Genomic DNA, 57671 nt, shown 5'->3' on the forward strand with positions numbered 1-57671 from the left:
TCACCACCGCTCTAACCATCATAAAGGATCAGATCGCAAGACTCGAAAAAGGTTCAACTGATTTAGGCAACAACGCCACGTTCAACTAAACACAAATAGCACCTCTTGTTCGCACGGTTACTTCATTGACAAATCGAGCGCGGGATATGAATCAACATTGAGCATGCTTTTAGCAGCGTATCAGGCAAACACACCTGTCACACTTTACGCCAACCCAGAGAAGAAGTGGAATGGCTCAGGCAGTTCAGTATGCGAGCTGTATAGCGTCGTTTACTCACGGTAAACCATTCAAAAACTCGTGAATCAATCAATTACGGAAGGATCTATGTTTAAAAAGGCTTTATGTATTTCCACAATACTGTTTTTTGGAAGTGCGAACGCAACACCTTATTCCCAAGACACCAACACAGTGGGAAAGATCTTCGCTAACCCCAATGGTGCTATTGCGCTGCAACTAAATGGAGGGTTTCCCAACGCAATTCGCTCCAATCAATGCCCTGGAAACAATGGATGGGCAGGTGTCGCTAAGTCTGACGATGTCATTAAATCTATGATCCTTACTGCAAAAGCATCTGGGCATAAGCTGACAGTAACAATACAAGGCTGTGAGGGTGGCTGGTTCAAAATAAAGGATTTGTATCTAAACTAGTTCGCTCTCTCCACTATCAGCGTATGGTCCTCGTTTAAAGGACAATACCATTGCTGAAGAAGTGGCTGATTGAATATCAAAATAATGAACAAAGCCCCAAAAACATGTTTGGGGCTTAAGTGTCTTAATATTGCCACGATTCGTTTAAATTAAAACTACTTCGCACCTGCAATTACACTGCGTTCGCGGGATTCAGAACGATGTAAGTAGGTGACTTTAACGCTGGCTTTCTCTACCAAATCGGAAGCCGACTTGGCACTGTCTGCATCGAATGTAACGGTAGCTTTGTACGTCTTAGTCGAATCCTGAATCGCTCTTACCTGTTCTTCAAGCTTAATCACCGAATCGATATAGTTTTGGATAAGGATACCGACCATATCGCGGCTAATACCTTCTTTCACCACCATACGCATAACAGCAATTTGCGGTGTTTCTACTATTTGCTCTTGCGTTGGTGGGCGCTTTTCAAGAGGCATTGAAAATGCAGGTACCACCCAGCCAAACTGTTTCAGCTTGTCTGAAACATCATGGACGGAGTAAATATAGTTTTTGGTATCGTCATTCGTTAACGGCTGATCATCATAAGTTAGATTCAATCTAACAGCTGATGCTGGGAAATATTCTGCGTGATTAACCACTTCAAATATCGGTTTGTTTTCGAATATTGTCGTCATTGGTGCGTCGTCACCGGCTTCTTTATCTTGCTCTGTAACCGTTAACCTCAAAGATCCTAACCCTGCTGATAGATCCTGAGCAAGAGACATTAAGTTTTGAACCACGGCGCTGTAACCATGCTTACCTAAACGTAAGAAGTTATAGTATTGAGCCAGCACCATCGAACTGCCACGGGAGAAGTTTAAGCTGTAGGTGGATTCATCAAATCCAAGCACATTCGTTGTAACGAACAGTTTTTCTGGGATCTCGTGGAAGTCTTTCCAAAGCGCCCACCCTACCCCTGGATAAACTAAACCAAACTTATGCCCAGAAACATTCATGGTTTTTACCTGCTCTAGTTTGAAGTCCCATTTTAATTCGGGTGTTTCGCTGTGATCACGGAAAGGTTCGATAAAACCGCCACTGGCTCCGTCAACGTGTAAAGGAACATCCAAACGACAATCTGGATCAGGGTGATTTTTAAGTTCGACCAACACGTTATTGATGGCTTCAACCGGATCGTTTTGCCCTGTGTAGGAAGTGCCCATCACCGCAACAACGCAAGTGGTGTTTTCATCCACTGCTTTTCTGACTTCTTCTGCGGTAATAACGTAGTTGGTTTCTTCCGTGATCGGAATCCACTTGATGTCCACATCAAAGTATTGTGCGTATTTTACCCACGTAATATGTACATCCGAGCCTATTACAATGTTGGGTCTATCGTAGGAAAGCCCCTTCGCTTTGCGGTTCTTTTTCCATTGTTCTTTATGGGAAAGGGCGCACAGCATTAGTGCTTCTGAAGAACCAATAGCCACCGTTCCCCACCCACTTGGAATGTCTTTGTTATGTGCCAGTTCTTCCGCTGTTTTCATGTCGTTGGGTGCGTTAAACAAATCAAGCAACATTCGCACACAACGCTGTTCAATTTCCAACGTTCGGTTGTACACCTCACCATCAATATAGTTCTTACCCAAGTTGTCTTTAATGAGTTGGTTGGCTTCTTCATCCATCACTGTTGTCACGAAAGAAGCCATGTTCAATGTTGGGTTTCCATCCAATTGAAGTTCATCTCGGATAAAGCGATACACCACTTGTGGATCATGCTCCATTTCAGGCATTTTGTTATTGGGTGTCTCTTCACGGAAAAGGCTGCGACCATACGTTGGAGTATTCGCAGTTTGGAATTTTATGTCTTTTTGATTTCCCATCACTAGCTCTCTGATTGCGTTGTTTACATTGGATTTCAACTGAGCGTAGGAAAGGAACGTTATGAACTCAAGCTCATAGCTGTGTATTTATTCAAGTCATAGAAGTGATCTCAAAACAAGAGTGTAGGGTGTTCCCCCTCAGTGAGATACTAATTTTGCTGGGCCTGGGATTTCAATGAAAAAAGTCGTCCCTTGCCCTTTTTCACTCTCACACCTTATCGAGCCGTTTATCCTTGCCAACACATTGAACACAATGGAAAGCCCTAGGCCCGTCCCACCGTTGTTTTTGGCGGTACTGAAAAATGGGTCGAAAATCTTAGGCAACGTCTCTTCATCTATACCGTTCCCATTGTCTTGAACCATGATGGTCACTTTATCTTCTTGATAATCGCCCATGCGTATCACAACTTTTGGGCTTTCAATGTTTTCAAAAGCATGGTTTTTAGCGTTAAGCACTAAGTTCGAAATTGTGTGATATATCGCGCCAGAATCTGTTTCCACTTCAATATTTTGAATATTTTCCAAATTAACATCCACGCCCTTCATATTAGGGCTAATTGCCAAAATGGTATCTTTGGTTTTGTCTCCGATATTCAAGCTCTCTATCAATGGTTGTATATTGTCGGATGAAAGTCGTTTAAAGCGTTGAATAATTTCGGCGGCGCGATGGAGGTTTTTGATAAGAACTTGTGTTGTTTCAATTGAAGAGGAGACAAAATCAGTCAGATGATTTTTGGTCAGTTGACCACTTTCAACACGCTCTCCTAGCTTACTTGTACTATTTTCTATGAGCGTAGATGACGTAATACCTATTCCAATAGGCGTGTTAATTTCATGCGCTACACCGGCCACTAGCTTACTCAATGAGGCCTGCTTCTCTGCTTCAATCAGCTTCCCTTGCACCGTTTTTAACTTGGAAATGTTGTCTTCCAACTCACTGTTTTTCTCTGTGACCTCTTGAATGTGTGCTTTCCGTTCATCAAGCCTTTTCTTCACTAAATTCAATACATAGAACAGGATAACTTTTAGAATGACGGCCTCGGTGACCGTGGTGAGAATCACCGCCCAAAATGCCCATTTCGAATCTTCACCCGCTTTATCGTATATCACCTCACTGATATCCACGAGGTGGTTATTGTAGGCGGCTACGTCCGCTATTAATTTGTCGTAAGCGTTTTTTGCATCCGTCGTAATATGCATAAATTCCGCAATACGAATGTTGTCGTCGGAATAGTTGATAGTCAGTAACACCGCTTCTTTGTACTCCGCCCAAGATGAACGTATTTCTTCAGTGACAGCCAGTAACTCTTGATGTGAATTTTGTTCCGCTCGATAGTTTTCTATCGTCACGTTTATCGCTTTTGTCTCTACTTTAATTTTCTCAATGATCTCTGATTTCGCATTACGATTGGGGGCCATTACAAGGTTCATGGTTAGCTGCCTAAGCTCGGCTAAAGGCTGCGTCAATTCCGCGTTGTTTCGGCTCACCTGAGCAACAGAATCATGAACTTGTTTGATGGAGTTATTCACGCCATTCATACTGTAGACGTTATATATCCCTTGCAAAATCAAGACACTGGTTGTTGCCAGAAACAACACTAGAATTTTCTTTGATAAGCTGTCTCCCGCAAACGCGCCCATATTACTTGCCCTCTGTCGCCGTAATCTCTATCGGGGTTTTGAGTTCTTCCGGATACGGGGTGTCGCCTCGAACCGACCAATGAAAATCGCTCACCTGTATTTCCCACAACGGGAAAATAGCGGAGGTTCTTGGTTTAAATACCACTTCCTTGTTGATAGCAATGGTGTTGTATGGACTCGGCAAACTGAGTTGATAGTTCATATGCCTTATGTATTGCAGAAGATTGGATAAAACCGTCGTGTACTCTGTTGAGCTATAAGGCGTAGAAATAAACTTAGAGACATGCGCTTCCAACTCTTCCTCGGGCGGGGTAGTGGACCAACTTGAAGCCGTATCAAAAATAAAGAATGAGACCCAAGGACTTCTGAACCAATCAAAATTGGGCCACAAGACAATGTCGAATTGAATGGAATTGGTATTGTTATGCGCACCGATGGCATTGCCGAACATTTCCGATTCAGATTTGGCGATGATGAACGTCACTTCAAAGTCATACTTTTCAATAAAGAATTTTATATCCTTCAAGATGTATTGCATGCTTCGCTGAGCTAAGAAGCGAATTGGGATCTTTTGATCTTCTTTAAACCCATGTTTCTTTTTGTATTGGCTGATGATGTTCTGCAGATCTGTTTTACTTCTCATCGGGCGGTTTCCATCTTCTATTTTATCGAGCGCCTCTTCCATTCCAAAGAGTTGTTCTGCAACAGATACGTAAGTGCTCACTCCCTCACCGTTCATAGAGAGAGAAACCAGCGACTCTTGATCAATAATTTCATTGATCACTTCGCGAATTTCTCTTTCGCGGAATATAGGGTGCCCGTTGAAGAGGTTAAATCTCGAAATATAGGTATTGGTAGATTGGAGACGGCTCAGCTTAGAATATGGAGCGAAAATGGTTTCTACTTCATCAGAAAACAAGACGGGAGTTATGTCGATTTCACCTTCAGATTGCAGTGTTTTTTGTTTCGCTTCTTCTTGCGACATGCTCATAAAGAGTGTGATTTTTTCGACTTTAGGTGAGTTTTCATCCCAGTAATGTGGATTAGCGACTAGTGTTGCGGTATCGGTTCTTCGATCCCCTTCTATATACCCTTCCTTCAAAATATACGGGCCTAAACCATAAGGTCCGGCTTCCGCCAAGTTGGGACAAAAAGGCTTACCGTTCCAACCAAATTTCTTAAGATATGGCTCGGTATAAAAATGAAGCCATATGGCGTCGTACATTAGCAGACCGTAGTCCTCGCTTAGATGGAAACGAATCTTATGCTGCGAAACCTTTTCAACTTTTTCTAATATTTTATGGAGCTTGGTAAACGTATACGGCTTCTTCATAAAATAGTCGATGTTCATCAGAACCGAATCAGCATCAAAAGGCGTTCCATCCTGAAACTTAACCCCTTTTCTTAGTTCGAACTCATAAAGACGTGGCGACAAAATGTTATGGCTTACGGCCATGTCATATTCCCAGCCTTGCTGGTTATTGGCAGGTCTTACCAAACCGGCGTTAATCGAGTGAGAGCTGGCAATATAAGGAAGGTTGGGTAAATAAACTTTGGCGTGCGAGCCCGCTCGGAAACTGTTTGTAATAGAGTCTACACTGGTGTCTTTTCTAAACTGCTGTTTTGCCTCGCTTGTGGGCGAGGTAATGGAAATCACAACACATAATGTAACGGTCGATAACTTGGTTAAGCATCTAATAAAATTCATATAACAGCCTTTCAACTTGGATATTTGTTCATTAGCGAAACGCATTCATCATAAATTCCAATAAAAACGTCACATAACGTTGGATCGAAGTGCTTAGATTTTTCTTGATGAAAATAGTGGGTAATGTCGTCTTTCGATTTAGGGTCGGGGCTAGACCTTTCCATCATCATGGATTCGAAAGCAGCGGCGATGGCAATGATTCTTCCCTCAATTGGGATATCGCTCCCTTTCAATCCGGAGGGGTAACCTGAACCGTCCCATTTTTCGTGGTGCGTTGAAGCAATAACAGAAGCAGTTTGCAGCACTTCAAGAGGAGAGCCCGACAATATTTCCCCACCTATAGAAGTATGAGATTTCATGACTTCCCATTCTTCATTCGTCAACGTATCGGATTTAAAGAGAACCTCATCAGGGATGGCAATAGTACCTGCATGGTACAGCGGTATAGCTGATTTGATTCTGTGGGCATGTTCTTCTGTTAAGCCGGAGTGAAGTGCCAGAATGTAAGACACCAAAGAAAGCCGTTGTATATGGTTTTTGGGTTCTTTGCAGCGTTCAGTAATCACTTCACCAAACCGATAAGCAGCCTCTCTTTGTGTCGCTATCATTTCCTCTAATAAAAAGAACTTATCGTATGCAATAGACGCACTTCTAATTAGTATTTCTATTAGCTTTCTATGGCTTTCAATATTATGCCGCGGCAAGTTGATTGAAATAATGCCTAACGAATTTCGAACACCCAACGGTATGACAAACTGAGAAGGTGAAACCTCTACTATTTGACCGTTGAATTGGAAACTGTCCACATCCCGGTTATCCAAATAGCGAGTAAGTGGATCGCCAATTTCAGCACTCTTTTTATCCGTAGATGAAACTACAGTCCAATCTCCATCAACAGGAGAGGCACAAAATCCAAAACCGTTGGCGCTTTCTAACCTAAGGACAGAAACCAGCTGTGCAAGTATGCCTTCCAACCATGTTTCAGCAGTATTTTCTTCAAAAACATTTGATGTTAAATTTGATATGACTTTTAACGCTTTCTCTGAATGTTCAGTCGTCAGAATATCGTTGTAGGAGCGTACAGCAGAAAAAACCGTTGTCGTTAGGCGAGTCGAACTCAGCTCCGTCTTATTTTTATAATCGTTAATATCGTAGTTATGGATTACTGACTCTTCCGGCGCATCGCCTGGTTGCCCTGTTCTTAGAATAATACGGCTATGCCTATTCCCAAGATCCTCACGCACCCATTTAGCAAGATCCAACCCTGCTTGCCGCGTTTCCATGACAACATCAAGCAGCAGCACAGCAAAGTTCTCATTATCCAGTAATTGCTCTTTCGCTTCCTTGGCGGAGTAGGCGTGAGAAAACCTGAACTTATGATCTAAGAACTCACTGTCGTTAAAAACCATTTTAGTCACATCATGGATATCCTGTTCATCATCAACAACAAGGATATCCCAGTAGTCTGCATTACTAGGTTTCTCAACTTCTTCGGGCTGGGCAAAACAAAAATTATCATCACTCATAACAGTCACAAGGTTGAATTTTGTAAGGAAAGCCAATTTAATTTAATGTTAAATATGTTGTTCTTATTATTTATTAACTTATTATCTAGGTTTAGAATAAGACCGACCAAAGTTCAACACAGAGACCTGTATTAGAGATAATTAATTGAGCCTTTCAGACTAATGTGATGAGCTTAATCGAGTAGGAATTTCTCGAAAGATTTGTTCTTACAGGCATTGCTAGGGTCTGTTGACCTTTCGAGCTGATTTTTGCAGCAATTTGTGGGTTATTTATACGGGGCAGCGCTTATTCGGTGTCGTCGCTCTACATCGACATCGACATCGCCCTTTTCGTAGCGAACCCTTTTCATTTGCCACAAACAAAAAAGCCAGCCTTTAAAACAAAGACTGACTTTTTATCATTCCGAAGCTTTTAGAGGTTAGTTGCTGTCTGAAACCATCATAATCGCGTAGTTTGCACCAGCTTTATTGGGTTCTTGAGAGTATATTTCGCCATGTACAGTATTCAAAACAAGTACTGCGTCACCCGAACCAACAGGTGTTGAACTCCAAATCGTTCTTGTTGTGACAACATCTTTATCAATGAAATTAGGAAATGCCTTAGAATTTAACATTGGTGTATGGCAACCTTTTTCAATCAGTGATTGTAGCTCTTTGATATTAGGTAAACCCCAGTTTGTCACACCCGCAAATTGATAGAGTGAATCTAAAGGCGAATTAGCGATGTCATTAGCTCTTTGAAGTGCTGGTTGCCATAAGAACTCTGCTGACTTTCCGCTACAAGAAGATTGCGAAGCATCCCATGTTTTGCCTACAGGACACCTCATCCAAGTTAGACCTGTCTTCAAATCCTTTACAATGCCGGAATCCTGAACAACAAACCTGGAATTCGGAGCTGAACGACTGATGTTTGGGCTACAAATTTGAGCGAACGCACTTACGGAAGTCAGTAATAAAACTGATAAAATCAACCACTTTTTCATTATTTAGTCTCCTTATTCGCAACCAAACGAGTTGGGAAAATCCAAGATTCGGATGTGTCATCTGAATAAGAACCTGTAAAAATCCCATATTCATCGAATGCTATTGTGCCCAAGCTCCAAGCAAGTTTTCTTATTTTTCCAGTGTAAGAAGCCGCATGTGTTGGGCTCACTAGGTGAACATAGCTAAAGTAAACCACCCCATCTTCCTCCTCACGGTAACTGTTTGCGTAGAAGCTGTCAGACCAAACAATGCCGTGTTTTAGGTAAGGTGCCTCATCTTCTGAGCCAATAGTTTGGTTAGGGAAGTACTTCATATTCAGACCCGCAATCACCTCACCTGGATCACTCGGCGCTTTATTCGGAAGAGGGCTAGTACTGCTAAAATCTATGATTCCATACAGCTCATCTCCCGTAGGCAAACGCCAAGTAGATAAACCGCAGATATTTCGTTTACTTAACTCATCAGCGTACTGCTGAGTCGTACAAATTCCGTCGCCAGTAGTCTGACAAGTAGCCGTCAAAACGTCGCCTTTATTAGAAGAAATACGATCTTTGATTTCCAAAGCAAACAGGCGATCTAAATGCTGGATAGAGGAGGTATCATTAGATTTCACTTCCCAAATCAATCCGGTGCGTTCATCGGATACGCAAGACCATTCAGTGGCGTCATCCGCCAGCTCGTTACCCTGAGCATCCAATTTTGTGAATTTAAAACCGTTACCAGTGTTAGCCTGCTTATCGGTGACATCAAGACCATACATAGCATCCTGACCTGGGTAATCCGACGGGTTTTCGGTCTGGTTTTCAGTGTTTGAAGCGTCCGAGAAAAACTTAGTCAGACCCGTATCATTCAATGGCTGCAAAGTGAATTTGGCTTTTGACAGTTCAGTTACTGCTTTAGCTAGCTCTTCAGCCGATGCGTTAGCTTCCGTCAACGCTTTATGGTCTGCTAGCGAAAGTCCAGCGGATGCCAGAACGCTGGAACGGTTCTCATCACCTGCTGCTTGAGACAGTTTTACTACATTCGCTTCAAGTACGCTTAGATCGTTGGCGTTTAGGTTATCCAGCAAAGAACCTGAAAGAGTGATGTTTGCACGCTTAATTTCGGTTTCTACCTGAGAAACTGCCTGAGTCAGTGTTAAACCATTATCCATTGCACCCGAGATCAGCGTCGTGATGCCATTGATAACGTTGTCGCTTTTCAATCGACGATTCGGTGCAGCCAAAACAGTCTGGCTTCCCGCTGAGGCAGGGCTAACAATGCTTAATGCAGAAGCTTGCGCCACACCTGTGTCCATCACCGCCAAAATGGGAAAATCATAAATACTCAGGCTGGTACTGGTGATGGTAAAAGCGCCATTACTTGCAGTTGTGCTCGCCTCGGACGCATCACAACGGTAGTTTTGGTTTGCATCCACACATACTTTTGCGCTGGCAGGGACATTGGCTGTCGTAATGTTGCCAGACAAATTATAAGTCGGAAGGCTGGTTGAGCTGGCAGAATCGCCGCCCGAACCACCACAACCGGCGAGCAGGAGAGCTGCCGAAAGCAGGGTCAGTTTTGTTTTCATAATGAACTCTTAGTAGTACTTGCGGTTCCGAAGCCAGGCTCCGGTAAATAGAATGAGCAAACTTAGCCAGGCAATGGACGCCCCGCTTGAAGAATGCGTCGTCGACGGCTTTTTATTGTTGTCTGTCGCCTTGTTCTCACATTGATACCCACTCAGTTCGCTGACACCCCATTTTAATAAGGTGCCTGTGTCCTGGTGTGCAAAGTCGGTGATCTCCAGTCGCCAGATGCCATACATACTGGTTCCTTTCAGGGCATCTAACTCTTTAGAGTTGCCCGCAGCAAAGTAGCGTTTGAACGTGTTACCGCTGCTGTATTCATGCGGCTTAATTCGGATAACAACGTTATCTGGGCTGGTCAGCTTGAGTTCGATATCGGTAAGCTTTGCGTGCTCCAATTCGAAATAAATCCCAAGGTTGTCTGAAATGTTTTTTTGAGCGTATACGTCATAGCTGAACGACTTAACGCCTAAATTATTGTTCTGGTCCGCATCAGGAATAGAAGCGTTGACGGAAGTGACTGGTGTGACAAAGTTCGGCTGTCCGTAAACAAGCTGCTCTGTATGCTGCCAGCGACGAACCGATTGGTTACTCGTTACCAAATATTGAACGTCTAAAGCCAATTCAAAAGGCTTCGCACAAACACCATCCGACAGACCGGAAACATGAATCGTTTGTATGGCTGAACTGGCATCAGAAAAACTGACCTCTTTCGCCAAATCGGTACGGGCTACACCGTCGACACGGCTTAGTGATAAGTTACGCAGAATCTGCAGGTCAATACCATGCTCTGGATCGATAAATTTAGGTGTATTGACTACGCGAAACGGTTCTTTAATCAGCCCGTGAATATCGAAATTCGCTTTTAGGATCTGAGCGTATTCCTTACCCGAATACAGTTTGTTGGCAACAAAAATCATGCTTTCTGCCAGATCGTGCATTTTCATACCGCGACCTAAGCCATACATGGATTGCAGCACAATGGTGTCAAACTCCGAGAAAGCGACCTGTCCGTATTTGGCGACCGATTGTTTCAGCGACTGGAACAAAGGGGTTGACCAAAGCTCGTCACCCAGTTCTCCGCCCACATATTCGTGTGGTCGGTATTCACTTCTTTCAAAGTAGCGAGCACGCTGATTCCACAAGCTTCGAGTATTTTTCTTGAAACCAAACACCCCATCCCAGTTAGCGAAGGTATCCAATTCAAAAGATTCGCCCTGAACATACTGAATACGGTAGCTGTATGATCCTGCCCAGTAGTCGCCAAAACCTTCTCCGATAGCTCCGGTATGACCATAGCCCCAGTCCGGTACAATCTGATAGTGGATCCCGTGCCCCAGCTCATGGATAACCACATCGGCATCTAGTGCATCTGGCGAGCCTGCAATACCAAACATGGTCGCTTTAGGACCGAGATAATACGCAGAGTTATCCTGCGACAGCCCCCTTCCATCAAAGCGAACAGGTTCAGAAAACAAGTCAGAACCCAGTGAAGACAAGTATTGCAGCGAATGATCAAGATGATAAAACGCCATAACCTGCGCAAATTCCGGCATGTTATAGGTGACTGAACTCAGTGCGGCTTCAGAAGCAAATTCAACAATACCTTCCTGAGCCAGAAACGAGCTGGTGGGGCTGGTTTCCCAAACTCCAGTGTCCGCGTTTTTCTGTTGCAGCTCCTTCGCATCCACCTGACGCACACGCTCATTAGCCAGATACAACTTGCCACCAGATTCAAGAACAGATACGGGCTTACTCACATACCGAATCGAGTGAGGGTAATCTTCTAGGTTTTTCCACAAAGTATCGGGCTCCGGAACCTTATCCATGGTACGAAGATCTGGGTTGAACACATTGACGTTCACCGACTTGATAGAACCGGTTGCCAGCTGTGGCGGCTCCAGTGCTTCAAGACGCCTCGGATTTTCCAGTTCAACCGCCGTGGTGACTAACCCGTTTCGAATCACAGTATCTTCTAAGCTTTTGAAAATACGGGCAACGCGTTGATCGTTGTCCGTATTCAGAACGACCGTTCTCTGATGTTTGTATTCACCATCCACCAGCACATCAAAGTTATAGTGCTTGCCAAGCTTACTTTCGGTAACGTAACGCAACCGGAATGAACCAACATCAGCATAGCGCTGGCTCACGTAGTTCAGTGCTTCGCCATCACTGGTCACTGTGGCTGCATCGCTCGGGTAGTCCCACTCCCCTGCCATAGCAGATGAGATGCTGGCGCAAAGTAGGGTCGGCAATAGGTACTTTTTCATCATGCCTCCCTAGAACTCGTATTTCGCGTTAAGTGTGAAATACCGTCCTGGCTCGGTTGAGAAAGAGGTCTGATGCTTACCCAATCCGGCGATGTCCTGATAACGTGTAAACTGATTGTCCAGTAGGTTGATCACGTTAGCACTCAACGTCAGGTCGTCCCAAAGCACGACGCTTGCCCCTGCATCCAGTGAATGCCAAGCCTGAGTCTGGTCACACGGCACTTCCACTTGCAGTTGATTGTTGCAAACAGGTGTTCTGGTCATTTCTGCAGCCCAGTTCATTCGAAGGTAACCGCTCAATGTATTTTGTTCGTAGTCGAGCTGAACATTGCCTTCCCATGGAGTCAGAGTACGGATGTAATTGCCATCGCCATCTTTTCCATCGACGACGCCTGCTTTGGTCGACACTGCCCATTGTTCGTCAATCTGATATGCCACAGAGAATTCCATCCCCTGCGTAAACACATTTTTCTTGTTTACATACTGGTACAGCGAATTGCCGTTTGGATCCCGACCTATTCGCTTAACATTGATGAAGTTTTTGTATTGGGTGTGGAAAACCGCCGTCGACCAAGACCATTGACCGTCCTGATATTTAGCACCCAGTTCGTAGGAATCGCTGGTCTCTTTTTCCAACTCTAAATTCGGAATAATGTAAAACGGGTCGAATAGGTTAAACAGGTGAGGTACAAAGCCGTAGACCTTGTCGTAGCTTGGAGCACGATAGCCATGGTTGTAGCTGATATAACCATTCAGAGAAGGCGTGAACTTGTGGGTAACAGACAAACTTGGTGACCATTCTGAGCTGTGGGCATTGCTGATTTCGTAGCCACCAATCTCACTTTTTGTTTCCGGTTCCAGATGGTGAAAATCAAAACGCGCACCAAGATCGAATATCCAGTTGCCGTGAGTTGCTCTGTCTTTTATGTACGAACTGAATCTGTGAGTAACCACTCCGGCAAACGGCGACTTATCTTGCTCGTCCAAACCATTCGTGTCGAATGTCTTTCGGCTAACTGGGCGGTTGTACGAACGACGGTCCACCTCTACACCGTAAACGATCTGATGCTGCATATCGGCGAAGTCAGTTAGTTTATTGGCGTCCAGATTGATGCCCATCGCACTGTCGTTAAACTCACGATGATCATCTTCGTTGCGGTACTCAGTGATGCCTCTGTTGTCACGGTATATTGAGTAATTGCGATCACGCTGGGAGGTGGAATCACGTAGATAGCCCTTGGTATTCAGCTCATCGTAAAATGCATTTGAGACGGTATGCTGTGTCCCAAGTTCAAAACCGATCGTCTGAGTAAAGACTTTGTCGTTGTAGTGACTAACGTCCCATTTTCCATCCGGCTGAACAATATGCGTGCCTTCATCGCGATTAACACGGTTAAGGTAGTAATTTGCTTTGGCTTTAATAATAAAATCGTCGTGCAGATAATGGTCAACCACCGCATCCAGATTGTAGCCGTCGATATCACGATTATAGAGATCCTGCTTGTAGTTTCGGGTCTCCTCGCCCAACCAGTAGCTGGCGCGAATTAAGGCTTCAGTATCTTGAAAACGAAATGCGGAAAGAGCATAGCTTTTGGTTTTGTTACTGATCTGGGTGTAGGTCGTGCCTACCTCGGAATGGAAATCTTTCCCCTGCAAATAGTCCTCTGGCTTCTTGGAAACCAGTACCACAACACCGCCAATAGCACCGGAGCCGTGAATGTTGGAGCTCGCCCCTTTCACCACTTCGATTTGCTTGAGGCTGTTGATATCAAAAGTGTCACGACCCGCGCCATCATTGAGATCCAGAGCACCGTAGCCGTCCGACATTTTTACACCATCTTTCACAATGGCGATTCGGTTTCCTGTCATCCCTCGGATTACGATGTTCTGAGGTCGGCCCGCTCCGCCAGTAACAGAAACGCCCGGTTCGGTGTCTAGCGCATCATAGAGTTCTGTTGCCCCTTCCTTTTCCGCCTTGTCCAGATCAACCACAGAGATGGATCCCGGTACTTCAAACAGAGGAGTGTCGATTTTGTTTGCCGTAACAACGACGGTTTCGACAAACTCCTGTTCATTTTGAGTAGAAACTGTGCCGCTTTCAGCGAAGCAGATATGAGAAAACAACGCAGCCGATACTGCGACAGATAAAGGAGAAAGTTTCATCAATTACTCCGCTGATGAGTGTTGAACAAGTGAAAGGAGAAAGGCGTACTCTTCCGCCTGAAAATTCAGAGCGTGTCGGCGGTCTGGTCGGTGACCAGATACGAAATCGGTGCGCAACATGTAAGGGTGGTCTGCGGTACTCAGCATATTTAGGCGAGCGACATACTTAGCACCTTCCCAAAAAGGTACTCGACGATCCTGATAACCCACGCGCACTAGCACAGGCGGGTAATTTTGTTTTTTAAGGTTTTGATACGGGTCGAAGTTCTGCATCACTTCACGCTGTTTGGCGTCACTTGGGTTCCCCCATTCCAAATGCTGTTGATCGCTCAATGGGATAGAGCTGTCGGACATGCTGTTTACAACATCCAAAAATGGCACTTGTAATACCGCGCCCTGATACAGTTCTGGCTTTTGATTGATCGCCGCTGCGACTAACGTACCGCCAGCACTGCCTCCTATTGCGAGAATAGGGCGGTCACCGTCCTCATAGTTTTTTAGATACTGAGATGCCGTATGAAAGTCATTGATACCGTTTTGCTTGTTGATGCCACGACCTGATACATGCCAGTCATTTCCAAGGAAACCACCACCGCGAACGTGCGCGATAGCGTAAATTGCGCCTTGATTTAACAAGCTAACTATTTGAGGCATAAAGTAAGGGCGCATGGCGACACCATAGGCACCGTAACCATACAAAATGACCGGTGAATCCTTGGTTAGCTTGTCCTTGCGATAAGCCAAGGTGATAGGAACACGCACTCCACCTTGCTTAACCCAGACCTGTTTTGAGGCATAATTTTTGGTATCGTGGCTTGGATAGACATCTTGAGAAAGAGCAGAAACCTGTCCAGTATTCACATCCAATTCCGACCATTTAGGCGGTTGAATCAATGACATGCTGCGCAAACGAATTCGATTACTGCCATAGTCGCCGTTTCTTTTCACCCAAGTGACAGCACCATTCTCGCTCAATGACTTCTGCCACGCGGTTTTTCCGTCTTTTACAGCCGTTAGCTTGCGGTTTTGATGAGCCACCGTCGAAACCACTAACGCAGATTCGAAAAGATAAAAATTATCGATGGATTCATTTTCAGTAGGTTGGAACGCAAGGCTAAGCTCAGAAATGTCGGCTTTAAGGGGCTTTTGCCAAATAGCAAATTCGCCTTGATGGTTGGAATTCACAAACAACTGCTCGTTGGCGATGTCTGCAAAATACTCCAACCCATCCTTTCTAGGGAAAATGGTTTTCGACAATGCCCCAGTGTTTAGATTAAGAAGAAGTTGTTCTACGCTGGATTCATTATTAGATTGAACAATCGCCCAATTGTCATCGCTAGCCGGATAGACAGACACCAGCCACGCTGGATCGGCTTCACTAAATACGGTTATCTTACTTTTTGAATTGAGGTCAAATCGAACCAATTGGTAGGGGCGCTGAGTCGTGCTTTCTTGACCGACTGCATACAGAGAACGATCGTCTCTCGACCACAGCACTGTGGATTCAGAACCACTGGTAACCCATGTTTCTGAACCGGTTTCAAGTTCAATCACCGAAATCTGATGCTGCCCAGTCCCAGTAACATCTTCCGCCAAAGCTATCGCGCTTAAATCGTGGCTTAGCGTCCAATTAGCAAGGCGGTAATAAGCGTGCTTCTCTTGCCGAGTACTGATATCCAATACAACTTCAGCCATCGCATTTAAGCGATTTTTTCGCAGCAAAACTTGTCGACCATCTTGAACGCTAAGTTTGTACTGCTCCCCTTTTATCACCAACCAAGGTTGAGGGGCTTTTTCGACATCATCACGTTGCCATTTATCGAGTAGCGAGTCCTTAAGCGGCTTTATGTCTGATAAGGTTTTGTCGGTTTTGGTATTTTGATCAACTAAAAACTGCTTAACGCTCGCGTCGCTTCGGCTGTCATCTCTGAGCCATTGAAACTCGTCTTGAGCCAGAACATGAAAGCATGTGAGACCAGTGAATAAAATCAGTGAAGAACGCCAAAGCATGAGCAACCTTAGAAATATAGAGAGAACTTATAAAAGGTCGCGCATGGTGCACCCAAACAATAATGATATCAATTATCATTTACATTGATATCTGACTTAAATCACATATTGAGCACCCAAACGCTCACAAAACAACCCAAGGTAAACAATCTCCACAAGAGCAAGCTCAACCAATCACTAGGAATGAATTCGAATAATAATTCACAAAATAAATAAAAATCGATGAAAAACCCTGTTATGAACCCATACTTCAACTAAAACCCTGCCATTTAACAATTTGAAATGTATTTTCATGATTTCAAATTGCAGATAACCATTGTGACAAGCATCACAATAAAAACACATAACGTTCCATTCATGATTTATTGCTTTTTTTGATGCCATGAAACAGTTTCATGGCATGTATTGAATTTGCCCAGCCTTTCAATTTTCCTGAAATTCCTATTTCTCCCCTCTCGCCTGATGAGACGAAGTTCACACTATATCGACCAGAGTTTATTGATACTGCCCACGCACTCTGTTGCCTGCATCCAATAAAACCCATAAGGATATGATATGAAAGTGTTTCAAATTGCCGCATGTTGCGCGCTTGCATTAGGCGTCGCTTCCACCGTTCATGCCGAAGAAAACAAAATCCGATTTGATGGTTTCCCCGATTTTGACAGCAGTTTAAAGGTCATATTGCCGGAGTTTACGAAAGAGTCTGGAATCAACGTTGATTACCTGATGAACAATCACGGTGACCACCACACCAAGCTCACGACTAACCTGGCGACCGGATCTGGCGCTGGTGACGTGATCGTTGTCGATGTTGAAAAAATTGGTCCCTTTGTCGCATCAGGTGGCTTAGTTAACCTTTCAAAACAATACGGTGCGGATAAGTTTCAAGCGCAATTTGCGCCTTATGCATGGGCGCAAGGCAAAGGAGGCGATGGAAGCATGTACGGCATGCCCGTCGATTTGGGACCTGGCGTAATGTATTACCGAACCGACATCTTTGAAAAAGCGGGTATTGATGTAAAAGAAGCCATTAAAGATTGGGATGCTTACATCGCTGCTGGGGTCAAATTAAAGCAACAGAATGTCCAGCTTATTGCCTCAGCTGCAGATGTCGCGCAAGCCATTATTTTCACGACAGTCCCAGAAGGTGAAGGCCTGTATTTTGATAAACAGGGTAATTCCGTTGTCACTTCGCGACGCTTTGTTCACGCGTTTGAAGTAGCGAAAAAGATCCGAGACAACGGATTAGACGCTCGAATCTTAGCTTGGTCGAATGAATGGTATGAAGGTTTTCGCAAAGGCACATTTGCAACCCAACTTTCTGGTGCTTGGCTTTTGGGTCACCTAAACAATTGGATTGCCCCAGATACCAAGGGGAAATGGGCCGTTTCTCACTTACCTGATGGTATTTACGGCAGCTGGGGTGGGTCTTTTCTCTCTATTCCAAAACAATCAGATCATCCAGATGAAGCGTGGAAGCTGATTGAATACATGACAACAAACCGTGCAGTTCAACTTAAGCACTTTGAAACTATCGCGGCGTTCCCAGCTAACACGACGACCTACAACGATCCTTTGTTCGAACAAGAAGTTGAATTCTTAGGCGGGCAGAAAGCGCGATTACTGTTTGCAGATGTGGCGAAAAATATAAAACCCGTACAGCCGAGTAAAGGCGATCACGTTGCCCGAGCCATCATTCTAGAAAATGCATTAATGGAAGTGCTCGATGAAGGTAAAGACATCGAAACTGCGCTCAAAGAAGCAGAGCGTCTAATAAAACGCAGAACACGTAACCTGTAATAAAAGTTACTGGAATTGAGAACGTAACTTGAATTTAAGACATAGCTTGGATTTAAGGCGTCACTCAGATTTGAAGCAATACGGAGCCAGCAGGATATGGATACTGCAAACAGTAAAGCAACCGAAATTCCAACGAATACTCAGGAAAAGCGCTTTCAGATGAATGCGCTAACACCTTATGGATTTTTGTTGCCATTCATAATTATTTTTTCCGTTTTCGGTGTCTTTCCCCTGCTGTTTTCGGTCTACCTGTCATTTCATGCGTGGAACCCTGTTGAAGGGTTGGCCGCAATGAAATATGTGGGAGTGGAGAACTACGAAATTGCGCTCACCGACCCTTGGTTATGGCGTTCGCTTAAGAATACCCTGTGGTTGGCCATCACGTCAGGCGTAGCTCAGCACCTAGTCGCCATACCTGTCGCTTACATTTTAGTCTCGTTAAGCGATCGTCTCAGGCATTGGCTCACATCGGCTTATTTTTTGCCGTTCATTACATCGACCGTCGCGGCGTCTCTTATCTTTTTCAATATGTATTCCCCTAACAGCGGAATCATCAACCAAACGCTCATCATGCTATCCGACAGCACACTATTTGGGTGGGCATTTAGCTGGGTAAACGACTATCAACCCATACGGTGGCTCGACGATTCAACCATGGTAAAGCCTGCAATCGCAATCATGGTATTTTGGAAATACACCGGTTTTAACATTGTCCTTTACACCACTGGCTTAATGACCATTCCAAAAGACATTTTAGAAGCCGCCAGAATGGACGGAGCCAACGCGTTTCGTCGGTTTTGGAGTATCTCACTTCCAATGATTCGACCGTTTGTTTTCTTTGCTGTCACCATGACCATCATCGGTAACCTACAGTTGTTTGAAGAACCATTCGTATTGACAAGGGGGACGGGGGGAACTGGTCAATCTGCGTTAACCATCTCCATGTACTTATACAAAGTCGGCTGGGAATGGCTAGAGATGGGGACGGCTTCGGCAATTTCATGGCTGCTCTTTGCGCTTATCGCCTTTTTCACCTGCATTCAATTTTTCTTCTTCGGGAAGAAAGGATTAGGGGAACAATAATATGAATCATTCTATCGCCCCTCAGAACACACGCGTGACGGAAGTCATCGTTAAGGTCGCACTGGTTGCTCTAGCAAGTGTATTAATCATCTCCGCCTTGATGACTGTATTTCCATTTATTTGGTCTGCACTGCTTTCAACTCGTGATCGAACGGAAATATTCGGCTCAGGCATCAGCTTTGCTATTGGTGATAGCCTCGCGATTAATTACGCAAAATTGCTTGAAATCATGCCTTTTTGGCAAGCGATGTTTAACTCCATTTACGTGGCCTTTTTGGGTACCACAATTTCGCTTTTGTTTTGCTCGATGGGAGGGTATGCCTTCGCGGTTTATCAATTCAGAGGGAAAAACGTCCTATTTGGCATGTTGGTTGGATCCATGATGATACCGCCAGTTTTGAGCCTAATACCCTATTTCATGATCGTGAAGTTTTTAGGGCTTATCGATAACCATATGGCAGTGTGGTTACCCTTTACGACAACGCCGTTTGGCATATTCCTAATGCGCCAACATGTGGTTGCCTCTATCCCAAAAGAATTGCTCGAAGCAGCCAAGCTAGACGGCGCTGGAGAGTTTCGTACGTACTGGAGTGTGGTTCTTCCTCTTATGAAACCTGCACTCGCCACATTAGCCATCGTTCAATTTGTGTTTTTCTGGAACAGTTTTATGAACCCACTCGTGGTACTCACTTCACCAGAAAACTATGTCATTACTCAAGCATTACGCAGCGTACAAGGTATTCCCAACACACCTTGGGGAGCCGTCATGCTTGGCACCACAATTTCCATTCTTCCTTTGGTAACAGCCTACCTATTTGCTTCGCGGCAAATGATCAGCGGCTTAACCTCTGGAGCCGTAAAAGGATAACGTTTTATGAACAAATACCAGCTTCCACACGACTCATCCATGCTCTCAAAAGACTTTGTATTTGGGGTTGCGACCTCTTCTTACCAAATCGAAGGGGGAGTCACCGCAGACGGTCGATGCCCTTCCATTTGGGATACGTTCTGCCTTCGTCCGAACACTGTCGATAATAACGACAATGGTGATATTGCTTGTGATCATTACCATTTATGGAAACAAGACATCTCCATGATTAAAGAATTGGGAGTCGATGCTTACCGATTCTCGATAGCGTGGCCACGTATTATCGACAAAGACGGCATCGTTAATACCGCTGGCTTGGCATTTTATGAACGCATTATTGATGAATGCCGCCAGCAAGGGCTCAAAGTTTACGTCACCTTATACCATTGGGATTTACCTCAGTATTTGGAAGATCGTGGTGGTTGGCTGAACCGCGAAACAGCTTACAAATTTGCCGAATACGCCAATATTGTTAGCCAATACTTCGGAAATAAAATTGATTGTTACACCACGCTGAACGAACCCTTTGTGTCCGCTTTTCTTGGCTATCGTTGGGGCATTCACGCACCTGGAATAAAGGGAGAGAAAGAAGGTTTTCAGGCATCTCATCACCTTCTGCTAGCACATGGTTTAGCGATGCCACTTATGCGTCAAAATGCACCGGCTTCGAAACACGGCATTGTGCTCAATGTGACTCCTGCTTATCCAGAAACTAAAGCGGATGAAAATGCCGCAATATACGAAGATGCAGAAAGCTGCCATTGGTTTATGGAGCCCATTTTGCACGGCAACTACCCTGATTTGGTACTGGAGAAACAAAAGGAAAATCTGCCCGTTATTTTGGAAAAAGACCTACAAATAATCAGTGCACCCATCGATTATCTGGGCATCAATTTTTATACCCGTTCTGTAGTGCGATACGGTTCCAACCGTCAGATTCAAAGCGTCAGCCAAAACGACGCCGAGCACACCCATATTGGTTGGGAAGTTTACCCTCAAGCACTGACTGATGTGCTTCTGCGTATCCATGATTACTACAAGGAGCTGCCACCAATATTTATTACTGAAAATGGCGCAGCAGTGAACGACAAACTCGTGGATGGAGAAGTCCACGACGAGCAGCGTATTCGTTACTTTCAAGCTCACCTCAATGCGGTAGACAACGCGATTAAATCAGGCGTTAAAGTAAGTGGTTACTTTGCATGGAGCCTAATGGACAACTTTGAGTGGGCATTTGGGTATCAACAAAGGTTCGGCTTGGTCTATGTCGATTATGCCACGCAAAAGCGTACTCTAAAACACAGTGCCATTGCGTATCGAAACATGTTGGAAGACCGCTCTAAAGGAGGCAACTAATGGCCAAGGTTGAATTTAAAAATTTAAAGAAATCCTACGGTGACGTAGCGGTTGTAAAACAGTTTGATTTCACGGTAGACGACGGTGAGTTTGTGGTTTTTCTCGGACCATCAGGCTGCGGAAAGTCGACGACTTTAAGGATGTTAGCTGGGTTGGAATCGATCTCTTCAGGGGAAATCTACGTAGGCGACAAATTGATGAATTCTGTCGATGCCAAAGACCGAAATCTGGCAATGGTGTTTCAGAGTTACGCCCTTTACCCACATATGACGGTTTATGAAAACATCGCCTTTGCGCTTAAATTGAAAGGCATGCCTAAAAGTGACATCGACACAGAAGTTCGAAAGGCCGCTGAAATGCTGGAATTGGCACCACTTTTAGATCGAAAACCAAAGGCATTATCTGGCGGACAAAGACAGCGCGTTGCGATGGGACGAGCCATGGTTCGAACCCCAAAAGTCTTTTTGTTTGATGAACCTCTATCCAATCTAGACGCAAAACTTCGCGGAACCATGCGTGAAGAGATAAAGCACCTGCATAGAGAATTAAAGACCACGACCATTTACGTCACTCACGACCAAATCGAAGCCATGACGCTGGCCGACAGAATAGTGATTCTAAAAGACGGTTATGTTGCGCAGGTCGGAACGCCAATAGACGTATTCCAGCGTCCTGCCAACAAGTTTGTCGCGCAGTTTATTGGTAATCCTTCAATGAATATGCTGGATGCGCAACAGGTACAACACGAAGGCAACTGGAGTATTAGATTGGGATCGCTTCTTATCCCTATGCCTGAACGCTTCATTGCAAAAGCCAGAAATGAAGCCTCTGTACATTTTGGCATTCGCCCCACCGATCTCTATTTACGCGCCGAGCAAATAAGTCATTCACGCTACTACCCTTTACCGATTAAAGTCATCGATAAAGAGCTACTTGGTGCGAGCATATTAGTGAAAGGCATGTTGGATGGGCAATCGCTCACAATTGAAACCCAAGCGGCAGAAGTTGACGTCGACATCTTATCAGTATACTTAGATATGGATGCTATCCACCTTTTTGATATTGAAAGTGAACAGTCCTTGGCTGACTGAATTCTCCATCTTCTGAGGAATCATGACGAGAAAGAAAAAAGAATCCACCGTATATGATGTCGCCCGCCACGCAGGGGTTTCAGTTAGTACCGTGTCGCGTTTTTTAAACCGAAGCAGTTATGTTTCAGAACAAAAAAGCGCCAATATCGAAGCAGCACTGAAAGCGACGGGCTACAAGCCTAACGTTCAAATGACGCTTGGCTCTGGAAAGCGCTCGATGACCATTGGGGTTCTGGTCCAAAACCCAGAAAGCCCCCATACCAACCGAATGTTGATCAACATGGAAAGCACGTTGATGGCACATGGCTATTCATTGGTCATTGCTTCCGGTCATTGGAATAACAGCCAAGAACTGCACGCGCTGGATTACCTCGCTCAAAGCCATGTTGATGGCGTCATCATATTTACGGGTAGCTTAACCGAGATGCAGATTCTTGAGTTCAGCGATGCTACGCCTGTCGTTGCGGTGGGCTATCACGTCAACGGGAACAACGTCCTTTCTTTATCGATCGACAATGAGCTTGGCGGATACATGGCAACGTTACATCTTCTGCAACAAGGACATGTCGCAATAGCGCACATCAAGGGGCATTCCAATCAACCAGACTCTCGTTCGCGCTTTTTAGGGTATAAAAAGGCTCTGGATGAAGCCGGTATCAAGGCAGGGAAATCATTGGTAAAACAAGGCGACTTCAGTTCAGAGTCGGGGTATGAAAAAACACTGGAATTAATCGACTCAAATACACACTTTACTGCGCTGTTTGCAGCCAATGACCAAACTGCATACGGTGCAATAAAAGCGCTGCATGATCGAAACATGAAAGTGCCAGAAGATGTCTCTGTTATAGGTTTTGACGATCTTCCAACGTCACTTTTTTTCACGCCAGCATTAACCACGCTTCGTCAACCCATCGAAGAGCTGGGTGCCGTATGCGCCGACGCATTACTCAAGTTGATGTCTGGTGAAAACCATCAAACACGAATGCCCCCTATTGAATTGATTGTTCGCCAATCCACCAAATCTCCATTTCGATAAAATTAACTGTTCTCATCCTACACTCATCGTCGTCCTTAACGACCTTCGTCCATAACTAGTCTGACGCGTGGAGCATAATGATGAGCGAACTTAAACCCGTTTTTCTTAGCCTGTTAGCAGTCATGTTTTCAATGACTGCGCAAGCGGAACAAGCCCAAACTTTGCCTCGTTCCGATAGCAGTAATATTCATTACTATTTATCCATTGAAAATGAAAAACCCTCCGACACCTTGCTGGTTCTTATACAAGGTTCTGATTGTAATAGCGTCACCAAAGTTGAAATGATCAAAGAGGGTCTGCCGACAGTTGCACCCAATGCCGATCTTTTAACGGTAGAGAAATACGGTATTACTCAGTCGCTTTCCTACGACGAAGATCCTGAACGAGCAGATTGCCCAGAAAGTTTTGTTCAAAAAGACAGCATTAGCCAGCGGGTTGATGACCACCTCAAAGTTATCTCTCATGTCCGTTCTCAACATCGCTATAAAAACGTTTATGCCGTCGGTGGCAGTGAAGGAGCGCTTGTCGCGAACTTCCTTGCGCAATACCCAGAAACCGTTTCCAAAGTAGTGGCATTTAATGGCGGTGGCGCGCGTTTTATCGACGATCTTGAACATGCAATAAAATCGGAGATAACGGATAAAAAAACCTATACTGAAGTGATGCAAGAAGTCCAAGAGTTCACTCAATACGTACTTAACAGCGAACCTGTTGAGTTTAATGTAAGTGGTCATGGCTTTGCATGGTGGCGGGAAATATTAGAGCTAAACCAAACGGACGTATTAAGAAAAACGCAGGTGCCTGTTTTGCTTGTTCAAGCCGAAAAAGACAGCAGCGTCTCCGTGAAATCGGCATTGGAACAATTTAACCTTCTTAAAAAGGAAGGAAAATCTAATATTGAATACCTTTCGCTTGCAGGACTGGACCATGCTTTTAATGATCAGGATGGGCAAAGCCAAGTGCCAACGGTCATTAAAGATGTTCAACAGTGGTTGGAGTCTGATAAACCAAAATAACCCAGCGAGAAAACGCAGATGGAAAACAAGCCGATAAGCTCAGGTATAGAAAGAGTCAAACAGCATTTGGAAAACCACGGAGGGCATTTCGATGTGTTAACCCTCCCCGACTATACCCACACGGCAAAAGATGCAGCCAATGCCATCGGCTGCAACGTTGAACAAATAGCCAAGTCGTTGGTGTTTGTCGATAAGATTTCAGAACAACCCATAATGATCATCGCATCGGGTACGAATACTGTCAGCTTAGACAAAGTGGAAGAAGCAACTGGATTTGTTCTTGGCAAAGCCACGGCAAAACAGGTTAAGACCTTTACTGGCTTTTCTATTGGTGGCGTTTCCCCCATCGCCCATACTCAACCCATTATCACTGTGCTGGACGAAGACTTAAAACAATACTCTGAAATATGGGCAGCCGCGGGTTCACCAAATTCCGTATTCAAGCTCCAATCTGAACAGCTTCAGTCTTTAACGCAAGGCAGTTGGTTAAGCCTTTGCCAATAGATTTATTTGTGGCGATAGTTTTATTTGTGGCGGTAGTTTTACTTGAGACAAAAGTTTTATTTTGGCAAAAAGCCCAGCTTAGTTAGCTGGGCTTTCGTATTCATTGACGGAGCATGTTTTTCATTAACTCGCCATTTTAATCGTCGCTAGGCGGCTGTGGCTTTTTCTTCTTCGGCATAAATACCTGATCACCAACCGCCACATTTGTGAGGAAAGTTTTATCACGCTTGGCTGGCTTCTTAGCGCCTTTCTTCGCTTGTGGCTTGCGTTTCTTCTTAGCATCACCCGCGTTTTTGCGATAATCAGGCTTACGTGGTTTGATACCTTTGAATTTACCTTCAAGGCCTTCCAACACAGAGAAAGAAAGGTCTTGTTGTAAGAAATTCTCGACTCGCTTAAAGCTATCCCAATCTTTAGGACCAACAAGCGACACGGCATTTCCTTTGTTACCCGCACGTCCAGTACGACCCACACGATGCACGTATTCTTCAGTATGCTTTGGCATATCGAAGTTAATCACGTGAGTCACGCTCGCAATGTCGAGCCCGCGAGAGGCAACATCGGTGGTCACCAATATTTTAAAAACATGGCGCTCAAACTGGCTCATGATGTTGTTGCGCTGCGTCTGGTTTAAATTGCCGCTCAACGCCATGGCCTTCAGGCTCTTTTCGTTTAACTCTTTGGTTAATCGCTCAGTATCCGCACGAGTTGCTGTGAAGATAATGACCTGGCGGTACTCAGACTCTTCCAAGATGCGATTCATGATCGCTTCTTTGTGATCAAGGTGATCACAAAGATAGAAAGTTTGCGTAATGTCTTTGTGTTCTTCGTTCGCGCTGCCAACAGAAATGCGTTTTGGTGCATTCAGCATTTCAGAAGCAATGTCGTTCACTTCCGCATGATCCAGCGTCGCTGAAAACATGAGTGTCTGACGACGGCGATGCTTCGCTGCATTGTGAATTCGGCGAAGCTCTGGAGCAAAACCCAAATCCAGCATTCTGTCTGCTTCATCAAGAATCAGCGTATCCACGCCATCGAGAAACATAGAACGATGCTCAAGGTGGTCGGCCAAACGTCCTGGCGTCGCGACAATGAATTTAGGGTATTTACGAAGCGCTTTAACCTGATCGTTAAAGTTTTCACCACCCAAAATAAGGGTCGCATCGTAAGATAAACCACCTAACATGGCGCGAAGTTCACCGTACACCTGCTTTGCAAGCTCACGAGTCGGCGCCAAAATGACCCCTCTTGGATCTTTCGCAGAGAAAGCTTTGGTTTTAAGCGCTTTATGAAGCAACGGTAATACGAATGCTAACGTCTTACCCGATCCGGTTTTAGACGATGCCAACAGGTCTTTACCTGCAATAACAACGGGAATGGATTGACGTTGAATATCAGTTGCTTGCTTGAAGTCGTAATGCTTCAGGTTTTTCAATAAGCGGTTATCTAGCCCTAAGTCTTTAAATTGCAAAGGATTCTCCAATAAGGTGGTACAAGGTGTTTTATCAGCGCCGTATGATAACTCTTTTTAAGGACCAGATCACAAAAAATAGTCGCTATTCTTACTAGCCCTCATGTGTATCGTTTTGTCACGCTATCTACAAATTTGTCATTTTCATGTTAGATTTTAGAACGATGCCATCAGATGGCGGATTTTTGTGCCATATTAGAGACTGGTGACCACATGTGAGTGGTACTGATTTACGTTTTCTCACAAGCGGCACTATGATTGAGTAGCAACCTTTCATACCTAAACAATCAAAGCCATTTAACAAAAAGCTTTATGTGCGGGAAATTAGGGAATAAAACAAGCTATAAAAAAATGTCCAACAAGGAGTTCTTATGAACAGCAAATTACTTTTAGCAGCGGGTATTTCTTCAGTTCTGTTTTTGGCAGGTTGTTCTGGCGCGCCAGACACAGCTTCCAGCAAACTGGATGAGCTAACTAATCAGGTTCAGCAGCTCAGTCAGCAAGTTTCTTCGCTTCAATCTTCTCAAGAAAAAGCGAGCATGAAAGCAGAAGAAGCAGCTTCAGCGGCGAATGGTGCTAAGAGCGCTGCGATGTCGGCTCAACAAGAAGCGGCACGTGCAAACAGCCGTATCGATAACATCGCGCAGTCTTATACTAAGTAAGCTCAGAGATTATGTAAAAAATGGGTGCCTTGGTCACCCAGATATTTTCGCTTGCAGCCGGATTTAAACGGCTGATATCAAATTATGTAACCTGAACTTGGGTTATTAAGAGATTAGGTTATTTATGGCGTGGCAATTTCGATTGGCACGCCGTTTTGTACTTGAACCGCGGCCTTCGCTTTCGCATCTGAAATATTAAACTCATCCATCCACCAGCCAAGTTCCATTGGCAACTCTAGCCTTGCTTGAACGCCTTTGCTGTTGGTTAGTGGCTCATGCACTTCAATAAACACACTTCTGTCCGGTTCTAGCGACATTTTGATTGGTTGATTAATGATCCTTACCTGTTCACCTTTGTTCGCCTGTTTAAACAGCCATTCGATGTCTTTAGGCTCCATTCGGATACAGCCCGCGCTGACACGCAGCCCAATACCAAAGTCTTTGTTGGTTCCGTGAATCAGATATTCTCCAGATCCATACGCTAAACGCATGGCATAGTCACCCAAAGGGTTTTCTGGCCCTGCGGGAACCACTCTTGGCAAACTGATGCCTTTTTCTGCGTATTCTTTGCGGATCGATTTAGGGGGAGTCCATGTCGGGTTTGGAATTTTGCTTGAAATTCGCGTAACCATCTCAGGCGTATCTCGCCCAACCCGGCCAATGCCTACAGGGAACACGTGAACAATGTCTTCGCCTTTGGGGTAATAATACAACCGCAGCTCTGGCAAATTGATAACAATGCCCTTTCTGGGCGTATCCGGAAGAATAAAGTGAGTAGGAATAGTTAACACGGAGCCTTCAGAAGGAAGGAAGGGGTCGTACCCTTTATTGGCAGCCATGAGTGAAGGAAAACCAACATCGTATTGTTTAGCGATTAGGGCGAAGGTTTCTCCCTCTTGAACCACATGTCGCTGCACGGTCCCTGCGATATTGCTGCCTTCAATAGGCAACGGAAATGTTGCTGCCGAAACCGACGATGCAACCAAGGATACCAACCAAACACCAACGACCGCTTTCTTCATCCCTACTTTTGCCTCTAGTTCTTTCGTTCAACATTGCTTTCGATCAGCCTAGTTCTTCAGCTAAGCAAGATCATGTCAGCAACGCTTGCGCATCGTCAACACCATTACCTCGGGTTCTTATGATTGAACCCGAATTCAAATTACTTAACCTTTTGCTTTCTTATACATACTCAATGCCAGCTCGCGCTGAGTTTTATGGTCAACAACACGCTCAGGATAATTTAGCGTGTGGCTTTCTGACCACATCCAAGGTTGATGTATGTATTTCGATGGTACCTGTTTTAACTCCGGAATCCACTGGCGCACAAATTCGCCTTGAGTATCAAACTTTTCTCCCTGAGATATCGGGTTAAAAATTCGAAAGTACGGCTGCCCATCACACCCTGTTGAAGCCGACCATTGCCAGCCCCCGTTGTTTGCCGCGTAGTCTCCGTCTGCAAGTTTTGACAGAAAATAGTCTTCACCCCAGCGCCAATCAATCAACAAGTCTTTGGTTAGAAAGCTCGCCACAATCATTCTTAGCCGATTATGCATCCAACCAGTAGAATTGAGCTGCCTCATTGCTGCATCGACAATCGGATACCCTGTTGTGCCATTTTTCCAATGTTCAAACCAATCCTTGTTATTGTGCCACTCAAGATCGATCGCCCAGTCAATAAACGGTAAGCCTTTGCTCAATTTTGGTTCAAAATCGAGCAAATGTTGATAAAACTCTCGCCACACTAATTCACTCAGCCAAATTTGTTCACCTTCATTGAGGTCGTCCATACTTTGCTGGTAAGTCAAACGAGCGACGCACTGCCTAACAGAAAGAAAGCCGAGCGCCAGATAGGGTGACAACTTGCTTGTCCCTTCTATAAAAGGAAAGTCTCGATCTTCTTTATAGCGATCAACGCTTTTCGTATGACGAAGCGCGTTTTTTTCTGAACTGAGGGCATTGTGAGAGCTAAGAGGACTCTCTGCGCAAAAATCACGAAGCTGATGAATCAGTGCTTCCGTACAAACATCATATTGATTGCTGTCCGTCCGAGGATAGCTGAAATGGCACTTAGAATTGAATTGGCTAACCAGTGGCTGAAGAAACGTCACTTCCGGCACCTCATCGTTGCCCTTTTTTAAACGTGGAAAGACAGAAACACCAGCCAGAGAAACCTGATTTAGCCACGCTCGCTTAAATGGCGTGAAGACTTTGAAATACTCACCTTTTTTGTTGAGAACACTTCGCGGAGGTAGGACACATTTGTCGTGATAGAGATGAACGTTTTTTGATGGTGGACACAGGCTTTCGATGGACGAATCTCGCTGCTTTTCGTTCCATTCATATTCAATATTGGCGTGTAAGCCTTGAATTTTGTCGTAAGTAAGTAGCTTAGATATTAAATCGGCTTGCTCCGCAAAGGTCGACACCTCGGCATAAACCAAGGGGACATTTAACTCGTGTAATTCTCGCTGCAATTCATACAAACGCCGATAAATCAGATCCGCTTGAATGGGAGCCATATGGTGGGATTCCCATTGCTGCGGTGTCGCGATATACAGTGCAATGACAGGCTGTCCGGTTGCTATTGCTTGTGAGAGTGCGGTGTTATCCAATGTTCTTAAATCACGACGAAACCAAACCAATTGCATACTATTGTTATTCTTCTATCTGATTGAAATACACTTGCTGGATAAGCGGAGAATACCCCACTTCATACGCATCTAATGCTGCGAAGGACTTAATGTCTCCAGCCGTCTTACTGCTGATGTTTTTACTGCAATGAAAGTAAACTTGAGAAACAGATTCTGAGTCCACCATTTCAGGTAGCCCACTCACGTCTTCCACACCTTCCAGCATAGTGACGCGGTTTCCGCTGTCTGAAAGCAAAAGTGCATGAATTCGAGTGTCCACACTTCCGGGGGTATCAAAGCTCACAAGTAACGCTTTTTTGTTCTGAGATACTTTGTTTTCCGATTCAATGATCCGGTTTGATACCACCATAACTAGAGAGCGAAACAGAGAGGTTTGAAGGGAACGCTGCGTCCCTTTTACGGAATCCAAGGCTTCTTGAACAGGGTAAATCACCTTGTTCACAATGTGCTGAGTTGGGTACTCCTTAAACAAAGCGGAGAGAATTTTATCGCCCTTCTGAGCATCCATTTTGGCAATGGAATCGAGCAGAGAATCTACTTCTCTCAATGATTCTTCACTCGGTTCAGCGAGATTCGATTTCGAACCGCCGCGGATTAACTCTTTCACCTTCCCAATAGGGACACCTTTATTAAGCCACCCCTGAATTTCACGGATGTCATTAATATCCTTTTCGGAAAAAAGACGGTGACCCTTTTGAGTTCGTTTGGGTTGAATCAAACCGTAACGCCTTTGCCATGCGCGCAGCGTAACGGGTTTGATTCCAGTCATCTCAGAGACCTCTCGAATGGCAAATCGAGGGTTTTCCTGATTAAGATCTTTCATAGTTAAAGGTTTTCATAATTTAGGTTCTCACAGCCCATATCTTAATCTCAGTTCTTGTGGGTATGGGTCTAAAAATCGTTGGGTTTCTAAGTATTGGTCTGGGTACGAATTCAAGTAGTGTTTGATCAGTGTTAACGGAGCCAGCAAAGGTAACAAACCTTGGCGATATTCATGAATAGTGTCCGCCAATTCTTTCTTTTGGTTTCCATTCAGATCACGTTTGAAATAGCCCTGAAGATGCATCAAGACATTGGTTGTGTTTTTTCGACTTGCGCGGTGCTTAAGCGCATTCATGAATTCGTTACGATATTGAATATAAAACGCTTCGGAATCGTAATGCTTAATGTTGGCAACCAGACGACCAATAGAGCGATAAGATTCAGGGTGATGCGCCATTAAGCTGAGTTTGTAGCGTGAATGAAACTTAACGATTTTCCCAGGCGTCGGTTTTCCATCCATAGATTGGTAAAAATCATGCAGAGCATAAACTCGCGCAATGAAATTTTCTTTTAAGAACTGATCGTGCAAGCGCCCATCTTCTTCAACAGGGAGCCACGGCATTTTTTCCATTAGTACTTTGGTGTAAAGCCCAACGCCATTTTTGTCGGCGCTGTTTTTCTTGTACACCTTAACTCGCTCCATCCCACAAGTTGGAGATTTTGCACAAACGACATAGCCGCATAGGTTCTCAGGGATCAATTCTTCAACTTTGCTTTTTGAAAAATCCATCATGCGATCCGTGTACTCTTGGTCGGGGTTCTTTGTTTCGACAAGAGCAACTCGTTCTTCATTACTAATGAGACGAATGGTAGGGCGCGGCACTGGTAGCCCTATTCCAACCTCAGGGCAGACGGGAACAAAACTGACGTACTCCGAAAAGTCTTTCGTTAAAAAGTTATTAATTTTGTGTCCAGAGTCGAAACGTACTTTCTCTCCGATTACACACGAACTTACACCAATTTTAATTTCATTCGCTGCCATAGTTTTCTCCCTAACCATATCAGTTGTAAGACTGAGTTGGTTAATCAGGTTGGGTGGATGTTTTGTACAATTATTTTTCTTGTACAAGAATCTATAGCATTTCGATCACATCGATACAAAAAATAATTTTGTATCGTTTATTACTTAGTTGTAAAACCGCTCTAAATATTTTCACTTAATTCATTGATATTAAAAATGTAAATGGCATGAATATGATGTATTTATAACGCTTTAAATTTCTCTAAATTTTTTGTTCACTTCTTGAATTTCAATGAAAGCCGCATAACGCTGACGATGTATATTCACCACTTCTTCTGTCGCAGTGGAGTATTGCTCGCCGAAGTGCGACATGGTTTTCATTGCTTCAAACACATCATTAAATGCGCCAGCCGCAACCGCGGCCATAATGGCACTACCGAGTATCACAGGCTCACTTGCGACTGGTGCAACCACTGGCAGCTCTGTTGCGTCTGCCAAAATTTGGCGAATAAGTGGATCTTGCCCCGCACCGCCGCTCACTACTACCTGCCTAACCTGAATGCCTTCTGCCGACTGTGCATCAATGATCTGTTTCAACCCATACGCTAAACCGCATAGCCCCGCCACATACAATTTAACTAAGCTCTCGATCGAATCGTCCATATCAAGCCCTAATATCGCCCCTCGAGCATCTGGATCGGCGTGAGGCGCTCTATTCCCAAGAAATTCAGGAAGAACATGCAGCCCTTTGGCGAGAAAAACAGCATCGCTGAGTGATGGGCAAAGCGCTTTTACCTGCGAGGATAAGTATTGAACTGGCGTACAACTTTGTATTTGCGCCATGGCTTTAAGTTCTGTGAACGCTGGATGCGACTGAATCAAATGATCCATCGCGGCACCTGCAGCAGACTGCCCTGCCTCATTCAGCCACATTCCGGGGATCATCGCAGAAAAATACGGTCCCCAAACACCTGATACCAAGGTTTTGGTTGTAGACGTGGTCATGGTGCAAGCCGATGTGCCAAAAACATACGCAAGGCTAGCCGTTGGATCAGAAATACCGTGTTCATTAACCGCACCGACCGAACCAACGCCACCAGCGTGGGCATCAATCAACCCTGCCGCAACGGACACCCCGACGGGTAACCCCAAGTGCGCGGCAGCATCTTGCGTTAAACCTTGTGCAAGCGAAGTCCCTGGAGCAACAACAGTGGTCCCTATTTTAGCGAAGTTGTCACTGGTGAGTTCATTTAACCCGAATTGGTTGAAATACGTCTCGTCCCAGCGGTTTTCGTGCGCTAGGTAAGTCCATTTGCACACTGTGGTGCATATAGAGCGTGAGAGCGACCCGCTAGACTTCCATGTCAGAAAGTCCGTCAGGTCAAAGAAGTGCTTTGCGTTTAAATACGTATCTGGCAGGTTTTCTTTCAGCCACAACAACTTTGGTGTTTCCATTTCTGGCGAAATTCGGTTGCCGACATAGCTAAGAACCGAGTGCCCTTCTTCATTGATGCGCTTGGCTTGCGGCGTCGCTCGTTGATCCATCCAGACAATCACGTTTCGGTCTGCATGATTGTGAACACCAACAGGCAGGGGCTGGTCGTAATCGCCAATCACAACCAAAGAACATGTCGCATCAAATGAAATTCCAATCACGTGGTGTTTATCAATGCGCGCCTTACTCACCGCTGCGCGAACACAATTGCCCACGGCATCCCAAATTTGATCGGATGATTGCTCGTATCTTGCGTTTTCATCGCTGAACATCAGCACATCGCACTTTGCTGTACTGATCTCTTTTCCTTGGAGATCATACACACCTGCACGAGCGCTTCCTGTTCCTACGTCCACGCCAATCACGTATTTATCGGTACTTTGCACTTTGCTTGCTCCTATTTACTACTCTCCGTTTATCGATCACCGTTTATCACTCACCGCTCGGTACGATCCGCTTAGAGCTCTACGCTATTGGGTAGAATGACCAAATCTCGAACCGTCACCCCAGACGACCGCGTCAGCATAAAGACAATGGAGTCCGCCACCTCCTCGGCTTGCATTAAACTGCCGTTTGCTAACGCTTCTTCCATCTTGTCTTTTGGCCAGTCATCCAGAAGGGCCGTTACAACGGGTCCTGGAGCAACCGCTCCTACACGTATAGAGTGAGGGATCAGTTGGCGTCGTAGCGAATGTACAAAAGCCTGAATGGCGTGTTTCGACGCGGTGTAAATAGGCTCGTAAACCACAGGAATAAACCCAGCTATCGAACTGGTCACAACAATATCACCACATTTTTGCTCGATTAAATGCGGCAGCACCGCTTTAACAGATCGAAATACTGCGTTGATATTGAGATTCAACATGCGATCCCATTCATCTGGATCCCCTTCGGCAAAGATTCCCCCAACATACGAACCCGCATTGGCATGAAACCCATCGAGCTTTCCATTGGTCAGCGCTAAAATGCCGTCGAGCATGCCCGAAACTTGATGCGAATCCATCAGATCCACCTCCAATGACAGAGCCAATGGACCCAAATCTTCGCAGGCTTTTTCTAAACCATCTTTGCTTCTATCAATCAGAACAACGGTTGCCCCCTCGTCAATCAACGCTTTTGCGCAGGCTAATCCAATCCCTGATGCCGCACCTGTAATCGCGTAAACCTTTCCTTCAATGTTCATTTTCATAGGTTCTATTCCTTATTCATCGTTACCGGTTTTCATGAATACCGGTTTGGAGGCGTTACGCTTTACCGTGAGAAACACGGCTTCGGCGGGCAAGGCTATCGATAATCACTGCGATAGCGAGAACGGCACCGGTGATCATGTAGCGATGCGCCGATGAGAGATTAAGCAGCGTTAAACCGCTCGCGATAGATTGAATGACGATAATGCCAAGCAGCGCCGACCACGCCGAACCACGGCCACCAAATAGGCTGGTTCCGCCAATCACCGCAGCAGCAATGGCATTGAGATTCACATCGCCCGTCCCTGCCTGTTGGCTTGAAGAGGCCAAACGTGCAGCCGCAAGTACACCCCCTAAAGTCGCTAACGTAGAACAGGTTACAAAGGCGCTAATGTAGATGGCTTTCACGTTGATACCAGCACGGCGAGCGGCTTCTGCGTTTCCGCCAACCGCCAGCATGTATCGCCCCCATTTGGTGCGAGTAAGCGCGTAGTTAAGTGCGACTACGAGAAAAATAAACAAACCAAACATCCAAGGAATGCCGCGCCCCTGATTTAAGTAGGCACTGACTGCGAGTAACAATACCGTGACCACCAACGCTTTCACCCAAATGAACTTGGCGCTTTTGGCTGAAAGGTTTGCCGACTTGCGTTTGCGCCTAAGTGTCCATTCAGAAACAGCAATAACGCCACCAGCGAATACAGACAGTGAGTAGGAAACCCAATCTGGCATCACCATTAATTGCCCAAAATTCACCATTGAAGAACCGTAAGGCAAGTTGATAGAGCCAGTGGAACCCAGCAAATAGAGTTGTAAACCAAGCAACGCGAGCAACCCTGCAAGGGTTGAAACAAAACTCGGCATACCGAAACTGTTTCTTAAAGAAGCGTATGCAAAGCCCACCATGGCACCAAAACATAAGCTTATTCCGATCGCGATGCCCAAAGGCACACCTTGGTTTACCCAAAGCACACCCAAAATCGCTGATCCGACACCACTCATGGAGCCAACGGATAGGTCGATTTCACCGAGCATCAAAACGCAAACAATACCAAGTGCGATAATTCCGACCGTCGAACTGTCGAAAAGTAAGTTAACGAGGTTATTGGGCGATAAAAATATCGGATTGATGAAGGTAAAGATCCCCCAAATAAGGATTAACCCCACCACCACGGGTAACGAGCCTAAATCTCCAGATTTTATCTGGTCGATGAATTTGCGAATGTATCCGCTCAAGCCAGCCGCGTGAGTAACGCGGGTATCGCTTCTATCCAGTAATTGGTTTGGAGTCGGCGTAACATTAGAGGAATGATTCATACCTTTTCCTCCACTGCGGTTGACGCGTTATCCATTCGGTTCGCGCGCTCCATCGCTGCGTTATCGGTCGCGCCCGTTATTGCTCCTATCAACTCTTCATTGGATGCATCTGCTCTAAATACCCCATTGTTCTGCCCTAACCGTAGCACCACAACCCTATCGGCTACGGCACGCACATCCTGCATGTTGTGGGAAATCATGATTACTCCTAGCCCTTTGGCTTTTATTCGCTCGACCAAGTTCAAAACCTCAGCCGTTTGCGCCACTCCCAATGCAGCCGTGGGCTCATCCAACATCACAATTTTAGGGTCGAGAAGTAGCGAACGAGCAATCGCTACAGTTTGACGCTGTCCACCAGACAAAGAGGCAACCACGTCTCTCACGCTGGGTATTCGAGCGGCCAATTCATTGAGTAATTGCCAAGACCTGACTTCCATTTCCGTCTCATCAAGACTCAAGCTGTTTCTCTCTTGTCCCAAAAATATATTGGCGACCACATCGAGGTTTTCACACAAGGCTAAATCTTGGAAAACAGTCGCAATTCCAAGCTCTAGCGCATCACTTGGTTTCTTGAATTCCACTTCTTTACCTTCAAACGCAATCGCGCCTGAGCTTAGTGCATGCGCACCGGCAAGGATCTTAATCAGAGTCGATTTTCCCGCCCCGTTATCCCCAACCAGCGCCACCACTTCACCAGGGTAAACATCAAGGTCGATGTTGGTTAATGCGGCGACCGCACCAAAATTCTTGGATACATTACGCAGGCTTAAAATAGGCTGAATGCCTTCTTTGGAATCCAATTCTGTTTGGTTTGATTGCTTTTGGGCTTGTTCTTGAGATGAACCATCCGACGCCATAAAACTCACTCCAGTCAAAGCGTTTTTTATTCAACACTTTTCGTTTAACGTTGTTCGTTTATCGCTTTCCACCTATACGCAGATTCTTATCTTGGGCAATAGGCAGTAAAGCGCTCGCCATTAACGTTTTGAGTTCAGACCTAAAAAGATAATAAAAAGTCTGATGAAAGAGTGCCACGCCACCAAAGGCTGGTGGCACTCATGTTCAAACTGGTTAAAGAGACCAGTTTGAGGACAAAGCGTTACTTAATTCCCAATTCTTTACAGCCCGCTAGGTAGCGACCAGTACAAACGTCATCAGCAGAGGCAATACCGGAATCAAAAATGATCTTTTTGATGTTGCCGCGTGTGACCACTTCAGGGACAAATAACTCAGATGGCGTGTTGTAGAGTGTTGTTTTGGCTTTCGGTGTTTCGCCGTTCAACATGGATACCGCGACTTTTGCTGCCGCTGCCGCCACAATTTCAGAAGGTTTGGAGATGGTGTTGTATTGATCGCCAGAAATGATCAATTGAAGCGCAGCCAATGTCGCGTCGTTCCCCGTAACAGGTGGTACAGGATCGACCCCCGCTGCTTTAAACGCGGCTATCGCACCGCCTCCGGTGCCGTCATTCGCCGCAACAACACCAATGATTTTCGAACCAAAACGGTTAATTTGACCACTTGCCCAAGACTGCGCTTTTGGTGGTGCCCAATTTGGTGTCGCGTATTCAGCTAACGTGCTGTATTCACTGCCGTCTAGCCCTTGATCGATCCCATCTCGTATAAGACCCGCTGCAGCATCCGTCGGTGAGCCATTAATTTGCAATATGCCGCCTGAATCTTTCGACACTTTATTGATTCGTAAATGCACAACCAAGCTATCGGCAATGGCTTTACCTATGCCTTGATTGTCGAACGAAACATAGTAGTCCGCGGCTCTATCTGGGATTGGTCTATCATACGTAATGACCTTTATTCCTTGGCTTTGCGCTAACCCAACTAATGATGCAGCGGCGCTTGAGTCCACCGGATCCAATACAATCACTTTTGCACCTTGAGTAATCACGGAGTTGAACTGCTGCTGTTGCAACGCGACATCCGCATTCGCATTTTGGTAGATCACTTTACAATCTGAACAGAGCTCGCTCATCGCCGCCTTAAAGCCGGGATAATCATGTTCTTCATAGCGAGTTGAGGCTTGGTCGGGCATAAGAAATGCAACCAGAGGGGCAGCAATACTTTGCGCAGATACCGCGCCTAAAGAGACAAACAACGCGGCAGAAACACTCAGTTTGCTTGCCGATTTCAGCTTGCTCGCCAACAGTTTCGTGGCTAAGGATTTCATAGTTAATACTCCATTTAAGATATGTCAGGTACAGCTGTACCCTCAGCAGCTGTCCGACAGCCGCTGTTCCTTTATCCCTCCACCGTATTGCTTTTAAAACTTGGGTATACTAAAGTGCAAAAGTCTTCTGTTTGCTGCAACAAACAAAGACTTTAGAACTGTCCTAAGTTCTAACAACCAGCGAAAGTGTAGGGTCGATTTTCTTTGGTAAAGTCTATTTCCATGTAAGTTTGTTCTACATTTTCGTTCCTTCTTTCTGCTTTTATTTGATCATTACTACTCATTTAAATTACTCAGATTCACTTTAAATACCAGTGTATTTAGGTGGTATATCCGATCATTTTTTTGTCGCAAAATTCAAAACCGACGCTCGCTCTATCAATTCAGCTTCCAATACCGTCGATAGCTTCACGTTTTGCTCGGCATCTCTGTTGATTCTCAACATCAACCTATCCCACGCGTGTTTGGCGATTGCTTCAACAGGCTGACGCACCGCCGTTAAACTTACGCTTCTTGCCGACATCCAAGCATAATCATCGAATACCAGTAGCGAAATATCCTCTCCTACCTTGATGTTGCGTTCTGCCAAGGCAGTTAGCGTACTGAGGGTAGTCACGTTGGTGAGAGAAAAAATGGCAGTTGGGTGAGAGTTTGCGTCTAACCACTCCCCGACTTTTACGGCTCCGGCATCAAGGTCGGCGCCAATTTCAATCACATCATGAGTCGCGCTATTTGTATTTTCTAGCAGAGCCGCAACAGCTTGTTTTCCACCTTCAACACGTTCATTTATTGGAGGAAAAGACAGATCGGATGCGATGGTCAGAATTTTCTCATGCCCTGCCTCAATTAAGTAACGACACGCCATTTCACCAGAGTCTCGATTATTAATGGTGATGGAATCGAGTGCCGATTCATCGACTGCGACACGGTCTACCAGCACAACGGGGCAAGCATCGGCTTTATCGATCAATATTTGTGGAAGGTTCCCCGAGCATGGGACCACAATCATCCCCGCAGGGTGCCAGCTCAACAATGTCCGAATACGCGATTGTTCAATATCCGTTTGGTCATGAGCACTTGCGACAATCACGTCGTAGCCTTGCTCGTAAGCGAAACTTTCCAATAAGGTCACTATGGTGGCAAAAAATGTATCGGTAATATTCGGAACCAGTACAGTAACCACTTTGTTGTGCTGGGAGCGTAACTGAGATGCCACTCGGTTTACTTGATACCCAAGCGACTCCGCAGCGTTTTGAACACGCTCTTTAAGATCCTTGTTAACGGGTTTCTTTCCAGAAAACACGTTAGAGACTGTCGCTGTAGAGACTCCCGCCAGTTTTGCCACTTCTCGAATTGAAGGTTTCTTCATGCAACTACAGCCCTTATTTACTAATCGAAGCCTTTATTTATCTACTGTAAAACGTTTAACTCAAATTACGTTACTGAATAAATGGTCAATAATCAAGCGCGTTGTTGATAATTTGTTCAGTAAGATTTAAAGGATTGTTAAAAGAGACATGACGTACTCAAGCCTTGAGCTCAAAAGAAAGAAAACACTTACTTTGCCCACCAGCAAATCGATTGCATTCCCGCTTTCAACAGATTTCGTTATCAACATTCCATTTTCGAGAAAATTTAGGATTTTTTGTGACAAAGCTCTCAAGGGATGACTACTCGCAGGGCTAGTATTGCTGTCAAGAAGTAACCCCTGTTCAACAGATTTGGTAATTGTTGTCGCATCAATTCCTGCGAATTACCAAAACTCACTTTGGAGAGTATCACTATGGCAACCCCACACATCAACGCACAAGCAGGCGATTTCGCAGAAACGGTTCTAATGCCGGGCGACCCGTTACGCGCTAAGTTCATTGCTGAAAACTTCCTAGAAGATGCAAAGCAAGTTTGTGATGTAAGAAACATGTTTGGTTTTACTGGTACTTATAAAGGTAAAAAAGTATCGGTAATGGGCCATGGAATGGGTATTCCTTCTGCTTGTATCTACACCCACGAGTTGATTTCTGAATACGGTGTGAAAAACATTATCCGTATCGGTAGCTGCGGTGCAGTAAAAGATGATGTGAACCTAATGGACGTGGTTATCGGTATGGGCGCTTCTACCGACTCAAAAGTAAACCGCATTCGTTTTGCCAACCACGACTTTGCAGCCGTTGCTGACTACGGGCTATTGGAAGAAGCGGTTAAACAAGCGCGCGCGAACAATGTTCCAGTAAAAGTGGGTAACGTATTTTCTGCCGACCTTTTCTACACACCAGAAGCCGATATTTTCGAAAAAATGGAAAAGCTAGGCATCTTAGGCGTGGATATGGAAGCGGCGGGAATTTATGGTGTCGCGGCGGAGCTTGGTGCTAAAGCGCTAACTATATTAACCGTATCTGACCACATCATTCGCGGTGAGAAGCTTTCAGCAGAAGATCGTCAGAAGTCGTTCAATGACATGATGACCGTTGCGCTAGAAACCGCAATTAACCTGTAATTTATTGCTGCCAGTTTTGCTGGCAGCCCAGTTTATTCCCGAGGGGGCGATCGTGTCAGACGGCAAACTGCCAAAGGATGCAGATGGGTTGCAACTCAACTTTTGTAAAACATTGGCGTGTGACAACTTTGGATTGAGTGATGCAAATCGGTATGTTTTGCAGCATGCAAACCCTAAACGTCCAGCGATGGTGTGCCGTGAGTGTGGTGCTTTCCCCCCCTTACTTAATAATCGCGAGGTTCTTAACGAACTGAGCAGGCTTAGAGCCGTGCATAGTGACGGTTTGCCGGCGTGTCGTAACCCCAATTGTGAAAATGCCGGCAAAACCGTCCATACCCACAAACATCTTTACCATGCCTTTGGTTACAGTGGTGATAGGCAACGCTACCGTTGCAAATGTTGTCAATCGACATTCGTGGATAAATGGTCTGGCAGTAATGCCAAAATAGAATTCCAAGAACATTTACTCGGGTATTTGTTCACTGGCTATTCGGTACGTGAAATCTGCCGTAAGCTCGAAATCAATCCTAAAACGTTCTACGATCACGTTGATCAAATCGCAAGCCGATGCCGACGTAAGTTAGCGATGTTTGATGCTCGCTGGATGAATCATGCCGAGCAATACCATCTATCTTCGCATTACACAGTACTGCAGCCGCACAGCCAAAATGGTGTATTTTGGATAGTCACCACCGATGCTGACTCAGGCTATGTGTTGTCACAACACGTCAACTACTCGTTTGATGAAGAGCCGCAAGGCAATGTTGATCACAACCCATATCAAGTCCCTGCTAGGTTTGTTTCTAAGGAATACCAACCAGAGTCTTTTGAGGCTGTTACTCGCCCCGCAAGCTCACTACGTGAGAAAATCGACAACAAGTACCAAGAAATTTTAGCGCGCGGTAACGTAGAAGACCCGATGGGAAATCTGCTGAAATTCAATTATCCGTCGAAAGGTGCATTGATTCGTCCTCCTTACACCTCGTATGCGCACTACCTCCACGTTTTAAATATGTGTGAGGATGAAAAACGCGTGTCGATATTTATGCCGCAAGACCCAATTTTGCGTTCAGCAGCGTTGTCGGTTTGTCTACCGAGAATACAGCGCCATAATATTGACTTGATGTACGTAGAAGAAGACAGCAGCGAACAAGAAGGCACGATTGCTCAAAAAATTGACATCGTCCATATGGGATGGTGGCGCGATCGGTGGGCAATTCAAAATAACGACAGTCGCGCAAAAGGCATTTGTTATCTAGCCGGCGATAATGCCGATCACCAACACTGGCTAAACCTTGCTACCACTACGCAAACGCAATATTACCAGCAACGTTTTCAACTATTATTTGAAAGCTTCATTAACGAACCTCGCCGCAAATTACGCCCAGGTGGTTTGCTTCCTTTGTTGGACATTTTCCGAGCTTGGCACAATTTGTGCTACCAAGATAAGAACGGTATGACGCCAGCACAGCTTCTTAGACTGGCAGACAAACCTCTTACATTACGAACTTTGTTGTCCTGATTTGGATAATCAGTGAAAATCTGACACATTTATCAGTGAGATAAACGGTAAACTGCCACAAATGTTGTACTTCATTGAGAAAATGTGGCTATTATCATTGTATTGGTAGTGCCATTCTTATTGAGCGCACAATATAATAACAAAGTTGAAACTAAGATACGTAACTGCTTGGACTAAACATTGGATAAAGCCCAGATATTAATTGAGAATGAGCTAGAGCAACTACGTGCTCGAATTGAAAGTGAACCCGAAGGGGTATTGCTCCAAGCGAAGCAATGTTTAGCTCGTGCCGAGCAAATCCTCTATCACGAAGGGGTTATCCAAGCGTACATCGTGATTTCACGTTGCCACTGGAGTTTAATGAGCTACCAGAAAGGCATGAAGGCAATCAAAGAAGCGCTAACGGGTCAAAACCGATTAGACAACGATAACTATCTCCCTGAAATTCTTCACATTCATGCCCTTCAATTCTGGGGTCAAGCCAAATACTATTCCGCCCAGCAATATTGGATCAATGCCTTAGAACAATCGGCATTAGTTGGCGAATCCGCAATTGAAATCGAATCTCTTATCGGGTTGGGTAATGTCTGGCGAATTACCGAAGATATTCATCTTGCAAAATCGACTCACGAGCTGGCCGTTAAAGTGGCGAACAACGCTCGTATTGACTGGCTGGAAGGCAAAGCGAGAATCTTGCTGGCGTGGGATTACTACCTACTGAACAATTACGTTGAAATGCTCTCGGTATTGGACGGCGCAGAAGAAGCGTTGAAATATCACCAAGACCCAACCTGGCGTGCAGAAATATGCGATTTCCGTGGGTTGGCGCTGATTGGTTTAGAACGCTTAGAAGATGCTGAAAGCTCCACAATGGAAGCACACACGCTTGCCGTGAAGCACGACTTAACTTGGATGAAAGCGCACTCATTTATTAGCCGAGCAAGGTTAGAGCTGATACGTAAAGACTTCAAAATTGCGGGCGAGCTCTTACAGCAAGCTGAAGATGCCGCGAAACCGTTCGATAATGGCGAATTGCTGTCTCAAATATGTTTTCAGCAATCGGTCGTCGCTGAAGAAAGCGCCGATTATGAGCAAGCACTTCAAGCATTTAAAAAGTACCGTCGCTATTCCATTCATATGCTGAAAGAGCAAACGAATCGACTGGGCATGGATAAAGCACGAGGCTCGAAACGACAGCTCGAACAACGTGCTCGTAAATTAATTAATCGCATTCGTGGGCAAATCGAATTTAACCGCGAAAAACGCTTTTCTAATGTCGTATCCGAAACCTACTGGTGGGAACAAATGGTTCTGTTTAAGTCAGAGCTGAAAAAGTCCAATCACGCGGTCATTATGATTCAGCACGAAGACAGCAATTATTTAGAAATCTGTATCGAGCTTGCCCACTGTTTATGTGGAAGGAGCGACTTGATTTCTCAACTCGATGAATCTCGTGTTGGCATGCTAATTTCTGAGAAAGGTGATGAAGCCAATAAGCTGTTTGATGTCGTCAGCCAGATGATTTCTATGTACCCATGGGATCGTCGAGGATTAAAAGGCGAAGCACCAAAAACGTCACTGCATGATATTTTGACGTTCCCATTCACGCTCGATCAACTGGTCGAAAAATCCACTGAAACGGAGCATGCTAATGGAAGCGTTACTAAGCAAAGTCTCTGAGGCTGGGTTGGATCCGGCTTCCGTTACGGGTGAAGATGCCATCATTTTTTGGGATCACGTTCGTCAGCACATCGCGACAACAAACCTTGAACGCTCGCATTGCTTTTTGATCAGCTCCGAGTATAGAGCGAAGCTAAACCAACCCAAAGCCAGTTTGGATGAACTCCGCGAGGCAGTTGCCTTACTTTCACTTCCTCGAGATGTTGAAGACATTCTCACCATTAAAGCCGCTTTGTCTGATCGCCTTTATGAAAATGGGGACTACGCCCTCTCTTTGAAAGAGTGCGTAGAATTATCGAATATTTCCGTCGAGTTTGGTCATATTGATTACTATGTAATTGCTGTACTTGGCATGGGTAATTTGTGTGACGCTTACGGCGACCACGCTCGGGCGCTCAAGTATTACCAAAAAATCAATGGTATAGACCACGCCATCAGTAGCCGTTCGCTGCGTTTAAGATGCAAGCTGTATACGGTGTCTTGCCTAATCTCGTTAGGTCGTGTTGCGAATGCCAACGAACTGCTTAAAGAATGTGAAGAACTCAGTATTCTGGTTTCTGACAAGGTACTGGCCGGGCAAATCATTCTTTACCAAGCACGAATTCTTCGGAAACAGAAGCTGTACCACGAAGCGTTAGAAGTTTTGGCAAAAGCGCGTTATTCGTTAAACAACGTTAGTGCTTACTGGCTTTCAAATATGATGCGTCTAGAGCTGGCCAGAAGCTTGAACGCTATCGGGAGAACCGATCTTGCAGAATACACGCTCAATTCTGCGGTCAAGCGCATCAAACTGAATAACTCCCCCGTATTGCTGAAAAGCTTGTATGAATCACTCAGCGATGTGTTTGCCTCGCAAAAAGATTTCAAGCAAGCCCTCGCCTTCGAAAAGAAAGCGTTCAGAATTGGTACGGATTTGGTCAAAAATATCCCAATCAGTGACTTGGCAGGTTTCCAGCTTCGTCGCTTATCTCGCTTTGAACTCCAGCTTAAATTGATTCTTTCAGAGCAAGAAAACAAAGAATTAAAAGAGACCACCGAAACTCAGAAAGACAAAGTGGCGCAATTGCAGCAAGACGTCTTTACCGATCCATTAACCAGCTTGCACAACCGACGCTGGCTCGATGTGAAACTCAAAGATCTCCTGCTGCATGAAACCCCTTTCACATTGATGGTCATCGATATTGATCACTTCAAATCGATCAATGATGAGCTCAGCCACTTAGTCGGCGACAAAGCCATTGTGAATGTGTCACATGAGCTGGCGGCGCACTTCCGATTCCGCGGCGCATCTTGTGTACGATTTGGGGGAGAAGAATTCTTGGTTATCCTTGAAAATACCAATGTCGACCAAGCCGTGTTGCATGCCGAGCACTATCGAGAGCGTATTTTCCAGTTCGGCTGGCACGATATATTGGGTGAACGTGGGCTAACAGTGAGCGTAGGCGTCACCAATCACAGGGAAGGTGAAAACACACAACGTACCTTCTACCGCGCGGACAAAGCGCTGTATCGAGCCAAAGCGAAAGGTCGAAACCAAGTCTGCTACGAGGTTTAATTTCCCAATCAATCTCAGTCACTGAAAAGCCATCCTCTGTTGTTTAGGATGGCTTTTTTACATGACCCTATCAGCGTAAAATCGTTTACCCTAGCTCATTGAACCATTAAAAAGAATTATAGGAAAAACAATGAAATTCCGCCGACGGCTGCCAATGTACCTATCACGCTGGTAGAGGATACACGCTCGCCATTCCATCCATAAATAAACAATATAAACAGCGGGCTGGTTGCAATCAGTGTTTGGGCAATGGCTGGGTTAGCGTTCTTCAGTGCAATTTGTTGAAGCCAAAGTGCTAAGAATGTTCCAACAAAAATGGCAAGGAGTAACTTTATGTGCTGCTTACCATTCATCCCTTTCCAATGACGTTTAATACCAGAGAAAGGTTGAGGTTCCAATAGTCGAATCACCATAGCGACGGCAGCAACACCAATGCTCAATCGGATAAGGGCTCCCCATAGTGGGGGGATATCCCCTGCGACTAAGGCGTAGTGGGAAATAACCACGCCACTTGCTTGGCACACACTCGCCAAAAGCCCAAAGCCAATCCCGACCATTGATGCTTTTTGGTCTGTACTAGAAGGGGTAATGACAACAAAAGTGACCGCAGCCGTGGTCACAACCACGCCTAGCCAACTTTGCATACTCAGCTCTGATCCGAGAGCCACTAACGCAAGAACACCCGACAACGGTGGAGCAAGCGACTCTAACAGTAGAGTCTTGTTTGCACCGATGCGTTTAAGTGCAGCAAAATAAGCACTGTCACCTATTGCAATACCCACAACACCGGATACCGCCAAGATAACAAAGTGTCCCGTTTCCATTACCCATCCATCATCAGGCATCGGCATAAACGGGATCACCACCAACATCATGGCAGACGCAATCACACCTTTAACAATATTCAATTGCATGGCAGAAAACTGGTGGCTGAACTGACCGTATATCCATGTTGCTATTGCCCAAACAATTGCAGCTCCAATCGCTGAAGCCTCACCAATGTAGTCCACTTCACATCCTTATTTATGACGTTCAAACAAAATGGTCGCACATTCCACGCGCTAACACCATTTGGCTCACACCTCTCTTGATGCGCTTCGAATAAAACTTGGTCTGCATATGAATCTAGCGATATATTAGAGTCTGTTACGTCATATCATTATGCTGCGCTCACATCACTATTCACTTCTCTCTTATTAAAGAAACCAGAAGGACAAGGTTTTATGTTTCTTGATTATTTCGCCTTAGGATTGCTTATATTTGTCGCCCTAGTCATTTTTTACGGGATCATTGTCATTCACGACATTCCTTACGAAATCGCCAAGGAGCGAGACCACCCTCACCAAGATGCCATTCATGTTTCTGGTTGGGTCAGTTTATTTACATTACATGCGATTTGGCCTTTCTTATGGATCTGGGCAACGCTTTGGCGTAAAGAACGAGGTTGGGGATTCCATAAACTTGAGGAGGAGCAACAGGATATCCACCACAGAGTCGATGTTCTTATCTATCAGGTAGCGGAACTGCAAAAAGAACTCGCAGAGCTCAAGATGACGAAGGCTGCTCCCCAAAATCAAGAAGCACAGAAGGGAGACGCGTAATGGATTTACTACTGATAGTGACATACGCCGCTCTGTGTATCGCCATCTTTAAAATTTTCAAGATTCCATTAAACAAGTGGACGGTTCCAACGGCTGTTCTCGGTGGCGTATTACTCATTGGCACCTTGATTCTCCTCATGAATTACAATCACCCATTCACTCAATACGGCGGTCAGTACTACACCACCACACCGGTCGTTCCTAGTGTTCAAGGAAAAGTAGTGGAAGTGTCTGCCAAGGCAAATACACCACTGAAAAAGGGTGACCCGCTGTTTAAGATTGACCCGACGTTGTTCGAAGCAGAAGTCGTGCGGCGGCAATCTGCTCTTGCGGAAGCAGAACAAACCGTTTTGCAATTAGCCTCTGTTTTCAAAGAGTCTCAAGCCGCTTCGATAAAAGCACTGGCCGACAAAGATAAAGCAGAAAGAGAATTCCAAAGATACAACAAAGGGTTCAAAAAAGGCGCATTTACTGAGCAACAACTCGATACGCGTCGTCAGTCCTTTAAAGCGGCAACAGCCAGTTATGAAGCCTCTCTTGCAAAAGTAAAACAGGCAGAATTAGCCTACAAATCGGAGATAGATGGCGAGAACACCCTCATTGCTCGTGTGAAAGCCGAGTTAGCTCAAGCACAGTTCAATTTGGATGAAACCATTGTCCGAGCTCCAACTGACGGCTATGTCACGCAGTTAGCTCTTCGCCCTGGCATGATGGCGGTACCGTTACCCTTGCGACCAGTCATGACATTTGTTCACACTGAAGATGAGTTTTACGTAGGTGCGTTCAGACAAAATTCCTTACAACGCTTACAAGCTGGCTTCGAAGCGGAATTTTTATTCCGTGCATTACCAGGAAAGGTTTTTCGAGGTGAGGTAGTCGAAGTGATCCCAGCGATTGGTGAAGGGCAGGTACAAGCATCGGGTTCGCTGCTTAATTCAAGCGCGCTGAAAAACAACGGACGAGCGTTAGTGAAACTCAAAATCACAGACGATCTTTCTGCCTATCACCTCCCAATGGGAAGTAATGCAGAGATAGCCGTTTACTCAGACAGCTTTACTCATGTTTCAGTGATGCGCAAAGTTCTTATCCGAATGAAGAGCTGGCAAAATTACTTATATCTGGATCACTAATCGAGCGGTCATCAAAACAAAGCCCACAGAAAAGAAGAAAGAGAAAATAGACCCCATATCGAAGTATGATATGGGGTTAACCTAAGAGGGGGAACCAATCCTCACTGCCTTTAATTTGAAATTAAACCAAACAGGAATTGGCCAGGTTTATTTACAAGTTACAACAATAGCTAGAACGTAAAAACAGTAATAAACCATGAGATTCATTTCCTCTTTTATTGCAAAGCATAACAATTTCGTCTCAGGTCTGAGTCAGGCTTTACCAAGTGAATCAAAACACATATATCCTAAGGACATATACAATAAGTACCACAGATCGATAAATCCGATAGAATACAAACAAGTAGCTCTAAATATCAATATACCTTAGGTTTGCAGTATTAAAACCCAAACTCCCTTAGATACCACTGCTTAACCAAACCCCAAAAATTTGTATTTATGGCTCAACCCCTCCATGTAGTAGCAAAACTATCAGTTAAAAATCAAACTCGTATAGTACTTAGGTTCGGTATGATCTATCAGTAATTTGGTGAATGACTAACGTTCAGCCTAAATGCTTGAATCCAGATCGCTTTCCACCCTAATTCTCTCATCAAACCTAAGGGCAATAGAACAAGAAACTCAGATGTCGAAACTTACCCTTTACCCCATTGCTCTTATAGTGGTATTTCTGGCCCTTGGTCTGTCACACTTTCACTATCAGGCTGAAAATATTCGCCAATCAACGTTGTCCGCTTTGGAAGTACGCTCGAATTTGCTGCGTCTGTATGTTCGATTGATGTCTGCGAAAAACACAGCCATGAAAAACTCGATTGAATTAGATGTTCAACAAAAATCGATTCTAAAAGCTCGAGCGGACCTGATTAAAGAAATCACTTACTACCCTGAATACAACACCTATGCTCTCTCTGCGTTTGATCAACCAAAGTTAGGGGATTGGCTTAAAGGTACTTTAACGATGGATGTCCCTATCCAATCGTCTACAGACCCCATTGCTGAAGAGATTGCCGCCGTTTTGTCCATCAATGAGCAAGCGGGTACCGTTATCGATGATCTAAAAATGACGGTATGGGCTTATTACTTATCAAAGAATCGTTTTCTGTTTCTTTCACCGAAACTCCCCGTCGAATCCTTCCAGTTCAGTGATATTTTGTATGAAAAGCCTTTTTGGACAAGCTTGTTGCCCAAAACTAACCCCGAAAGAAAGCAGGTTGTCACTGAGTTGTATGATGATGCCGCTGGACAAGGTTTGATGATCACCATTTCCGATCCTGTGTATCGCGGAGACGAGTTCCTTGGCATTGTAGCGATAGATATTGGAATGGATCTCATGACTTCCTTGCTAAAAGTGGGCAAAGCACCGGGTGAATCCTATTTAGTTGATGAAAACCTACAATTGACTGCAAGCTTGAGCGCATTTTCTCTGGGAGACAAACTGCCCATTTTGGTTACAGATACTGGACAGGGCTGGAAAGAATCGAATGAAGGTTGGTTTTACTGCACACCAACCATTAGTAAAGAACTCTTTTTAGTTCACCGTTTGAAAAAGACCACGTTGCTGCTAGAAGCAATGAAAGCGTCATCGACAGTTTGGTCTTTACTGATGGTGGGTTGTGTACTGAGTATTTTGTCTTTCTTTACCTATGTCTCCGCGAAGAAAAACAAGCAACTTATGCTGGTTGACCCTTTAACGGGTCTCTATAACCGACGTGGTTTTTACTCTTTCATTCAGCCTATATTCCAGCAATCTCTACGCAACCAACAGAAATGTGGATTATTGGTGATCGACATTGACCATTTCAAGAAGATCAATGATAACTTCGGCCACAGTGTCGGCGATGAAGTACTCCGTTCTATTGCCGCTGCCATTAAAAAAGTCGCGAGCCAATCGTCTGTGACCTGTCGCTGGGGTGGTGAAGAATTTGTGGTGCTTATACAGGACACTAGCCTCGACCGCGCGCACTGGGTTGCTGAAAAAATTCATCTCGCTATTGCTAAAAATCAACACAGCATGAAATCCCTCACGGTAACAGTCAGCATTGGTTTAACCGTTAGTTCGCCAGATGTTCAAGTCGACGATATTATGAAAAATGCCGACATGGCACTCTATGAAGCGAAGAAAATGGGCCGTAACCAAACAGTTATCGCATAGAGCACACTCATTTTGTAAGAAATCAGAGACTAAGATGGAGAAGCTTGCTGGTTTCGGCTAAATTTAGCAGAAACCTACACCCAATATTAAACCATCAGCGGACATCAGTTTAATGAAGAAAAGCTTATACATTCCTGCTCTTTTTTCAGCACTGCTCGCTGTAGTCGGTTATATTTACTACGAATCTGAAATAGATGAGCTTAGGCGTGACTCTGTTAACACGGTAAATGTTCGTGCGGGGCTTTTCGAACAATACTTTAAACTTATTTCCGCTCACAATACTGGTCTTAGAAATACCATGATCCATTCTTACCATTTTGCGGAAGAAGGGAAGATAAACCTGCCTCAGTGGATCAACAGTATTGAATATTTCCCCGAATTCGATATCTATGGTCTGTCAGCTTTTGATCACCCCAACCAAGCGTCAAAACTTAAAGGGACGCTGACAATGTTGGAGCCTTTCAATCCAAATAACGACAAACAACGCTTTGAAATGACAGCAGTATTGTCTTTGAATGAACAAATCAGCACGTTGGTCCGTGAATTGGGCGTCGCTATTTGGTCTTATTACATTTCTGCAAACAAATACCTGTTCCTTTCTCCAGAGCTTCCGGTGGCAGAATTCCAAGTCAGCGAAGCCGATTTTGAACGCCCATTTTGGTTACAAGCCCTGCCTTCTGTGAACCCATATGGTAAGCAGTTTGTGTCTGATTTGTACAATGATGGCGGCGGTCAGGGGCTCATGGTGACCATCACCGATCCAATCTGGGTACACGATGAATTTATTGGTGTCGTCGCCATAGACGTTGGGATAAGTAGCTTGGTTGATTTACTGCAAGTCAGCAGCTCGGTGGGGCAATCCTTTTTGATTGACGAAAATCGCCACATTGTTTCATCGATGACTGACTTTTCCGTGGGCGACAAGATCGACTTTCCCTCCCCTTCTGATGGCATGAATTGGATCGAAGATAAAAATGGTTTTTATTTGTGGCGTACGGTGGTTCCAAATGAACTTGATCTCGTGCATTTCGTCAGTAGAGATCAACTTCGAGACAAGGGCATCAAACACTCTATGACGGTGTGGACGCTTTTACTCATGGGGATGGTTCTCAGTTTTAGTGCTTACTTCCTTTATGTTGCCTTTCGCAGAAATCAGCGACTCATGCGTATTGACCCACTCACAAAAATCCAGAACAGACGCGGTTTTTTCGATGAGTTGAACAGCGCCTATCCAGGATATGTGAACAGTAAATGTGACGTTGGATTACTGATCTTGGACATAGATAATTTTAAGCCTGTTAACGATACCTATGGACACTTGGTTGGCGATGATGTGTTGATCTCCATAGTGAATCGAATCAGTAATGTACTGCCTAATATTTCATCCCTGTGTCGATGGGGGGGAGAGGAGTTCATGATTTTTCATCCATCGTGTTCGGTCGAAGAACTCGAAGAACTGGCCGAAAAAATACGCCATCAAATTAAAGCCATGCCACACAGTGATCTTTCACTTCCTATTACCGTTAGTATTGGCGGCTACTTCGGGCAAACGCAATCCAATTTCAATACAATGGTTCGCCATGCAGACCGCTCTCTTTATGCCTCAAAGCATCAAGGAAAAGACCAAGCAACGATTCATTGCGACAACGAAGATGAGTAACTGCGAAGGTGAGTGATGAGCTGTCCAAGATTAACGACAGGCTGCTCTAGCTCAGAGAAAGGCGATTATGTATGCGAAAAATTCGATAGACCTGCGGCGCTTATCTTATGAACCTCGGGGACGACTTAGTTTAAAACCCATACTTTTGAAATAACAAATCCGCAACAAGAAAACGACATTGTGAGTGACATCTCGCCTGTAGTATCCAGCTATTACCCATCCATCTCTTTCATCAGCAATCCTGAATACACAAGCTGAACTAAAGACCTCTTACGTTTAATCGATCCGTCTTTTATCAGCATAGATTTTGTGAGAATAGCTCCTACCAATTACGAGGAAAATAACATGGCTAAGATACTTCTACTTGCAGGTGATTTCGTTGAAGACTATGAAATCATGGTCCCTTTTCAAGCTCTACAAATGGTTGGGCACACAGTTGATGCCGTTTGTCCGGATAAAGAAGCGGGCGAAACCATCAAAACCGCCATTCACGATTTTGAAGGCGACCAAACATACACTGAAAAACCTGGCCACAATTTTGCGCTAAACGCGTCTTTTGCCGCTTCCGATGCTGCCGACTATGACGCCCTTGTTATTCCAGGTGGTAGAGCGCCTGAATACCTAAGACTGAACCCAGCAGTGCTCTCTCTCATTCAAGATTTCCACCAGCAAGACAAGCCGATTGCCGCAATCTGCCACGGTGCACAACTTCTTACTGCCGCTAATGTTATTGAAGGTAAAGGCGTATCGGCTTACCCAGCATGTGCACCTGAAGTAACGGCTGCAGGCGGTCAATATCAAGATATCGGTATGGACGAAGCCTACACCGATGGCAAATTGGTCACTGCACCAGCATGGCCAGCGCACCCTGCATGGCTAGCACAGTTAAACAAGCTTCTGTAATTCGGAGCTTCTATAATTAGGAGCTACCGACCTTTGATGATTGTTACTGATTAGGGTCTGTTGATCTTTAGTCGACAATATAAATCCAATTGATCACAGATATAAATAGCGTGTAAACAAGTGCTGTAATTAATAAAGCGTTGTTATATCACAAAAATAATCATCAAAAAGGTGGGTTATGCGTTGATTACGCGGCGTACTTAACACTTCAAATCTACAGCCAGGCTTTTTTCTGGCTGTTTTTGCTTTATCATCGGACACACAACGACAGAAATTGGCAGAAGGTCACCTTTGCAGGAAGCTTAGGAACCGGCTTGCTTTGGGAATCTTAAAGATTCTAGCTAGATAACCATCTCACAGACGGGAGACGATCATGTGTGAAATATACTCCGGAGCGGAAGAAGAACTTTTTGAATTAAAAACTCGCTCAATCCGAATTGATGGCGTAGTAACCAGTATTAGGCTTGAAGCTATTTTTTGGCAAATCATTGAAGATATCGCTAAGAAATCCGAATTATCTATCGGGGCTTTCGTTACGCAGATTTACAAAGAAGTGTTAGAAAAACGCGGCGAAATTAAGAATTTTGCATCTTTGCTCCGTGTAGCCTGCACCACTCACCTAAACAACGGTGAAAGAATGACGCTTTTCTCAAATATCGTAGCAAAAAAAGAGTTGGTGTAGCTCATCATACTCAAACCACCTCAAGATGCTAGGTTCAGTGGTTTGTGTATAACTCCTCTATTGTTATTTTATAACAATTGTCATAGTCTTGGCTGAAATTTAAGATAAAACCAAGTCTCATGCTAATGATGAACATCGCGCAGCAAGCGTGTAAATATGCTTGCTGCCTATTCCTGATTTTTCTCTCCACGTCAATCTCGCACGCTCACCCTCATTCTTGGGTCGATATGAAAACGACCATACTTGGCGAGGGCACCAAAATTTCCGGATTCTCCATGGAGTGGACTTTTGATGCCATGACCACCGCGTATATGTTAGATGGTGAGGACATGTCAGATCCGGTTCGTGAACAGACACTTAAGCAATTAGCCATGTCTGTTATCGATAACATGCTCTATGAACATTACTTCACCTACTTCTTTGAAGCCGACGAACCCATTCGCTACAAAGAAGTATTGGACGCACAATTCACTCACCATAGAGGCAAGCTGACTCTTCACTTTAAGCTGCCATTAACTCGGGAAAAAGACACGTTAGGTAAGTCATTAAAGCTCATGATTTTTGAGCCCAGTTATTACGTTGACATGAGTTGGAAGAAAAAAAGCGCCATTCAGCTAAGTGCAAATTTAGAACAGCAATGCTCGGTTGAACTCGTTGAGCCCTCCCCTACATCGGAACAAATGGCGTATGCACTTTCGCTCCCCGCCGATGCTGACCCCGATAACACGCTAGGGCAACTGTTTACCCAGCACACTTACATTCGTTGCGAGGGCTAATTCGATGATGCATTCTCTTTTTAAGTCTTCTCTATCGTCTCTCAAACCTTACGCGCTCGCCATAAAGCCGTATTCGAAGTGGGCCGTACTTGGCTTGATACTTATCGCGGGTTATCAACTGTGGTTAAGCTGGCCAACCCTAGTACTCAAAAGCATCCAAATTCAAAGAGATTTCAACGGTCAACTCAGCGATCTTCTTTATGATATTCAAGAAAAACGAGAAGGCGCTTTGTGGACTTTTTCTGTCGTCAGTTTGGTGTATGGCATTCTTCACTCTTTAGGACCGGGGCACGGAAAAGTCATTGTAACAACTTACCTTGTCGCTAAGCCCACACAAGCAAAAACAAGCTTAATCATCACAATATTGTCTTCGTTACTGCAAGCTTTGGTGGCGATTGCAATGGTTTCAGTCTTGCTGTGGTTATACAAAGCCTCTATGCGTGATGTTCATGCCAAAGCTGAATCTGCGATGATGGTGAGCTACTTCTGCGTATTATTGTTCGGCGTTGTTATGATTTATCGTTCAGTCAAGAAGCTAAGAAAGCCTCATCAGTGCTGTCACCATCACGCCCCAAAATTTGCAGACAACTGGAAAGAGATCATCAGCTTAATCTTTACAATAGGTATTCGCCCCTGCACTGGGGCTATCATGATTTTATTGTTTGCAAATATGGTGGGTGTTTATTGGGTTGGAGTGCTAAGTGCCCTTTTAATGGCATTCGGTACCTGCTTAACCACCTCAACGATAGCAATGATGACTTTAGGCGGGAAGAAGCTAAGTGGGCGTTTATTTGGTGATAAACACCATCACCATAACCATTCCAAATCCCCCCATTACCTAGCCTTAGCCGGTGGCATCATCCTCGGTTTGTTTGGGCTTTTATTACTCCAATCTGGGGATGTTGCGTTCAGTCGAGTCATTTAAGGCATAAAAAAGGGAAATCATCGGATTTCCCTTTTTGTCGAATGATCACCGCGCCCCGAGCAGTGTTTTAAACCAGTACCATTTCTACATCAACAAAATTAAATTCGGCATCCAGTGTCGTTTTCAACTGCATCTTAGTATCCGTTACAGAACCCGATGGCTGCGCTGAAAGCTCCTCTAACGCTAAACCGATAATAACTAAGTAACTGCTACCTGTTTTGCTAATATTCAGACTCTTTGCTGATATTCCCTGCGAGGTCAGTTTTTCGTTAACCAATGATTCGATTCGTTCATGTTGAACCTGATCTTGTAGCTTTCCTCCGGCTAACTCGATAAAGGCTTCCTTAATGATACCGATGGGCTGCTTAATCATCAGTGTCGCCAATACGACGACCAACAATGCATCACCAATATAGAGTAAGAAATCCCAATCGCTGCCCGCGGGGATATAGCCAATAACGATCAAGACCGCGCCAGTCGATGCCGATAAAACCCCATCAATAAACGATGCTTTCTTATCCACTTTAAGCATGGAACTGGCATTGCCAATCCGTTTATTTTGCACATGGTAAAGCAAGGATAAGCCCCAGCAAATACATACCATTGCAATTGCGTAGTAAACAATGGGACCCGTTTTTATGGGTGTAATATCAGCCCCCTGAAGGTAAGCGATGATTTTTGTCCCATTGCCAGAAATGGCCGATATGATTACGCCAATGAGAAGTAAGCCTTTCATCATGGAATACAGCGCTTCGGTAACGTACAAACCAAATGGGAAAACCTCTGAACGAACACTTTTTATCCGAGATATTTTGAGTGCGAAAATGGACGAAACAAACAAAATAAAAGACATATTTCCATCAAGTAAAAGTGCTTCGGATCCTGATAAATAGTAAGTCCACCAACCGCTGAACGCCATCACGAGATTCGCCGCTATTCCCACTTTAATAGACTGTTGCTCGCGCTTAGAAATTGAGTCTTTCATAGTACCTTACGCTTATGAATTTCACCGACGAGATACTATCACACCAACCCATTATGCAAACACTCTCCTTCGTTTACTCAATCAAAGAGGTATCTCCACACCAAGCCAGCACTAAGCTCAGTATCAACCAGCGAGCCCTGTCGCAAATAAAATGAACCCACACAAACTCAAACGCCGTACGGTCTGAATTTTGTAGTACATTCCGCCTTTCCCTCAGAGATTTTCTTCAAGGAATCCCATGAAAAATAAGGCGTTCGCAATTGCGGCAGCTGTCGCTATCACCGGCTGTAGTTTGCCTACTGAACCAGAGAATGACACTCCAAAACAGTTTGCTCAACACATCAAAAACATCGCTATAGAATACCCTGTCACCAAGAAAGTGAACGTGGTAGATGAGTATTTTGGCGTAAAGATAAGCGACCCATATCGCTGGCTGGAAGATGACCAAAGCAATGACACCGCTGAATGGGTAAAATCTCAAAATGAATTAACGTTCGACTATCTAAAGCAAATTCCATATCGGCAAAAAATTGAAGACCGCCTCACGGAGCTGATGGACTATGAGAAAGTCGGCAAACCATTTAAAGAAGGGAAATACACGTATTTCTATAAAAACGATGGTCTGCAAAATCAATTTGTTCTCTATCGACAGGTAGACGATAACGAACCAGAAGTCTTCATTGACCCGAACACATTCAGTGACGACGGCACCACATCAATGGCAGGTATCAGCTTCTCTGAAGATGGCTCCCTTGTTGCCTACCAAATTTCAGAGGGTGGCAGCGACTGGCGCAAAGTGATCGTACTGAATACCGAAACCAAAGAGAAAGTGGGTGACACACTCATTGATGTGAAATTCAGTGGTGTATCTTGGTTGGGCAATGAAGGGTTCTATTACTCTAGCTACGACAAACCAAAAGGCAGTGAGCTTTCTGCTAAGACTGACCAACATAAGCTTTATTTCCATAAGCTTGGCACCAAACAGAGTGAAGACTCTCTGATCTTTGGTGGCACCGACGCTGAAAAGCATCGCTATGTCTACGGCTACACAACGCAAGATGATCGTTATCTTGTTGTTTCGGCCAGTGTCTCAACCTCTGGCAATAAATTGTTCCTAAAGGATCTGTCTAAACCAAATGCCCCTCTGACGGCTATCACAGAGACAGCGGAGTCGGATACCTACGTGATTCATAGCAAAGGCAACAAGCTGTATTTGGCCACGAACCTCAGTGCACCTAACAAGCGTGTTGTAACCGTCAATGCCGAAGCCCCTCAACCACAGAATTGGCAGGATGTGATCCCAGAAACGGAGCATGTCCTTCGTGTTTCAACCGCTGGTGATGCTTTATTCGCGAGCTACATTGCAGATGCCGTATCTAAAGTGAAGCAATACGATATGCAGGGCAAACTCATTCGCGAGATAGAGCTGCCAGGCGTCGGTAGCGCAAGTGGATTTTCTGGTGACAAAGATTCGACTGAGGTGTACTACACCTTCACCAACTACAAAACACCAGGATCCATTTACTCGTTGAACATTGAATCCGGCGAAAGCACACTTTATCGTCGCTCTACCGCTCCGTTCAAATCGGAAGAATACGAATCGCGTCAGGTTTTTTATTCATCGAAAGACGGAACTCAGGTTCCAATGATCATCACTTACAAAAAAGACACGCCAATGGATGGCACAGCTCCGACTATCCTTTATGGCTATGGTGGT

45 protein-coding genes (1 of these 45 running past the window's edge) are annotated in these 57671 nt (G+C 44.8%); 23 read left to right on the forward strand and 22 right to left on the reverse strand.

The features are described from left to right. Window positions 1-325: 325 nt before the first annotated feature. On the forward strand, window positions 326-649 hold the full coding sequence (locus Q8W40_RS19810; RefSeq protein ID WP_305399651.1) for a hypothetical protein: 324 nt from the start codon (window positions 326-328) through the stop codon (window positions 647-649). A gap of 155 nt (window positions 650-804) precedes the next feature. On the opposite strand, the gene Q8W40_RS19815 is transcribed toward Q8W40_RS19810, so the two are convergent. The 9 genes from Q8W40_RS19815 to Q8W40_RS19855 all read right to left on the reverse strand — a co-directional run bounded on the left by Q8W40_RS19815 (window position 805) and on the right by Q8W40_RS19855 (window position 16381). Then, window positions 805-2511: a glutamate decarboxylase gene (locus tag Q8W40_RS19815; RefSeq protein ID WP_305399653.1), complete on the reverse strand. Its 1707-nt coding sequence runs from the start codon at window positions 2509-2511 to the stop codon at window positions 805-807. Window positions 2512-2649: 138 nt separating this feature from the next. Continuing rightward, window positions 2650-4152: a sensor histidine kinase gene (locus Q8W40_RS19820; RefSeq protein ID WP_305399655.1), complete on the reverse strand. Its 1503-nt coding sequence runs from the start codon at window positions 4150-4152 to the stop codon at window positions 2650-2652. A 1-nt stretch (window position 4153) separates the two neighbouring features. Next, entirely contained in the window at window positions 4154-5860 is a 1707-nt protein-coding gene (locus Q8W40_RS19825; RefSeq protein ID WP_305399657.1) for an ABC transporter substrate-binding protein, read from the reverse strand. Between the two features lie 11 nt (window positions 5861-5871). Further along, window positions 5872-7386 (reverse strand): HD domain-containing phosphohydrolase, encoded by a 1515-nt coding sequence (locus Q8W40_RS19830; protein WP_305399658.1) that lies wholly within the window; start codon window positions 7384-7386, stop codon window positions 5872-5874. Window positions 7387-7805: 419 nt separating this feature from the next. Next, window positions 7806-8369: an Lcl C-terminal domain-containing protein gene (locus Q8W40_RS19835; RefSeq protein WP_305399660.1), complete on the reverse strand. Its 564-nt coding sequence runs from the start codon at window positions 8367-8369 to the stop codon at window positions 7806-7808. Continuing rightward, window positions 8369-9940: an Lcl C-terminal domain-containing protein gene (locus tag Q8W40_RS19840; protein ID WP_305399662.1), complete on the reverse strand. Its 1572-nt coding sequence runs from the start codon at window positions 9938-9940 to the stop codon at window positions 8369-8371. The genes Q8W40_RS19835 and Q8W40_RS19840 overlap by 1 nt, the downstream gene beginning before the upstream one ends. 9 nt (window positions 9941-9949) lie before the next feature. After that, window positions 9950-12208 carry a proprotein convertase P-domain-containing protein gene (locus tag Q8W40_RS19845; RefSeq protein ID WP_305399663.1) on the reverse strand — a complete coding sequence of 753 codons (2259 nt, stop codon included), beginning with the start codon at window positions 12206-12208 and terminating at the stop codon, window positions 9950-9952. Window positions 12209-12217: 9 nt separating this feature from the next. Then, window positions 12218-14371 carry a TonB-dependent hemoglobin/transferrin/lactoferrin family receptor gene (locus tag Q8W40_RS19850; protein WP_305399665.1) on the reverse strand — a complete coding sequence of 718 codons (2154 nt, stop codon included), beginning with the start codon at window positions 14369-14371 and terminating at the stop codon, window positions 12218-12220. Window positions 14372-14374: 3 nt separating this feature from the next. Continuing rightward, complete coding sequence (locus Q8W40_RS19855; protein ID WP_305399666.1) at window positions 14375-16381, reverse strand: prolyl oligopeptidase family serine peptidase; 2007 nt, start codon at window positions 16379-16381, stop codon at window positions 14375-14377. A gap of 555 nt (window positions 16382-16936) precedes the next feature. On the opposite strand from Q8W40_RS19855, the gene Q8W40_RS19860 reads away from it, so the two are divergent. From Q8W40_RS19860 to Q8W40_RS19895, 8 genes are all read left to right on the forward strand, one after another. Next, on the forward strand, window positions 16937-18181 hold the full coding sequence (locus Q8W40_RS19860) for an extracellular solute-binding protein (protein WP_305399667.1): 1245 nt from the start codon (window positions 16937-16939) through the stop codon (window positions 18179-18181). A gap of 96 nt (window positions 18182-18277) precedes the next feature. After that, on the forward strand, window positions 18278-19264 hold the full coding sequence (locus Q8W40_RS19865; RefSeq protein WP_101111632.1) for a carbohydrate ABC transporter permease: 987 nt from the start codon (window positions 18278-18280) through the stop codon (window positions 19262-19264). Window position 19265: 1 nt separating this feature from the next. Further along, complete coding sequence (locus Q8W40_RS19870; protein WP_101111633.1) at window positions 19266-20132, forward strand: carbohydrate ABC transporter permease; 867 nt, start codon at window positions 19266-19268, stop codon at window positions 20130-20132. Between the two features lie 6 nt (window positions 20133-20138). After that, window positions 20139-21488, forward strand: a complete 1350-nt coding sequence (locus Q8W40_RS19875) for a GH1 family beta-glucosidase (protein ID WP_305399668.1) — start codon at window positions 20139-20141, stop codon at window positions 21486-21488. Then, the gene (locus Q8W40_RS19880; RefSeq protein WP_305399670.1) at window positions 21488-22579 is read left to right on the forward strand and encodes an ABC transporter ATP-binding protein; all 1092 of its coding nucleotides are present in this window, start codon (window positions 21488-21490) and stop codon (window positions 22577-22579) included. Before Q8W40_RS19875 ends, Q8W40_RS19880 begins: the two co-directional genes overlap by 1 nt. 22 nt (window positions 22580-22601) lie before the next feature. Then, a complete protein-coding gene (locus Q8W40_RS19885; RefSeq protein ID WP_101111636.1) occupies window positions 22602-23615 on the forward strand; it encodes a LacI family DNA-binding transcriptional regulator in 1014 nt (337 codons plus the stop codon). Window positions 23616-23692: 77 nt separating this feature from the next. Then, window positions 23693-24631, forward strand: a complete 939-nt coding sequence (locus tag Q8W40_RS19890) for an alpha/beta hydrolase family protein (RefSeq protein ID WP_305399672.1) — start codon at window positions 23693-23695, stop codon at window positions 24629-24631. 18 nt (window positions 24632-24649) lie between these two features. After that, window positions 24650-25135: a YbaK/EbsC family protein gene (locus Q8W40_RS19895; RefSeq protein ID WP_305399673.1), complete on the forward strand. Its 486-nt coding sequence runs from the start codon at window positions 24650-24652 to the stop codon at window positions 25133-25135. 136 nt (window positions 25136-25271) lie between these two features. Here the strand turns inward: Q8W40_RS19895 and Q8W40_RS19900 are convergent, their stop codons facing one another. Then, the gene (locus Q8W40_RS19900) at window positions 25272-26618 is read right to left on the reverse strand and encodes a DEAD/DEAH box helicase (RefSeq protein WP_126608998.1); all 1347 of its coding nucleotides are present in this window, start codon (window positions 26616-26618) and stop codon (window positions 25272-25274) included. A gap of 359 nt (window positions 26619-26977) precedes the next feature. Here Q8W40_RS19900 and Q8W40_RS19905 point away from each other — a divergent pair, with 359 nt between their 5' ends. Next, window positions 26978-27268 (forward strand): Lpp/OprI family alanine-zipper lipoprotein, encoded by a 291-nt coding sequence (locus Q8W40_RS19905; protein ID WP_101111640.1) that lies wholly within the window; start codon window positions 26978-26980, stop codon window positions 27266-27268. Between the two features lie 122 nt (window positions 27269-27390). On the opposite strand, the gene Q8W40_RS19910 is transcribed toward Q8W40_RS19905, so the two are convergent. The 10 genes from Q8W40_RS19910 to Q8W40_RS19955 form a co-directional block, all read right to left on the reverse strand. Continuing rightward, window positions 27391-28290, reverse strand: a complete 900-nt coding sequence (locus Q8W40_RS19910) for a L,D-transpeptidase family protein (protein WP_305399674.1) — start codon at window positions 28288-28290, stop codon at window positions 27391-27393. 144 nt (window positions 28291-28434) lie between these two features. Beyond that, entirely contained in the window at window positions 28435-29919 is a 1485-nt protein-coding gene (gene phrB / locus Q8W40_RS19915) for a deoxyribodipyrimidine photo-lyase (protein ID WP_305399675.1), read from the reverse strand. A 7-nt stretch (window positions 29920-29926) separates the two neighbouring features. After that, complete coding sequence (locus Q8W40_RS19920) at window positions 29927-30745, reverse strand: MerR family transcriptional regulator (protein WP_305399676.1); 819 nt, start codon at window positions 30743-30745, stop codon at window positions 29927-29929. A gap of 27 nt (window positions 30746-30772) precedes the next feature. Then, window positions 30773-31726: a YbgA family protein gene (locus tag Q8W40_RS19925; protein ID WP_305399677.1), complete on the reverse strand. Its 954-nt coding sequence runs from the start codon at window positions 31724-31726 to the stop codon at window positions 30773-30775. 231 nt (window positions 31727-31957) lie between these two features. Beyond that, window positions 31958-33586 carry an FGGY-family carbohydrate kinase gene (locus Q8W40_RS19930; RefSeq protein ID WP_305399679.1) on the reverse strand — a complete coding sequence of 543 codons (1629 nt, stop codon included), beginning with the start codon at window positions 33584-33586 and terminating at the stop codon, window positions 31958-31960. 71 nt (window positions 33587-33657) lie between these two features. Beyond that, entirely contained in the window at window positions 33658-34389 is a 732-nt protein-coding gene (locus Q8W40_RS19935; RefSeq protein WP_305399681.1) for an SDR family oxidoreductase, read from the reverse strand. Window positions 34390-34444: 55 nt separating this feature from the next. Then, on the reverse strand, window positions 34445-35704 hold the full coding sequence (locus Q8W40_RS19940; RefSeq protein WP_305399682.1) for a sugar ABC transporter permease: 1260 nt from the start codon (window positions 35702-35704) through the stop codon (window positions 34445-34447). Beyond that, complete coding sequence (locus tag Q8W40_RS19945; RefSeq protein ID WP_305399684.1) at window positions 35701-36561, reverse strand: ATP-binding cassette domain-containing protein; 861 nt, start codon at window positions 36559-36561, stop codon at window positions 35701-35703. Before Q8W40_RS19945 ends, Q8W40_RS19940 begins: the two co-directional genes overlap by 4 nt. Before the next feature lie 242 nt (window positions 36562-36803). Further along, complete coding sequence (locus Q8W40_RS19950; protein ID WP_305399686.1) at window positions 36804-37889, reverse strand: ABC transporter substrate-binding protein; 1086 nt, start codon at window positions 37887-37889, stop codon at window positions 36804-36806. Between the two features lie 337 nt (window positions 37890-38226). Beyond that, window positions 38227-39258 carry a LacI family DNA-binding transcriptional regulator gene (locus Q8W40_RS19955; RefSeq protein WP_305399687.1) on the reverse strand — a complete coding sequence of 344 codons (1032 nt, stop codon included), beginning with the start codon at window positions 39256-39258 and terminating at the stop codon, window positions 38227-38229. Window positions 39259-39672: 414 nt separating this feature from the next. Between Q8W40_RS19955 and deoD the strand changes: the two genes are divergently transcribed. From deoD to Q8W40_RS19975, 4 genes are all read left to right on the forward strand, one after another. Further along, on the forward strand, window positions 39673-40383 hold the full coding sequence (deoD, locus tag Q8W40_RS19960) for a purine-nucleoside phosphorylase (protein ID WP_126609686.1): 711 nt from the start codon (window positions 39673-39675) through the stop codon (window positions 40381-40383). A gap of 52 nt (window positions 40384-40435) precedes the next feature. Beyond that, entirely contained in the window at window positions 40436-41905 is a 1470-nt protein-coding gene (locus Q8W40_RS19965) for a lactate dehydrogenase (protein WP_101111652.1), read from the forward strand. Window positions 41906-42085: 180 nt separating this feature from the next. Beyond that, a complete protein-coding gene (locus tag Q8W40_RS19970) occupies window positions 42086-43585 on the forward strand; it encodes a hypothetical protein (RefSeq protein ID WP_305399690.1) in 1500 nt (499 codons plus the stop codon). Further along, window positions 43557-45140, forward strand: coding sequence for a GGDEF domain-containing protein (locus tag Q8W40_RS19975; protein WP_101111654.1), 1584 nt, complete (start codon window positions 43557-43559; stop codon window positions 45138-45140). Before Q8W40_RS19970 ends, Q8W40_RS19975 begins: the two co-directional genes overlap by 29 nt. Window positions 45141-45256: 116 nt before the next feature. Here the strand turns inward: Q8W40_RS19975 and Q8W40_RS19980 are convergent, their stop codons facing one another. After that, window positions 45257-46150, reverse strand: a complete 894-nt coding sequence (locus Q8W40_RS19980) for a DMT family transporter (RefSeq protein ID WP_305399693.1) — start codon at window positions 46148-46150, stop codon at window positions 45257-45259. Between the two features lie 213 nt (window positions 46151-46363). Here Q8W40_RS19980 and Q8W40_RS19985 point away from each other — a divergent pair, with 213 nt between their 5' ends. From Q8W40_RS19985 to Q8W40_RS20020, 8 genes are all read left to right on the forward strand, one after another. Beyond that, on the forward strand, window positions 46364-46741 hold the full coding sequence (locus Q8W40_RS19985; protein ID WP_305399695.1) for a DUF3302 domain-containing protein: 378 nt from the start codon (window positions 46364-46366) through the stop codon (window positions 46739-46741). Further along, window positions 46741-47871 carry an HlyD family secretion protein gene (locus Q8W40_RS19990; protein WP_305399696.1) on the forward strand — a complete coding sequence of 377 codons (1131 nt, stop codon included), beginning with the start codon at window positions 46741-46743 and terminating at the stop codon, window positions 47869-47871. The genes Q8W40_RS19985 and Q8W40_RS19990 overlap by 1 nt, the downstream gene beginning before the upstream one ends. A gap of 625 nt (window positions 47872-48496) precedes the next feature. Continuing rightward, the gene (locus Q8W40_RS19995) at window positions 48497-50023 is read left to right on the forward strand and encodes a sensor domain-containing diguanylate cyclase (protein ID WP_305399697.1); all 1527 of its coding nucleotides are present in this window, start codon (window positions 48497-48499) and stop codon (window positions 50021-50023) included. A gap of 112 nt (window positions 50024-50135) precedes the next feature. Next, window positions 50136-51683, forward strand: coding sequence for a sensor domain-containing diguanylate cyclase (locus Q8W40_RS20000; protein ID WP_305399698.1), 1548 nt, complete (start codon window positions 50136-50138; stop codon window positions 51681-51683). Window positions 51684-52028: 345 nt separating this feature from the next. Continuing rightward, complete coding sequence (locus tag Q8W40_RS20005) at window positions 52029-52586, forward strand: DJ-1/PfpI family protein (protein WP_305399699.1); 558 nt, start codon at window positions 52029-52031, stop codon at window positions 52584-52586. A 373-nt stretch (window positions 52587-52959) separates the two neighbouring features. Next, window positions 52960-53268 (forward strand): ribbon-helix-helix domain-containing protein, encoded by a 309-nt coding sequence (locus Q8W40_RS20010; protein WP_101111662.1) that lies wholly within the window; start codon window positions 52960-52962, stop codon window positions 53266-53268. Window positions 53269-53396: 128 nt separating this feature from the next. Then, window positions 53397-54044, forward strand: a complete 648-nt coding sequence (locus tag Q8W40_RS20015; RefSeq protein WP_305399850.1) for a DUF1007 family protein — start codon at window positions 53397-53399, stop codon at window positions 54042-54044. 4 nt (window positions 54045-54048) lie between these two features. Then, complete coding sequence (locus Q8W40_RS20020; RefSeq protein WP_305399700.1) at window positions 54049-54969, forward strand: nickel/cobalt transporter; 921 nt, start codon at window positions 54049-54051, stop codon at window positions 54967-54969. Window positions 54970-55036: 67 nt separating this feature from the next. Here the strand turns inward: Q8W40_RS20020 and Q8W40_RS20025 are convergent, their stop codons facing one another. Further along, window positions 55037-55954 carry a cation transporter gene (locus Q8W40_RS20025; protein ID WP_305399702.1) on the reverse strand — a complete coding sequence of 306 codons (918 nt, stop codon included), beginning with the start codon at window positions 55952-55954 and terminating at the stop codon, window positions 55037-55039. 238 nt (window positions 55955-56192) lie between these two features. Between Q8W40_RS20025 and Q8W40_RS20030 the strand changes: the two genes are divergently transcribed. After that, window positions 56193-57671, forward strand: partial view of a prolyl oligopeptidase family serine peptidase gene (locus Q8W40_RS20030; RefSeq protein ID WP_305399704.1) — the 5' portion only. 681 nt of this gene lie beyond the right edge of the window; 1479 of the gene's 2160 nt are visible here — the first part of the coding sequence; it begins with the start codon at window positions 56193-56195; the stop codon falls past the right edge of the window.

Origin of the sequence: Vibrio penaeicida (genome assembly GCF_030689305.1) — a bacterium.
GTDB classification, from domain to species: Bacteria; Pseudomonadota; Gammaproteobacteria; order Enterobacterales; family Vibrionaceae; genus Vibrio; species Vibrio penaeicida_B.

Excerpts from the sequence above, each read along its gene's own strand:
- Q8W40_RS19810 (WP_305399651.1), top strand. The coding sequence starts at position 326 with ATGTTTAAAAAGGCTTTATGTATTTCCACAATACTGTTTTTTGGAAGT.
- Q8W40_RS19815 (WP_305399653.1), bottom strand. The coding sequence starts at position 2,511 with ATGGGAAATCAAAAAGACATAAAATTCCAAACTGCGAATACTCCAACG.
- Q8W40_RS19820 (WP_305399655.1), bottom strand. The coding sequence starts at position 4,152 with ATGGGCGCGTTTGCGGGAGACAGCTTATCAAAGAAAATTCTAGTGTTG.
- Q8W40_RS19825 (WP_305399657.1), bottom strand. The coding sequence starts at position 5,860 with ATGAATTTTATTAGATGCTTAACCAAGTTATCGACCGTTACATTATGT.
- Q8W40_RS19830 (WP_305399658.1), bottom strand. The coding sequence starts at position 7,386 with ATGAGTGATGATAATTTTTGTTTTGCCCAGCCCGAAGAAGTTGAGAAA.
- Q8W40_RS19835 (WP_305399660.1), bottom strand. The coding sequence starts at position 8,369 with ATGAAAAAGTGGTTGATTTTATCAGTTTTATTACTGACTTCCGTAAGT.
- Q8W40_RS19840 (WP_305399662.1), bottom strand. The coding sequence starts at position 9,940 with ATGAAAACAAAACTGACCCTGCTTTCGGCAGCTCTCCTGCTCGCCGGT.
- Q8W40_RS19845 (WP_305399663.1), bottom strand. The coding sequence starts at position 12,208 with ATGAAAAAGTACCTATTGCCGACCCTACTTTGCGCCAGCATCTCATCT.
- Q8W40_RS19850 (WP_305399665.1), bottom strand. The coding sequence starts at position 14,371 with ATGAAACTTTCTCCTTTATCTGTCGCAGTATCGGCTGCGTTGTTTTCT.
- Q8W40_RS19855 (WP_305399666.1), bottom strand. The coding sequence starts at position 16,381 with ATGCTTTGGCGTTCTTCACTGATTTTATTCACTGGTCTCACATGCTTT.
- Q8W40_RS19860 (WP_305399667.1), top strand. The coding sequence starts at position 16,937 with ATGAAAGTGTTTCAAATTGCCGCATGTTGCGCGCTTGCATTAGGCGTC.
- Q8W40_RS19865 (WP_101111632.1), top strand. The coding sequence starts at position 18,278 with ATGGATACTGCAAACAGTAAAGCAACCGAAATTCCAACGAATACTCAG.
- Q8W40_RS19870 (WP_101111633.1), top strand. The coding sequence starts at position 19,266 with ATGAATCATTCTATCGCCCCTCAGAACACACGCGTGACGGAAGTCATC.
- Q8W40_RS19875 (WP_305399668.1), top strand. The coding sequence starts at position 20,139 with ATGAACAAATACCAGCTTCCACACGACTCATCCATGCTCTCAAAAGAC.
- Q8W40_RS19880 (WP_305399670.1), top strand. The coding sequence starts at position 21,488 with ATGGCCAAGGTTGAATTTAAAAATTTAAAGAAATCCTACGGTGACGTA.
- Q8W40_RS19885 (WP_101111636.1), top strand. The coding sequence starts at position 22,602 with ATGACGAGAAAGAAAAAAGAATCCACCGTATATGATGTCGCCCGCCAC.
- Q8W40_RS19890 (WP_305399672.1), top strand. The coding sequence starts at position 23,693 with ATGATGAGCGAACTTAAACCCGTTTTTCTTAGCCTGTTAGCAGTCATG.
- Q8W40_RS19895 (WP_305399673.1), top strand. The coding sequence starts at position 24,650 with ATGGAAAACAAGCCGATAAGCTCAGGTATAGAAAGAGTCAAACAGCAT.
- Q8W40_RS19905 (WP_101111640.1), top strand. The coding sequence starts at position 26,978 with ATGAACAGCAAATTACTTTTAGCAGCGGGTATTTCTTCAGTTCTGTTT.
- Q8W40_RS19910 (WP_305399674.1), bottom strand. The coding sequence starts at position 28,290 with ATGAAGAAAGCGGTCGTTGGTGTTTGGTTGGTATCCTTGGTTGCATCG.
- phrB (WP_305399675.1), bottom strand. The coding sequence starts at position 29,919 with ATGCAATTGGTTTGGTTTCGTCGTGATTTAAGAACATTGGATAACACC.
- Q8W40_RS19920 (WP_305399676.1), bottom strand. The coding sequence starts at position 30,745 with ATGAAAGATCTTAATCAGGAAAACCCTCGATTTGCCATTCGAGAGGTC.
- Q8W40_RS19925 (WP_305399677.1), bottom strand. The coding sequence starts at position 31,726 with ATGGCAGCGAATGAAATTAAAATTGGTGTAAGTTCGTGTGTAATCGGA.
- Q8W40_RS19935 (WP_305399681.1), bottom strand. The coding sequence starts at position 34,389 with ATGAAAATGAACATTGAAGGAAAGGTTTACGCGATTACAGGTGCGGCA.
- Q8W40_RS19940 (WP_305399682.1), bottom strand. The coding sequence starts at position 35,704 with ATGAATCATTCCTCTAATGTTACGCCGACTCCAAACCAATTACTGGAT.
- Q8W40_RS19945 (WP_305399684.1), bottom strand. The coding sequence starts at position 36,561 with ATGGCGTCGGATGGTTCATCTCAAGAACAAGCCCAAAAGCAATCAAAC.
- Q8W40_RS19950 (WP_305399686.1), bottom strand. The coding sequence starts at position 37,889 with ATGAAATCCTTAGCCACGAAACTGTTGGCGAGCAAGCTGAAATCGGCA.
- Q8W40_RS19955 (WP_305399687.1), bottom strand. The coding sequence starts at position 39,258 with ATGAAGAAACCTTCAATTCGAGAAGTGGCAAAACTGGCGGGAGTCTCT.
- deoD (WP_126609686.1), top strand. The coding sequence starts at position 39,673 with ATGGCAACCCCACACATCAACGCACAAGCAGGCGATTTCGCAGAAACG.
- Q8W40_RS19975 (WP_101111654.1), top strand. The coding sequence starts at position 43,557 with ATGGAAGCGTTACTAAGCAAAGTCTCTGAGGCTGGGTTGGATCCGGCT.
- Q8W40_RS19985 (WP_305399695.1), top strand. The coding sequence starts at position 46,364 with ATGTTTCTTGATTATTTCGCCTTAGGATTGCTTATATTTGTCGCCCTA.
- Q8W40_RS19990 (WP_305399696.1), top strand. The coding sequence starts at position 46,741 with ATGGATTTACTACTGATAGTGACATACGCCGCTCTGTGTATCGCCATC.
- Q8W40_RS19995 (WP_305399697.1), top strand. The coding sequence starts at position 48,497 with ATGTCGAAACTTACCCTTTACCCCATTGCTCTTATAGTGGTATTTCTG.
- Q8W40_RS20000 (WP_305399698.1), top strand. The coding sequence starts at position 50,136 with ATGAAGAAAAGCTTATACATTCCTGCTCTTTTTTCAGCACTGCTCGCT.
- Q8W40_RS20005 (WP_305399699.1), top strand. The coding sequence starts at position 52,029 with ATGGCTAAGATACTTCTACTTGCAGGTGATTTCGTTGAAGACTATGAA.
- Q8W40_RS20010 (WP_101111662.1), top strand. The coding sequence starts at position 52,960 with ATGTGTGAAATATACTCCGGAGCGGAAGAAGAACTTTTTGAATTAAAA.
- Q8W40_RS20015 (WP_305399850.1), top strand. The coding sequence starts at position 53,397 with ATGAACATCGCGCAGCAAGCGTGTAAATATGCTTGCTGCCTATTCCTG.
- Q8W40_RS20020 (WP_305399700.1), top strand. The coding sequence starts at position 54,049 with ATGATGCATTCTCTTTTTAAGTCTTCTCTATCGTCTCTCAAACCTTAC.
- Q8W40_RS20025 (WP_305399702.1), bottom strand. The coding sequence starts at position 55,954 with ATGAAAGACTCAATTTCTAAGCGCGAGCAACAGTCTATTAAAGTGGGA.